The sequence below is a fragment of the Mesorhizobium sp. M0152 genome (assembly GCF_040322415.1).
Classification (GTDB): domain Bacteria; phylum Pseudomonadota; class Alphaproteobacteria; order Rhizobiales; family Rhizobiaceae; genus Mesorhizobium.
On sequence record NZ_JAMYTH010000021.1, the window covers coordinates 57,672 to 113,974 of the forward strand.

Consider the following 56,303-nt stretch of genomic DNA (forward strand, 5'->3'; position numbering starts at 1 on the left):
TTTGCGAACTGGTGCGCTATTACCTGACCGATGTGACGCTGAAGGAAGCCTGGACAGCGCCGGCCGCGCTCGATCTCAGGCCTCATGTCATGGCCGACGTAGCCAAGCTGCCGGTGCTCGACATCGTCTCGGCCGTCCACTTCAAAGCCGATCTGACGCTCGGGTTGGGCGAGGTCGTCCACGACTATCTTGCCGATCACGGCCGGCTCGCAACCAGCGCAACCCAGCCGGAGAAAGTTCGTGCTTGAACGCAACCGAAACAAGGAAGCCGCCGCCACGATCGCGGAGATCTCGGCGCAGTATGACCGCATCGCTTTGGTGTTCCAGGGTGGCGGCGCGCTGGGCGCCTACCAGGCCGGGGTCTATCAGGCGTTGGCCGATGCCGGTTGCGAACCGACTTGGCTGTCTGGCGTGTCGATCGGCGCCATCAACGCCTCGATCATCGCCGGCAATGAATCGAGCCGCCGCCTGCAGCGGCTCGAACAGTTCTGGCAGACGATCTCGGGCCGCAAGATCTGGTCATATACGCCCGAAGGCGACATCTACCGCGACATCCGCAACCGCACCTCCTCGTGGATGACGATGACCATGGGCCAGCCTGGCTTCTTCAAGCCGCGCAACCCCAATCCCTGGTTCGAACAGCCCGGCGCCGCGGGTGCCACTAGCTTCTATGATACCGCCGAGTTGAAGGACACGCTGGAGAGCCTGATCGACTTCGATGTGCTGAACGACGGCAAGAAGCGGCTGAGCGTCGGCGCGGTCAACGTCCGGACCGGCAACTTCGTCTATTTCGACACTGAGAAGGTGCGCATCGGTCCGGAGCACATCATGGCCAGCGGCGCGCTGCCGCCGGCCTTCCCGCCGGTCCGCATCGAGGGCGAATATTACTGGGACGGCGGCATCGTCTCCAACACGCCGCTGCAATATCTGCTCGATCAGGAAGAAGACCGTTCATCGCTGGTGTTCCAGGTCGACCTGTTCAGCGCGCGCGGGGTGTTGCCGCGCAGCATGCCGGACGTGCTGTCCCGCCACAAGGACATCATGTATTCCAGCCGCACGCGCCAGAACACCGACAATTTCAAACGCATCCATGGCCTTAAGATGCGCCTGCTCGATGCGCTGAAGCGTGTGCCGAAGGAACAGCTGACGCCGGCCGAGGAAGCCTTGATCGCGGACTACTCGGATGCCGGCATCGTCAACATCGTGCACCTCATCTACCAGCACAAAGGCTATGAAGGTCACGCCAAGGATTATGAATTCTCCGGTACCTCGATGCGCGAGCATTGGGAGATGGGCTTGGAGGACACGCAGCGCACCTTGCGCCATCGCCAGTGGCTGACGCTGCCGACCAATGCCGAGGGGGTCTCGATCCACGATCTGCACCGCGAGGACCCGACGTAGCTTCCTGATCTCGTCATCCTTGGGCGTAGCGACGCGAAGCGGAGCGAAGACCCAAGGATCCATGCCGCGACCTTAGCCGAAGGACGCAGCGAAGCAGAATTCTGGACCGTGGTGACGCTTCGGAGTCCCGGCATGGATCCTAGGGTCTGCGCCGCGTCGCTGCGCTCCTTGCTTCGCCCCAGGATGACGAAGCTTTGGGTGTTTCGGCCAATCTCGCAGGTGTGTTCCGCGTCAATACAAACGCGAATACCTCCTCGAAATCTGCCGACTTGAACACGGTACTCCTCAAAGAAAAAGGCAGCGCCGATCACCGGCGCTGCCTTTTCTGAACCTGCTTGCTCCACTCAGAAGACCTGGCGGAAGACGATGAACAGCACGAAGGCGAGCGCGATCGAGCACGGCAGGGTCAGCACCCACGCCAATAGCAGGTTGCGCACGGTCGACCATTGCAGGCCTGAACCATTAGCGGCCATCGTTCCGGCGACGCCCGACGACAGCACATGGGTCGTCGACACCGGCAGACCGAGCCGGTCGGCCATGCCGATGGTCACCATCGCCACGAGTTCGGCCGCGGCTCCCTGGCCATAGGTCAGATGGCTTTTGCCGATCTTTTCGCCGACGGTGACGACGATCCGCTTCCAGCCGACCATCGTGCCGAGGCCGAGCGCCAGGGCAACGGCGATCTTCACCCACAGCGGGATGAACTTCGTCGCGTTGTCGACGGCCTTGTGGTACTGGGTGACCGCCTTGAGGTCGGCAGCCTCCATCGGCAGCAGCTTCTTCTTGTCGATCAGCTTGAGCGCCTCACCGATCAGGTAGATGTCGTTGCGGGCATTGCTGACCAGACCGGTCGGCACTGTTTCGACCGAAGCGTAGGGCTGGAGCGAAGCGGTCGTGTTGTGGATGTAGGTCTGCAGGGCGACTGTCGTCTGGTCGCTCCAGGTCCTGGTGCGGACCGCGTCCTGAACGGCCGCTTTGGCGTCGGCGACGATGACACCGGGCTTGGCATATTTGCCCAGCGCCTGCTCGACGCTGACCGAGGCCGATTTGTAGGCTTCGAGATAATTGACGTCGGGCGTGCGGTTCAGTGCATAGGCGGTCGGCACCACGCCGATCAGGATCAGCATGATCAGTCCCATGCCCTTCTGCCCGTCGTTGGAACCGTGCGCGAAGCTGACGCCGGTGCAGGTGAAGATCAGCAGCGCGCGGATCCACCAGGGCGGCGGCGCGTTGCCCTTTGGCGCCTCATAAAGGGCCGGGTTGCGGACCAGGAGCTTCATCCCATAGAGCAGGATCGCGGCGGCGAAGAAGCCGATGATCGGCGACACCAGCAGGGTCGTGCCGACACTGGTCGCCTGCGACCAGTCGACGCCGCTGGTGGCGCTGCCGGACGGCGCCGTGAACTGGTTGGCAAGGCCGACGCCGATGATCGAACCGACCATCGTGTGCGAGCTCGAAGCCGGCAGGCCGAGGAACCAGGTGCCGAGGTTCCACAGGATCGCGGCGACGAGCAGCGCGAACACCATGGCGAAACCTGAGGAGGAACCGACCTGCAGGATGAGCTCGACCGGCAGCAGCGACAGGATGCCGAAGGCGACCGCGCCGCTGGACGTAAGAACCCCTAGAAAATTGAAGGCGCCCGACCACATGACGGCGAATTCGGCCGGCAGCGAGCGCGTGTAGATGACGGTCGCCACCGCATTCGCGGTGTCGTGGAAGCCGTTGACGAATTCGAAGCCGAGCGCGATCAGCAAGGCGATGCCGAGCAGGATCCACGGCACGGTCTTGGCCACCGCCAGGTCCTGGCTGAGCGCGTAGCCGACATAGACGATGCCGGCCAGCACCAGCACGCCGAAGGCGGGCAGGAACCACTTGGCGCCGCCCGGCCGCTCAAGCGGATGATCCGGTCTCGGAATGCCCGCCTCACTAGAAACGATATCCACCATGTCCCACTCCTTTTGCATTGCAGCAAAGAACCGGGAGGGACGCTAGGTCCGCACGATGAACCCTGTGTGACGATGTCGAGCATGGTGCGGGAATGCGCCCGGGTGAAACGCCTGTCAGGATCGCTTCTTGGAGGCTTGTTCAACATCGGGCGAACCGGCGATTTCCAGCAAGGAGGACACCAGCAACTGCCGTTCGTCTTTGGACAGCACATCCGAATCGAAGAGGTTCATGCTGCGCAGCCCCTCGATGGCGAGATAACAGACCAGCATCGACTTGAGATCCGGCGTCTCGCCTTTCAGCCGCTCGAAGAGTTGCCGCTTGAATGTCTTTATCGGCGTCATGAAATCGGGATCCTCGGCGATCGCCGAAAAGATCCAGGATGCCGACGGTTGCGATTCCTCGCAGTCATCGGCCGACAGCCTGATATAGGCGGCAAGCGGGCTTTCATCGCCGGCATCATTTTTGCGCGCCGTCTCCAGCGCCTCTTCGAATTCACGCAGATATTCCTCGACCAGCCCCTGCATCAACTTGGCCTTGGTCGGGAAATTGTAGAGCAGTCCACCCTTCGATACGCCGGCGCGATTGGCGACGGCATCCAGCGACAGGCTGCCGGGCCCGGATTCCCGGGCGACATGCGCCGCCGCGGCGAGAATTTTCTCGCGCGAGTTCGTTCGTTGGGCTCTCATGGCGCCTCCCATCGCAAGCTTAGGCCCAATTGACAAGACCGTCCAGACGGTACAGTAAGTCCGCCATTATTTGAAATCGGGACCCGCAGTCGATATGAGTCCCGATGTCCGCGCTTCGCGCCGGATTTTCGACTGAGGGGACCTTCTTGTTCAAGCGCATACTCCGTATTGCCATCATCGCCCTGGTTCTGCTCGTGCTGGTCGTCGTGGTCGGCGGCATTGTCGGCTTCAACTTCCTGCGCGAAAACGGCATCAAGCAATATTTCGCCACCATGAAGCCGCCGGCGGCGACCGTATCCACGACCGTCGCCAGGCCGTCGAGCTGGACGCCAGGCGTCGAGGCGATCGGCACGGTCAGGGCCGTGCGCGGTGTCGACCTGACGGTCGAGACCACCGGCATCGTCAAGGACATCCTTTTCCATGCCAACCAGAAGGTGGCGGACAATGCGGTCCTGCTGCAACTCGACGCGGGCGTCGAGCGCGCCGATCTCGATGCGCAGAAGGCGCAGGCCGCGCTCGACCAGACATCGCTGGCCCGCGCACTCGAGCTGACGAAACGTGGCGTCGGTTCCGACAGCACGCTCGATACGGCGCGCGCCGCGGCCTCGGCCTCTGCGTCTCAGGTCACCAAGCTGCAGGCCGTGCTCGACCAGAAGCAGCTGACTGCGCCTTTCGGCGGCACGGTGGGCATCCCGAAGATCGATATCGGCCAGTATCTGGCGCCCGGCACAGCCGTGGTGACGTTGCAGGATCTCGAAACGATGCGGGTCGATTTCTCGGTCCCCGAACAGCAGCTTCCGCTGCTCAAGATCGGCCAGACGATACGGCTGGGCCTGGGCACTGGGGATATGCCGTTTGCCGGCGCCATTCGCGGCATCGACCCGAAGATCGACCCGTCCAGCCGGCTGGTGAACATCAGGGCGGAAGTCGCCAATCCCGATGGCAAGCTGACCCCTGGCCAGTTCGTGCAGGTGCGTGTCGAATTGCCCGAGGAGCAGAACGTGCTGGCGTTGCCGCAGACGGCGCTGACCACCAGCCTCTATGGCGATTACATATTCGTGGTGCAGCAGGCGAAGCCAGCCGAGGCGCAGCCGGCCAAGCCGGAAGAAAAGCCCGCCGCGGCGGCAACCGACAAGCCGGCGGACGCCAAGCCCGCGGTTGAGGCCAAACCGGCGACCGATGCGGCGAAACCAGCGGACAAGGCGGCTGCCGATCAAGCCAAGCCGGCCGCGGAAGGCGAGAAGCCCGCCCTGGTCCTGTCGCAGGTATTCGTCAAGCCTGGCCGCCGCAATGACGGCATGGTCGAGATCGTCGAAGGTCTCAAGGCTGGCGATGAGGTTGTCACCGCAGGCCAGAACCGCCTCTTCAACGGCATGTCCGTCAAAGTCGACAACACCATCGACCCGACCAAATCGGCGAACAAGCAGGCCGCCCAGCAATGAGCGTTTCCGATCTCTTCATTCGCCGGCCCGTCCTGTCGACGGTCCTTGCCTGCATGATCCTGCTTCTGGGCTTCCAGGGCATTTTCGGCCTGTCGATCCGGCAGTATCCGAAGGTTGACGAAACCGCGATCACCATCACGACGGCCTATCCGGGCGCCAGCGCCGACCTGATCCAGGGCTTCATTTCCGCCCCGATCGCGCGCGCCGTCGCCTCGACCGAGAACATCGATTACGTCACCTCGTCGAGCCGCCCGTCCTCCAGCACCGTGACGGTGCAGATGAAGCTCGGTTCCAACCCGGACGTCGCGCTGACCGAGGTGCTGTCAAAAGTCCAGGGCGTGCGCGGCACCTTGCCGGACGCTTCCAAGGATCCCGTCATCGTCAAGGGCACCGGCCAGCAGTTCGCGATGATGTACATCTCGATGCAGAATCCGAACATGACGAAGGAGCAGCTGACCGAGTATATCGAGCGCGTCATCAGGCCCCGCATGTCGACGGTCGAGGGCGTCGCCGACGTGCAGATCTTCGGCGCCCAGGAATATTCGATGCGCGTCTGGATCGACCCAATCAGGCTGGCCGCGCGCGGCGTGACGGCCGCCGAGGTGCTGTCCGCGATCGACAATTCCAACTTCCTGTCGGCGCCCGGCAACACCGAGAACGAATATGTCGTCTCCTCGATCACCGTGCGCTCGACGCTGCAGACCCCGGAGGCCTTCGCCGAGCTGCCGCTGCGCTCGACCGACGGCAATGTGGTGCGGTTGCGCGATGTCGCTCGTGTCGAACTCGGCGCCGAAAACACCGACACCAGGGTCTCCTTCAACGGCAAGCCGGGCACCTTCCTCGCCATCTTCCCGACCCCTGCTGCCAATCCGCTGACCACGGCGGCGGCTCTCACCAAGCTCGTGCCGCAAATCCAGGAGACGCTGCCGAAAGGCATGACGATCGAGGTCGTCTACGACGCGACGGAGCAGATCAGCGCCTCGATCGAAGAAGTGTTCAAGACCATCGGCGAGGCTGTTGCCATCGTCGTCGTCGTCATCCTTTTGTTCCTTGGCTCCTTCCGTTCGGTAATGATGCCGATCGTCACCATCCCGCTGTCCCTGATCGGCGTCTGTTTCCTTTTGTTCGCGGTGGGTTATTCGATAAACCTTCTGTCGCTGCTCGCCATGGTGCTGGCGATCGGTCTTGTCGTCGACGACGCCATCGTGGTGGTGGAGAACATCCACCGCCATATGGAGGAAGACCACATGTCGCCGATGCAGGCGGCGTTCAGCGGCATGCGCGAAATCGCCTCGGCCATCGTCGCCATGACGATGACGCTGGCCGCCGTGTTCGCGCCGCTGGCCTTCACCGGTGGCCTCACCGGCGCGTTGTTCCGCGAATTCGCCGTCACGCTGGCCGGCTCGGTGGTGCTGTCGGGCGTTATCGCCATCACCATCACCCCGATGATGTCGGCGCGCCTCCTGAAGTCCGGCACGCCGGGCCGTTTCCAGCGCATCGTCGACGGCACTTTCGCGCGGGTCGAGCACGTCTATGAGCGGGCTGTCACCGGTTCGTTAAACTATCGGCCGCTGACGCTGCTCATCGTGCTGGCGCTTGTCGGCGTAACCGGCTTCATGTTCACCAAGACGTCGAGCGAACTGGCGCCGGAAGAGGATCAGGGCTTTCTGCTCTCGATTGTGACGGCGCCGCGTTATGCGACCTCCGATTACACCGAGACATACGTGAACCAGATTCTCGGTCTGGTGAAGGATATCCCGGAAACACGGGCGCAGTTCTCTGCCGTCGCCTTCAGTGGCACCACGAACAGCGCCTTCGTCGGCTATGCCTTCAAGGATTGGGCGGAACGCAAGCGCAATTCGAAGGAGCTGCAGGCCGACATCACGGCTCGTATCGGCAAGGTGGCGGGTGTCGAAGCCTTCGTCTTTGCGCCTCCGACGCTGCCGGGTTCCGGCGGCGGCCTACCCATCGCCATGGTGGTGCGCTCGACCGGCGAAGCTTCCGAGGTGTACGAGGTGGCCGAGCAGATCAAGAAAAAGGCGCAGGCCTCCGGCCGCTTCATCGTCGTGCAGAATTCGATGGCCTACGACGCGCCGCAGGTGACGGTGACCATCGACCGCGATCGCGCCGCGGCGCTCAACCTGCCGATCGCCGATATCGGCCGCACGCTGACGCTGCTGGTCGGCGGCGCCGAGGTGGCGCAGTTCGACCGCGACTCCAACAGCTACGACATCATCCCGCAGGTGCCGCGCCAGTTCCGTGACAATCCCGAAAAGCTCGGCCAGTATTTCGTGCGCAGCGTGACGGGCGAGATGGTGCCGCTGTCGGCCGTGGTGAAGATTTCGACCAATGCGGCGCCGGCCGCGATCGAGCAGTTCAACCAGCTGAATTCATCGACGATTTCCGCGCTGCCGCTGCCCGGCGTCACCACGGGCGACGGATTGCAAGCCCTCGAAGACATCGCCAGGGAGAGCCTGCCCGACACCTTCTTCATCGACTATTCCGGCCAGTCCAGACAGGAGAAGGAACAGGGCAACACGATCCTGATTGCCTTTGCCGCGGCCGTTGTCGTCATCTATCTGGTGCTGGCAGCGCAGTTCGAGAGCTTCCGCGATCCGCTTATCATCATGATGGCGGTGCCGCTGTCGATCTTCGGCGCCATCGTGCCGCTCAATCTGGGCCTCGGTACGCTCAACATCTACACGCAGGTCGGCCTGATCACGCTGATCGGCCTGATCACCAAACACGGCATCCTGCTGGTCGAGTTCGCCAACCAGCAGCGCGAGGCCCACGGCATGCGGCGGCATGACGCCATCATCGCCTCGGCCAAGGTCCGCCTGCGGCCGATCCTGATGACCACGGCGGCGATGGCACTCGGCGTGGTGCCGCTGATCACGTCCAGCGGCGCCGGTGCCGCGGCCCGCTATTCGATGGGCCTGGTTATCTTCACTGGCATCCTGGTCGGCACCATGTTCACGCTTTTCGTCGTGCCCATGTTCTACACTTTCATCGCCAGCAAGGACCTGCCGCACCATGCCGAGAAGCCGGATCCCAAGCTGATGCCGGCATTGCAGGACTAGGGCAATCCAGGAAAGTATGTGTGACGATTTCCGTCTCCGGCCTTTTTTGGCTGGGCTCGACCGCTGGAGCTTCCCGGCGGGAGCTTTGACGAGGGCGCGGCAGCGTGCGCCGGCACGCCCCGATCACAGCCTGCTACTTGACGATGACGATGCTGGTGTTGGTCGGCCCGAAGGTCTCGACAAGCTGGTAGAAATCGGCGGCATTGTCGGGGTGCAGCCGCACGCAGCCATGTGAGGCCGGTTGGCCGAGACGCTTGATGGCGTAGGTGGCGTGCACCGCATAACCGCCGCTGAAGAAGACCGAATGCGGCATCGGAGCGTTGTCGTACTTTTTCGAATACCACATCTCATGCATGCGCGTCGGTTTGAATGAGCCGGTCGGCGTCACATGCGCCTTGTCGCCGGTTGAGACTTTCCAGGCGAAGGTCGGTCGGCCATCGACCGAGACTTCCATAACCTGCTGCGACAGCGAAACGCGCGCCACGATCTTATTGGCGGCGCGGGCGCCGGTGCCCGCACCGAACAGAAGTGCGGCGCCCGTCAGTGCGGCAGCGGCGATGTTGATGAGCTTGGCGGAAATGGTGGCGTGCATGATGTCCCCTCTGTCTGCCGGTTCGGCCGGCTCCAATCGATGGCGGCTTATCGCTCCGGCATGTTTCGAAGAGATTTCGTGAGATGCTCGTTTGTGTTTCGAATCTGTTTCCCCTGGTTAACATCGTGCCTCCTGCCACCGGATCGAGGTGCCGCCGTCGACCTCGGTTAGATGGAGCCAACGCCAGAACATAATTGCTCGCCTCAAAACGAAAGTTCGAGTTCGACTAACTGAAAGTGACCAAGATCGTTGCGAAACCGATCTGCAACAAAGCGCGGATTTGGGCGGCATGATGTGGATACAGGCCGCCAGCAGAGTTGGTGCAACGAAAGCAGACGGCAACGGCCATGGGAACGAAATCGAATACTTGGTCCTGGCTCCTCAGGATCAGCATCGCGGCAGCGGTCATCGGCGGTGTCGGCACGGTTGCCGGCGGCTCCGTGGCGCGGCTCGCGGCGATGACCTCGAGCGAGATCTCGACCCTGCACGCCATCCTGTTTTCCGCCACGGTCTGGATTGTTTCCAGCCTGCGCATCGCCCGGTTCAAGGCCCTCTGGCGGGTTGGCCTTCGGCTGCTGGCATTGCGCGGCCCCTCCGGCATCTTGCTGCCGAGAGGACCGAAGGCCCGCGCCGCGACGGGGGGCTCCGCTGGCGGCGCGGGCACTTCGGGAGTTTCCTGAAGCGACCCGCAGCAGCACATTCATTTCTGAGGATTGGAACGATGAAAACAAAATTCGCAGCCTCGGTGCTTTCCGTACTGCTTTATGCGCAGGGCCTGCTCGGCTTTGCCGGCCTTGCTTCCGTGCTCTTCAGGGACCGTGCTCATGCAAGCGAACTCAGCATGGGCACCGAGATGCCATGGGGCCCGTCATTGCTGGTGGTGCGCTGAGCGAGGGGAATATCGGCTCGCAAATGAAATCCGATGCTCAGCCGGAAAAACAGCGTGAGCATCCGGCCGTCAGTCGCTGAATTGTACCGGCGGATCGAACCGGTAGCCGGCGCCGCGTATTGTGGTGATGGTCTCGGTGTCGAGTTTGCGGCGCAGCCGCACGATGCGCGAATCGATCGAGCGATCGAAGGCGTCGGCATTTTCGGCCGGTGCGGCGGCGATGATGTCGTCACGCGTCAGCACCTTGCGCGGGCTGGCCAGGAACAGCCTGAGCAGCGCTACCTGACCCGGCGAAAGCTGCTCTTCGGTGCCGGAACGATGCATGACCATGGCCGATCTCAGGTCGACGGTCGCGTTTTCCAGCACGATCAATTCCTGGGTGCCTCTGCCGCGTCGCGACAGAAGGCCGCCGACACGGGCGGCGAGTTCCCTGACATTGAGTGGACTTTCGACGACGTCGGCCGCACCGAGTTCGAGCGCCAGCACCTTGTCGACGAGGTCGGCCGGCCGGCAGATCAGGATGAAATCCGGCCCATTCTCGCCGCCATGGCGCCTCAGCAGATCGCGCCCTTCCGCCTGGCTAAGGCTGTCGCCGACGACGACCACATCGATACCCTTGCCCGACAACAGCGATTCCGCTTCCCAGGGCTGGCACGCCTGATGCACGTCATGGCCGCGCCGCTCGAGATGGTCGGCGAGTTCGGTCGCGATCACCTCGGCGACGGAAACAAGCGCGATGACGGCTCGTGCGGCCATATTTTTCAACCGTTCCCTGACAACCAGATATGAGTGCTGGACATCATGTTTATACCCAATCTACTTTCCACTGAAAGTGGGAGCGAAGGCATCGTGCGGGCAAGAATTGTCATCGTCGAGGACGAGCCTGACCTGAGGGACGCGGTTGCCGAATATCTCGGTGCCGCGGGTTATGATGTGGCGACCGCGGAAACCGCTGCTGCCGCGCGCAGCCTGGTCGAAACGCAGTCCTTCCACCTGGCCATCCTCGACATCGCCATGCCGGGCGAGGATGGCCTGTCGCTCGGCCGCTGGCTGCGCTCGAAACTCCCGATCGGCATCATCTACGCGACCGCCGCCGGCACCGCGCTCGACCGCATCGTCGGGCTGGAGCTCGGCGCCGACGACTACATCGTCAAACCCTATGAATTGCGCGAATTGCTGGCCAGGGTCCGCAGCGTTCTGCGCCGTGTCCCGCAGCCGATGGAACTGGTGGACAAGAAAACCGGCACGGACCGCCGCTCCGTCGTCTTCGGCCCTTTCCAGGCAGATCTCGACGGCCGGCTGGTCACCGGCGCCAACGGGGCGGTGATCGACATGGCCAAGAGCGAATTCGACGTGCTGGAGGTTTTCCTGAGCCGCGCCAACCGGCTGCTGACGCGCGCCGCCATCTCCGAGGCGATCGGCTTCACCGAGGATCCGGAATCGTCGCGCGCGGTCGACATTCGCATCATGCGGCTCCGAAAGAAGATCGAGGCTGATCCGGCCAATCCGAAATTCCTGCGCACGGTCCGCGGTGAAGGCTACATCTTCTCGCTGCCGGTCGGCGACGGCAACTGACTTCCTTTCCAGGTGCCATGCTGATCCCGGAGCGGATTAACATGGCAGCGCAATGACGGCTGAAGATGACCGCTGAATCAGCAGGCAGGGATATGCAGGGCGCCAGGCAGGGTGCGGCAATGGCGGCCGTGCGTGTCGTGCGCCGGCTGCGCGAGGCCGGCGACTGGCAGCGCGAGATGGACGGCATACTGGAAACGCTGTGCCGCGCCATGGAGTGCCAGCGCGGCATCCTGTTCCGCCTTCGAGAGCTGCCAGGCCAGGGTTTCGCCCAGTCGGTCGCCGCTTATTGGATCGACTCCGGTTTCGGCGGCGAACTGGCATCGCCGACCGTCATCATGCAGTCGATCGTCAATTCCGATCCGCTGCTGGAGCGGCTGGCCGAGGACGAAAGGCAAGGCAAGGTCTTCGCCGGGCATACGCGCGATCTCGAAGGCTTCCTGAGAACCGACTTCGAAAAGCAGAGCATCAAGTCTTTCCTGTCGGTGTCCGTCTTCGCGCATGGCAACCTGTGGGGCACGCTGGCCGTCAACGACTGCGTCGACGAGCGCGTGTGGACGGACGAGGAAGAGGCCGCGCTGCACATCATTGCGCTCGCCATCGGCGGCGCCATCGAACGCTCCCCCTCCGAAGCCCATGCCAGCGAGGTCATCCGCCGCACCATGCTGCAGGCCTCGCTCGACGCCATCGTCGTCATCGACGAGACCGGCTCGATCATCGAATTCAATCCGGCCGCAGAGAAGATGTTCGGCTACCAGCGCAGCGACATTCTCGGCAAGGACCTGCTCGACACCATCGTGCCGATCTATTACCGCAAGGGTTACGTTTCGGGGGCCGAATACATGTCGGGCCGCGGCGCGCCGATGGTCGGCCAACGGCTGGAGACAGTGACGCAGAACGCGGCCGGCGAGGTGTTCCCGATCGAGCTGACTGCGACCGAGATGCGCGTCGCCGACCGCCAGTTGATCTTCGGCTCCATCCGTGACCTGCGCGACAAGCTGCGTGCCGAGGAGGAGATCAACCGGCAACGCGAGAAGCTGCACCAGAACGAGAAGATGGCGGCGATGGGATCGCTGCTGGCCGGCGTCTCGCACGAACTCAACAACCCGCTGGCAGTGGTGGTCGCGCAATCCACGCTGCTGCACGAATTCGCTTCCGATCCGCAGACCAAGGTCCGCGCCGAGAAAGTGCGCGCCGCGGCCGAGCGCTGCGGCCGCATCGTCAAGAGCTTCCTGTCGATGGTGCGCCTGCATCCCGCGGCGCAGGCCGAGACCGATCTCAACCAGGTGGTCCGCGCCGCGCTCGAGGTGACCGCTTATGGCGCGCGATCAAGCGGCATCATCATCGACACGGATTTCGCTGCCGGCCCGCTGCTGGCCATGGCCGATGCCGACCACGTGACGCAGGTCGCGGCCAACTTCCTCATCAACAGCCAGCACGCGCTGGCCGGTGTTGCCGGCGACCGGCTGATCAAGGTGCGGACGTTCCGCGGCGACCGGGGCAACCCAGGCTTCTCGGTCGAGGACAATGGGCCGGGCGTGCCGGAAGCGATCCGCGGCCGTATCTTCGAATCCTACTTCACCACCAAGCCGGTCGGCGTCGGCACCGGCATCGGCCTGTCGATCTCGAAATCGATCATCGAACGGCACAATGGCAATGTCTGGTTCGAGGAAGTACTGCCGCGAGGCGCGCGTTTCGTCGTCCAATTGCCAGCCATTTCAGCCGGCATCGCCGCTGCCGGCGAGAGCCAGCCTCGATCGAGCGGCCTGCGCCACGCCTTGATCATCGACGACGAGCCGGATGTTGCCGGCTCGCTGTCCGACATTCTCGAATTGATGGGCATCAAGTCGCGGATCGCGCCTATCTGGGAATCCAGCAGCGCCACTTTAAACGGCCACATGCCGCCGGACATCGTCTTTTCGGACCTGCGCATGCCCGGCACCAGCGGCATATCGGTCTATCGCGAGTTGCTTGCCGAAAGGCCAGAGCTGGCGCGGCGTTTCGTGCTGGTCACCGGGGACCTGATCGGCGCCAAGGCCGAGATCGAGGCGCTGCCGGCGCAGCAGCGGCCGCAGATCCTGGAAAAGCCGTTCAGCACGCTGGATGTGCGAAGCGTCCTGTCCACCATTGCCGAGCAGGCGGCTGTGAAAGGATAAAAGACGGCTCCCGGCCGATATCGCGGCGGGAGCCGAAGCGAGCGCCCTGGAGGAAGCGCTCGGGGTTGCAGCATGATCCCCGCAGTGGGAACGACTTTAGGGATCGTGCTTCGACGAAATCAGAAAATATTCGGCGTGTTGGTCAGCGGCGCGGCACTGGCGATCATGCGGATCGCGCGGGCCTTGTGCGTTCCCGACTGCTGGGCGATGGCGCGCAGGCAATCCACGCCCTCGGCGCCCCAGGCCTGCCCCTTGCAGGCAAAGTCGACCGCCGGCATCGGCAGGCGCGCGGTCCGGGTGGTCGTCATCGCGCCTTCGGCGATATTGGCCGGGGGATTAAGCGAAGCGAAGGCCGGGCCGACCGTCGGCGTGAACGCCATGCCGGCGAAGGTGCAAGCAGCCAGCGCCAAGAACATTGCCATCGGGTGGTCGCTTGTGCGTTGGCGCAGGGCCAGTTTCGGGCGGCGGTCAGCGCGCTCTGGAGCCTGGAGTCGGCAGTCGCTGCGGGTGATCTGAACTTTCGCATGCATCGCTATCCCCTTCGTGGATTTTCTTTTTCTGATGAAATGAACTTAATCGCGCCATGTAACGGCGCAACGATGGCGCGAGCCAAGCGATGTAACCGGATTGAAACACACGCCGGACAGTCAAGGTTCGCCGGCATGTTGGCCCCCGCAATCAAGCAGAAACAGAGCCGTCGGAACCCGGACTAACTCCCGGATTCCCTAGGATTTTCTCTGCTGGCGGCCGCTCGATTTTCGGTGATCGCCGACCGATGGATTGCTTCTAGAAATCGGCCAGATTTCCGCAACTCATTGCATTTCAATGAAAAATATGCTTTTATTGAATAGACATTCAATAACAAGAAGAGACTTTCATGAACCCGCACCTGCGTGACGTGGCGATCCCCAATGATTGGGACCGGCGGGGACTGCCGGGCTGGAGTTACCATTCCGACGCCCTGCTCGAGCTTGAGAAAGAGCATGTCTTTCGCAATCATTGGCAGATCGTCGGACACGTCTCGGACATCCCCAATGTCGGCGATTACCTGACCATGGACGTGGTCGGCGAACGCGCACTGATCGTGCGCGGCAAGGATGGCGTCGTGCGCGGCTTCAACAACATGTGCCGCCATCGCGGCAGCCGCGTCGTTGCCGACAGCCAAGGCAATTGCAAGAACGCCCTGGTCTGCCCGTTCCATGGCTGGGTCTACAATCTCGACGGCACGCTGCGCGGTGCCGCGCGCCCGCGCTCCTTTCCCGACCTCGACAAGACCGAGTTCGGACTGATGCCGCTCGACCTGGAAGTCTGGATGGGCTTCATCTTCATCCGCTTCCGCAGTGGCGGGCCGCAGCCGTCGGTCGCCGAGCTGATGAAGCCGATCGAGCCCGAATTCGCGCATTACAACGCCGCCGACATGGTGCCGTCCTGGGGTATCTGGAGCCAGAAGACGCCGGTCAACTGGAAGTCGGTGCGCGATGTCGACAATGAGGGCTATCACGTCGCCATGGCGCATCCGGCGCTGCAGGATCTCTATGGCGCGACCTATTTCGACGAGCCGTTCATCAATGGCGTGTCGCGCTCCTTCGCCACCTACAATCCGCACGCCGGCCGTCGCTGGAGCGTCAAGAATTATGTCAAGATCGCGCCCGAGCCGGCGCATCTGCCGGACTATTTGAAAAAGGCCTGGGTCTATTACGGCATCTTCCCCAATGCGGTCATTTCGGTGATGCCGGAATCGGTGCAGTTCTATCAGGAATTTCCGCTATCGACCGGGCAGACCCTGCTGCGCGGCGCTATCTACCGCTACCGCGACGAGAGCCGCGAACAGGCAGCCGCCCGCTACCTTTCCTTCCGCATCGACCGTGACACCATGTCGGAAGACGTGCAGCTCTCGGTGTGGTCGAACGAGTCCATGCTGTCCGAGGCCTTTGAAGGCTTTTATCTCTCCGACCTCGAATACGGCGTGCGCACCCACCACGACCACCTGCGCAAGATGCTGCCGGTGCTCGGCCTCGAGACCGCGCCGGAGGAGAAGGACATGTGGAATTTGAACGACGCATTGAGGTCGAGAGGCTAGCTCCCTTCTCCCCGTTCCACGGGGAGAAGGTGCCCGAAGGGCGGATGAGGGGCGGCGCCAGCGCCTCGCGATTGGCTTGCGCTCAACTCAGAAAGCTATCTTCGATTGAAATCATATAAGCCGGCGCTGTGCTGGCCGGTGAGATCATTACCTCAGACGGATGAAGTCCTCATGCACAGCCAATCACCAACGTCAGCCCGCCCCTCATCCGCCTGCCGGCACCTTCTCCCCGTAGAACGGGGAGAAGAGAACTATCCCCGCCACACACCCTCTTTCCTGAGATCGTCCATCGTCCTTGAAATGCCTTCGCGCAAAATGCCGACCATGTCGTCGATCTGCTCGCGCGTGATGACCAGCGGCGGCGACATCACGCACATGTTGATCAGAGGCCGCACCAGCAGGCCGAGCTCGTGGCAATGCGCGTCGATGCGTTTTCCGACATCCTTGTCGAGCTGCAGCGGGTCCTTGCTTTCGCGGTCGGCGACGCACTCGACGCAGCCCATCAGCCCGAGGCCGCGCACCTCGCCCACCAGCGGCAATTCTTCCAGCGTCTTCAGCTGCGCTTGGAAATAGGGGGCGACCGCCTGCGCATGGGCAAGCACGCCCTGTTCCAGAAGGTCGAGATTCCTGAGCGCCACGGCGCAGCCGACGGGATGGCTGGTGTAGGTCAGGCCATGACCGAACATCGCGTCCGGATGGTTCGAACGGCGAAGCTCTTCCAGCAGGCGTTCGGAAATGATGACGCCGCCGAGCGGAAAATAGCCTGAGGTGACGCCCTTGGCGAAGGTAATCATATCCGGATCGATTCCGAACATTTCGCCGGAGGCAAAGACATGGCCAAGCCGGCCGAACGCCGTCACAACCTCGTCGGAAACATAGAGGATGTCGTTGTCGCGACAGATCTCGCGAATGCGCTTGAGATAGCCGTCAGGCGGCACGACGACGCCGCCGGATGCCTGCACCGGCTCGCCGACGAAAGCGCCGATCCTGTCGGCGCCGATACGGGCGACCGTGTCGCGGAATTGATCGACGAGGAAATCGGTGAAGGCGGCAAGGCCCATGCCTTGCGGCCGGCGGAACGGATCGGGCGAAGACAGCTTGACCACCAGTTCGTCGGCGCCGTCCATCCAATCGCGGTCACGCGGGCGGCCGTTAAGCGAGGCCGACAGATAGGTCGAGCCGTGATAGGCGCCGCCCCGCGACAGGATCAGCTTCTTCTCCGGCCGGCCGCGCACATTGTTGTAGAACTGCATGAAGCGCAGCGCCGTCTCGACGGCCGAAGAACCGCCGGTCGTAAAGAAGACGTGGCTGAGATCGCCCGGCGCGTGGCCGGCGATGCGCTTGGCAAGCTCGGCCGAAGGCGCGTTCATCGTGTACCAGGGCGTGTTGTAGGACAGCGCCATCGCCTGGTCGTACATCACCTCGGCGAGTTCCTTGCGCCGGTGGCCGACATTGACGCACCACATGCCGGCAGGCCCATCGATCAGCCGCTTGCCGGTGTTGTCGGTGATGTAGATGCCATCGCCTTCGCCGATCAGCGCGCGCGCTTCGGCGCCGACCAAACCAGCGAATGGCCAAGGCTGGATGAGATGGCGCCTGGCCAGTTCAAAGGCGGCATCGCCAGGTTCCGCGCCGGGCATTCGGGTCGCCTTCATATCTCTGGCAGCAGCCATGATCGCCTCGTCCTTGCTTCACAAAATCTCATCGGGCACGAAGTGGGATGCCAAGCACCGGAATACCGGCTTTCTTCGCTTCATTTTGAATGTCCGTTCAATCAATATTGCAGAAATAGCGCTTGATTTCAATCCGGGGATGCGCGCATGATGAACGAAAGCCGGCAAGCTCGGAGCGCGATCAGCAGAAGCGATCACCGGTTTTGCGGGTCGATCGCGCTCCAAGAATAAAACTGGGAACTGATCGTCGAAATCCCAGGCCTGGAAAAGCCGCTTTCGGTGACCGAAACCAACGATTTCGGTGCCGACGACATCCCGGTCGGCACCTCGATCCGCCTCGCCTATGCCCCCGAGGCGCTGGTGGCGATGGCCGATTAGAGCATGATCTCTGGACAAACGGAAACCGTTTGTCCGGAGATCATGCTCAACCAGGAATTTGACGCTCCGCGATGATCTTGCGCGCGGCGATGCGCCCGGCGACGATAGCGCCTTCGATGTACCCCGGAAAGGACGGCGACAGTTCTGAACTGGCGAAATGCAGCGGTGGTGCACCGGCCAGGATTGTCGGTTCGGCGTCGACAGCCGTCACATCGACAATGAGATCGCCGTAGGCCCCGCCGCTCCAGCGATCGTCCGTCCAGTCGCGGTAGCTGAGATCGAGGATGCCGGCCGCTTCCGGGCCAAGCGCTTGCGTCAGTCTTGCGGTGACTTCGGCGCGCAAGGCTGCGTCGCCAAGTTCGCGCCAGCGCAAGGCGAGCGGCCCGCCGATGAAGACCACCAGTGCCGCGTGACTGTCATCCTTGCTGACGTCGCAGGCGAAGAGCCCATGCAGGTCACGCCACATCACCATGCCGCTCAAGCCACGCTCACGCCAGAAGGCCTTGGGATACCGCACCAGCACTTTGATGATGGCGCCGCTCTGCCAGACGCCCAAGGCCTGCTCCAGCGCAGCCGGCAGCGGCGGCGTGAAAGCCAGTTTCGAAACCATTACCGGCGGCGCGGCAATCAACACCGTCAGCGCTTCGATTGTGCCCGCCGCCGATATCAGGCGAACTCCACCCGGCCCGTGCTCGATCGCAGTCACGGCTGCGTTCAGCCGCAATCGGTCATCGACATCTCCGGCCAGATCGTCTGCCAGCGAATGCATGGTTTCACGCACGAAATACTGCAGCTCGGACACCTCGTTGGTGATGCGCCGGTCATTGTCGATCAGGTGCCAGAGCGGCATCTTTTCCAGCGCTTGGCACCACAGGCCTTCGATCATCGAGCGAAACACAGCCTTGACCTCGTCGGCATCGTCCTGCCGCTCGAGCCAGGCGGCAACGGTCAGGCCGGCAATATCGGGATCGTCAGGCGCGATCGCATTCATGCGATGGCGGATCGCCATCGAACCGGCATAGATTTGTTCCGCCTCTCGGCCGGACGTCGCCGGCTGCGCGGTGAAGGCGCCGTCGACGTAAGCCTCGACCAGGGTCTTGCCCCGCGCCTCAATCAGCGCCATCAGCTCCGGCATGTCCTCGCACAGGAACTGGCCGCCGCTGTCGATGCGCTCGCCAAGCCCGTTCTGCCTCGATTCGACGCGCCCGCCGACGCGGTCGCGCGCTTCGAGCAACAGGAAGTCGATGCCGGCCGCCTTCAGTTCAAGCGCCGCCGACAGGCCGGTGAAGCCGGCGCCGACAATGACGACATCGGTTCTTTCTGTTCCGGTCTTCAATAGCCGGCCTTGATCTTCTCGAACTCGGCGATCATCTTGAGCTTGAGCTGCGACGGCACTGGCGACTGGAACAGCGTCGTGTCGATGAATTTCTGCACGTCGTCATAGCCTTTTTCCTTCAGGACCGCTTGATCGACGCCGGCCATGCCCTTGGCATTGGCCTGGCCATAGCCCCAGTCCTTGACCAGCACCTTGGCGGTTTCGGGATCGTTGACGGCGTTCAGATAATCATACGCCTTGTCGACATTGCCGGGCGCGTCCTTGAACAGCACATAGCCGCAGACCCAGGTCGAAATGCCTTCGCTGGTGTCCTTCTTCGATTTGATCGGCACGCCGGCCACGACCGACTGCACCGTCGCATCGTTCCAGGCCCAGGCGAGATCGACCTCGCCGCCGCTCAAAAGCTGAACGACGTCGGTGGTGTCGGTCCAGTAGGAGCGGACGTTCTTGTGCACCTGGCGCAGGAAGTCGGACGCCTGCTTGAACTGGTCATCGGTCATCTCTGTCCAGTCCTTGAGGCCGATGGCGAGGCTCGCCAGCGCATAGGCGTCGTCGACATTGTCGCCGATCGACACGCGGCCCTTGAACTTCGGATCGGCGAACGCCGTCAGCGACTGCACGTCCTTCTCGTCGATCTTGGAGGAATTGTAGGTGAGCTGGGTATTGCCCCAGTCCCAGGGCATGAACCAGGCCTTGCCGTCCGACGTGGCAGCAAGATCCTTCATCGCCATGATGCCGGGATTGAGGTCCCTCCAGCCTGGTATCTTCGACGTGTCGAGCGGCTGCAGCAGGCCAGCCTCGCGCCATTTCACCACGCTTTGCGAGCAGGGATGGCCAAGGTCGGCCTTGAAGCCGGAGCGCACCTTCTCGAACGCTTCGTCCTCGTCACCGAAGAAGGCGAATGTGGGCGAGTCGCCGTTCTTCTCGACATATTTCGGATGGAAGCTCGGGTCTTCATAGCCGGACCAATCGAACACGATCAGGTCCTGGTCGGCGGCCATGGCCAGCGCGGCAGCCGAAGCCGCTAACGTTCCAGCCAACGCCAGGGTCAATGTCAGCCGTCTGGTCAGTGTCTTCACCGCTGTTCCATCCTCTGTGGTGTCCTGGTTTTCTTATGGTTTCGTCTCACTGGCGGCGTTCGCCGGATAATGTTTCGGGAATGCCGCCGACAGGAATTCGTTGGCCGCCTGCAAGGCGGATTCGCGCGTGGTGTCCTCGGTTCCCATCATCAACCGCAGCCACAATCCTTCCAGCATGGCGCTGAGCGCCAGCGCCATCACCTGCGGCTCATAGGCATAGAAGCCGCTCTGTTTCAGCGCCGTGCAAAGATCGATGAAGATCGTCTGATAGACGGCGTCGCGGGCGCTGCTCAGCGCCTGGTAGGTCGGCCGCGACTTGGCCTCGCCCCAGAAGGCGCACCAGGCGGCGAGCTTGCGCTTGTTGCAGATAGAGCGGTCGAAATCGGCCGCGACCAGTGCCTGGAGCTGACGAGCCGGATCATCTCCTGCCTTCTGCAAGGCATTGCGCCAATGCGCCGAGTACTCGTCATACATGTGCTGCAAGGTCGCGATGAGCAGCTTTTCCTTGCTCTCGAAATGGAAGTTGACGATGCCGCGCGACAGGCCCGCGCCGTCGGCGACATCGGCCATCGTCGTCTCCGAATAGCCGCGCTTGGCCAGCGAATCGATCGTCGCCTCGATGAGCTGAAGCTGCCTGACCTCCTTCGATGCCTTGCGTCCGCGCTTCTCGGCCTCGTTTTTACGCGCCGGTTCGAGGAGGGCTTCCCTGGCCTCTGCTGTCTTCATGGGTCTGATGGTCTCCAGCATCGCCGGCTATCCAACCGGCTTTCGAGCGCGAAGATGAGTGGGACGGTGCTCGCCGCTGTCAAGCACCTTCTGCATGGCTTCCCAGGTTCGTATGTTCTTGTCGACATAGGCCGCGCCGACCATTGCGGCGACCGCCGGGTAGAGCGGCCCTTTCAGCCTTTCCAGCTCGCCCCGCGCGACGTCGCGGTACCAGGGATTGCGGTCCCTGACGGAGACATCGGCAAAGCCGGCCCGGCGCATCGCCTGCGCATAGCGGGCCGGCGACGCCATGGCGAAGGACAAGCCTTCGGCGGCGACATAGGCCTTCATCTCGGGCGACGGTTCGCCGTCATGCGAGATCATCCAATTGGACGCGGCAAAGACGCCGCCCGGCTTCAACACACGGAAGACCTCGGCGAACAATGCGTCCTTGTCGGGCACATGCAGCAGCGCATCCTTGGAGAAGACGACATCGAATGCATGGTCGGTGAAAGGCAGCCGCCCCGGCGGCGCCTGGATGAAACGGACGCGATCCGAGAGCCCCCGCGCCACCGCCCTTTGTGTGGCCGTCTCGATCACTGGTCGTTCGACATCGAAGCCGGTGGCGTGGACAGCACCATGGCGCTCGACCAGATGCAGCGTGATGCCGCCGGAACCGCAACCGATGTCGAGGATCGTCTTGCCCCGAAGCGAAAGCCCCTCGATGACCCGGTCGACTTCTTCCGGCCCGCCCGGCGACAGGTAGCCATCGCCCCACAGCGCCTCGAGGAAGCGGATGGCGGTGTCGTCATACTCCGGCTCGGCATCTGCCGTTTCGATCATCGGACCTTTGTTCCGTTAGCCGATTGCAGGACTTTCGAACGCCGGCAAAGCGTAGCGCATGGGCGAGAAAACGCAACACCGTTTGTTGAACATTCATTCAATATGGCTGGACAAAATGGCGACTGCCGTGCCATCCGCGCCGACCGCTTGCGCATGCCCGACGAGATCGGCCTCGGTTTCATGGGTCGATCTGGAAAAGGTCCATTTCAACGGCCGTCGCGCCATCCTCGAGGCGCGCGCCAAGCGCAAGCTGCGGCATGTGCTGGTCGGGCTCGAGATCGAAAGGCAACATCCCGGCCGAACATGCCATCGTCTATTCCAGAAAGAGCCAGGCGGTCGGGCTGGTCAGCGCCGCCATGTGGTCGCCGATGGCCAAGCGCAACATCGCCATCGCGTCGCTGGCGCGACCATATGGTGATACTGTCGTCGGCGACCTCTGGGTGGAGATCTACGCCATGCGCGAGTTGCAATACCAGAAGCTGATGAAGCGGGCCAAGGTGGTGCCTCGCCCCTTCATCAAACTCGACCGCCGCACCGCCAATCCGCCGGCGGACTTCTGATCATGGTCGACGAAGCCAGCAACCGGGATGACGATGAGGAAGCCGCCGAACAGTGGGAGTTGGTCAACACGCCGCTCGGCGAAAAATGGTCGGGCCGCACACGCTATGCCGCCGCCATGTTTTTCTACAAGCGCGGCGAGATGAGCGCCGAGACGCTGGAAGTCTACCGCATCTGTGCGCGGCTCGATTCGGAAAACCCGCTGCCGATCATCCGCGATCGCGGCGTCGGCAAGGACTGGCTGAAGCGCATGGGGTTCGGCTGAACTGCCTATCCTATGGTTCTTTCCAGCATGGCCAGCCAATTGCGGTAAGCGATCTTCTCGATCAGCGCCCGCCCGAAGCCGCGCGCGGCGAGCGCATCGATGAGCTTCGGCAGGCCGGCGACGTCGCCGATGGTGGCCGGGATCATGGCCCCGTCGAAATCGGAGCCGAGACCGACGCCGTCCTCACCCAAAGCCTGCAGCAGGGAATCGACGTGGCGCACCAGGATGTCGAGGCCGGTGTCGGCATTCATCCTTCCGTCCTCGCGCAGGAAGCCGGTGGCGAAGTTCAGCCCGACCATGCCGCCGGTTTCGCGGATCGCGCCGAGCTGCCAGTCGGTGAGGTTGCGCGAATGGCCGCAGAGCGCATGCACGTTGGAATGGGTGGCGACCAGCGGCGCATCGCTGAGCGCGGCGACATCGCGAAAGCCCTTCTCGTTGAGATGCGAGAGGTCGATCATGATCTTCAGCTCGTTGCAGGCCTTGACCAGCGCCTTGCCGGCATCGGTCAGCCCGGGTCCGGTATCGGGCGAGGACGGGAAGCGGAATGGCACGCCATGGCCAAAAGCGTTCGGCCGGCTCCAGACGATACCGAGCGAGCGCAGGCCCGCGGCGTGCAGCACATCGAGCATGGCGAGTTCGGGATCGATCGCCTCGACGCCTTCGATATGGAACACCGCCGCGATCGACCCTTGCGCCATGGCATTGCGGATATCGGCGGCACAGCGGCAGATGGTGAGCGCGCCGGCCCGTTCCAGCCGAAACAGGATCGATGCCATGGCGATCGTCGAGTTGAGCGCATCGTTGCGCGGAACTTCCGGTGGCAGCGGTTCGCTGTCGCTCGGCGCCGAGGGAACGGCGATCCGCCTGGTTTTCTCGACCGGGGGTGGAAAGATCGCGAACATGCCTCCCGCGAATCCACCTGCCTTGGCGCGCGGCAGATCGATATGGCCGCCCGCCTTGCCGTCGGTGAACAGCTTTTCGACATCCGTGTCCTTGGACTGATAGAGCCTGAGCAGCGTGTCGTTATGGCCGTCGAAGACGGGAACCAGGTCGGGTGCGGTCATTGGGGGATCATTCGATTGGTTTGTCGGCGCGGCGGGCTGCGATGTATCATACCTACTTAGGCAAGATGCGCCACAAGGGCAAACTGCAAAGCCGTCCCGTTGAATGGCAGTGGTCTGTCGTCATTTTTCGGATCGAATAGACGCCGACCGTTCCTGGAGCGGTTCACCGGTTCACGGAAACGCCGAACCGCTCTATCTCGTCGTCTTAACGCAAATTCCCAGGGAAAGCGCTACGCGCTTTTCCCGGGAAAACCGTTTCACACGTTTCGTGGAATTGCTCTACCGCTTCAACACGTCGGCCCATTCCGGGTGGCGGCGGAACTGAGAGTTGGCGAACGGGCAGAGCGGGATGATTTTCTTGCCCGCCGCACGCGCATCCTCGACGGCGCGGGTGACGAGCCGAAGCCCGGCACCCTGGCCGCGAAACGCGTCCGGCACTTCGGTGTGGTCGATGATGATCTGGTGCTCGCCGATTTTGGTGAAGGTCATCTCGGCCTCGGCGCCACCGGGCCCGCGCAGGACATAGCGACCCTTGGACCCGCGATCCTCCAGTTCGACCCCGGGCAGTTGATCGGACATCGCTACACTCCTTGGCTGACACCGGCCAAGAGCCGCCGTGCCGCTTCGATTTCGTTCGGCCGCACCTCGTGCCCGCCATCGTGCCATTCCACTGTGACATCGGCGCCGTCGGCACGCAAATAGGCTTCGAGCCGACTGGTCAGGTTCGGCGGACATATCGGATCGCGCTTTCCGGCGGTCACCAGGATGTGACGGCCGGCAAGGCTGCCCTCGACCTTTGGTTCGAACGGGATCAGCGGATGCATCAGCACCGCGGCGTCGAGCAGCGATGGTGCCGCGAACACCACCGAAGCCAGGATGTTGGCGCCATTGGAGTAGCCGAGGCCGAACACGGCCGATGGCCTTGCCGCATCGACATGAGCTTTGACGAAGCCTGCCATCTTGTCCGTCGCCCGCGCCAGATCGTCCATATCGTAGACGCCTTCGCCCGTGCGCCGGAAGAAGCGCGCAGCACCTTGTTCGGAAACATCGCCGCGCGGCGAGATGATGGTGGCCTGGGGCGCGAGATCGCGCCCCAGCGACAGGAGCTGGCTCTCATCGGCTCCCGTACCATGGAAGACGAACAGCAGCGGCCCGCCAGGCGAACCGGGCAGCACCTTATGGATATAGGCGTCCTTGCTCATGGCCTCAGCCTTCCAGCTTCTGCAGATGCTGTTCGAGATAGGGTCTGAGATGCTGATGCTGCGTCGGCAGCTTCAGCGCCTCGCCGAGATGTGCGGTATCCTCGTCGCGGTCGAAACCCGGCTCGTTGGTGGCGACTTCGAACAGCACGCCACCCGGCGTGCGGAAATAGATCGCCCAGAAATAGTCTCGGTCTATCACCGGTGTGACACCGTAGCCGGTGTCGATCAACGCCTTGCGCACTTCGAGCTGTTTGGCGCGGTTCTCGACGGCGAAGGCGACATGGTGGACGGAACCGGCGCCGAGATCGGCGAAGGCAGCACCGGGCTGCGATTCGATATCGACGACATCGGCGCCGTTGCCGTTCTTCACCGCCAGCCGCCTGACATTGCCGGATCTATCGACTTCCTCGTAACCCATGAATTTCAGCAGCTCCTCGGTGGCGCCGCCATCCTTCAGTCTGAGCGAAACCGAGTGAAAACCGCGGATCGCCTCGTCGGTCGGAATGCCGCCTTTCGCCCATGGCGCTCTGCCGTCGGCCTTGTCCTCGACCAGGGCGAAGCCATCCCCATCCGGTCCGGCAAAAGCCAGGCGCTTTTCGCCGAATACCTCTTCACGCGACAGGCCGGAGACGCCCTCATCGGCAAAACGCTTTTCCCAATAGGCGAGCGTGCCCTCCGGCACGGAATAGACCGTGGTGCCGACTTCGCCGACGCCGTGGCGGCCTTTGCCGATATCGGGAAACGGAAAATAGGTCATCACCGAACCCGGCGTGCCGGCCTCGTCGCCATAATAGAGGTGATAGACGTCGGGCGCGTCGAAATTGACTGTCTTCTTGACCCGGCGCAGGCCGAGCTTGTGCGTGAAGAAATCATTGTTCTGGCGGGCATCCCTGGCCATCGAGGTAACGTGATGCAGGCCCTTGATCTGGTCGAGCATTTCCTTGCTCCTTCCTTTGATGCTTGTGCGGCCTTCGCCGCTGTCCACGCCAATATGAGGCCCCGGCCGTTTGCGGCAAAGGCGGCAAACACAGGATGGACTGTGCTGCAAAAGTGAACAACGACAAGATTGTCGTTCACCAATTGGCTAAAATGGAAGCCTTGCGTCATTACCGGAAATCGGTTCCATGAGCGGCGCTCGAACATGTCGGAATAAAGGTACAGCAAGTGACTGGAAAAGGCAGGCGTCCGAACGTTCTCCTGATCACATGCGACCAGTGGCGCGGTGATTGCCTGTCGGCCGCCGGCCATCCGGTTGTGAAGACGCCGAATGCCGATGCGCTGGCCGCCGAGGGTGTGCTGTTCAAGCGGCACTATGGGGGCGCGACACCTTGTTCGCCGGCGCGCGCCTGCCTCTACACCGGCCTCTATCAGATGAACAACCGCGTCTGCCGCAATGGCACGCCGCTGGACGCCCGTCACGGCAATATCGCGCTGCATGCGCGCGCCATGGGATATGATCCGACGCTGTTCGGCTACACCGACGTGTCGCTCGATCCACGCTTGCTGGCGCCGGGCGACCCGCGGTTGCGAAGCTATGAGGGCGTTCTGCCCGGGTTCACCGTGCGCCAGTTGCTGCCCGAGCATCAAAAGCAATGGCTGTCCTGGCTGAAGCAGCGCGGCGTCGACACCAGCGCAGGGTCTCCCGAGATCCACCGCCCGGTGAAAGAAGGCGAGGCTGGCGCTGTCAGCAACGCCCCGCCCGTTTATTCGAAGGACGAAACTCCGGCTGCCTTCCTGGCCGGCGAATTCACGCGCTGGCTCGACGAGCAGGAGCAGGCCACGCCCTGGTTTGCGCATCTTTCCTTCATCAGCCCGCATCCTCCCTTCGTCGTGCCGGAGCCATACAACACGCTCTATGATCCGGCCGACGGCCCAGCCTTCCGGCGTGCGGCAAGCTGGCAGGCCGAAGCAGAGAGCCATCCCTACCTCGCTTATGATATCGGTACGCAGAAAAGGGCCAAGTTCCGTCCCGGCACCAGCGGCATGGTGCACGACTGGAGCGACGACGATTTCCGCCGCATCCGCGCGATCTACTACGGCATGATCTCGGAGATGGACGCGCAACTCGGCCGCATCTGGCAAGCCGTCAAGGCCGCGGGCGCATGGGACGACACTATCGTCGTGCTGACCTCAGACCACGCCGAAATGATGGGCGATCATTTCATGCTGGGCAAGGGCGGCTACTTCGACGGCAGCTACCATATTCCGCTGGTCATTCGCGATCCCCGTCAGCGCAAGGCGGCAGGCGGCAGTGTCGATCGCTTCACCGAGGCAGTGGACATCTTGCCGACGCTTCTCGACCTGCTCCACGAAGACCCGGCCCAGCACCTCGACGGTCAATCGCTGAAGCCGTTCCTGAGCGGCCGGAATCCTGCTGTCTGGCGTGATGCCGCGCATTGGGAATTCGATTTCCGCTCGGTCGCCGAAGGCGAGGCCGAACGGCATTTCGGCATCGCCTCGCGCCAGTGCAATCTCGCCGTCCTCCGCACCGAAAAATTCAAATATGTGCATTTCGGCGGCGGGCTGCCGCCGCTGCTGTTCGACCTGGAAGACGATCCGGACGAGTTGAACAACCGCGCCGCTGACCCTGCCTACCTGTCCGTTCGGCTGGAGTTCGCCGAAAGGCTGCTCGCCTGGCGGGCCGAACATCTCGACCAGTCGCTGGCACTGGCAGAACTGACGGACCATGGCGTCGCCGGCTATGTCAGCAAGAGAATAGGGCAGTAGGAAGTATCCTACTGCCCTACTGCCCTACTGCCTCAGCTATCTCACAACCATCCGCTGCTGGTCGCGCCGCTGGGCATAGCTGGCTTTGTCGTAGGCGGTTTGAGCCTCAAGCTGCTCCTTGGTGAAGGTCGTGTACAGGTACTTCTTGCCGTTTTTGTCGGTCATGAATTTAAGGTTGTCCAGACCGACCGCGACCTCCTTCTCGCCGATGCCGAGGAAGCCGCCAACATCGACGATCACCGCGTCGGGCTTGTTGTCGGGCGTCAGCACGACGTCGCCGATCTCCCCGACCACTGCGTCATTGGCGCCGTAGACGGTCGTGCCCTTCAGGTCGTCGCCGCGGATCTCGCCAATCGGCATTTCGGTCAGCGTCGACTTGTCGATCGCCGCCGTCTTAGTCGGGTCTGGCGCCGTGGCATTGGGCGCGGTAGCCGCAGGTGCCTCTGCCGTCTTGTTCGCCGGAGCGGCGGCAGGCGCCGTGGTGACGGTCGGTTCAGTTGCTGCCGGCCCATTGGATGCGGTCGTTGCCGGAGCCGGATCATAGGCCTTGCGGTTGAAGTCCGGTTGCGCCAGCAGCTCTTCCTTGGTCGTCTGGGCTACCAGCCAGCGGGCGCCGTTCTTTTCCGCCCACTGGGCCTTGCTGAAGTCGTAGGTGACATTCTTGGCGCCAATGCCAAGGAAACCGCCAACCCCGATAACCAGCGACTGTGCTTTGCCTTCCTTCGACAGCACGATGTCGTTGACGTCGCCGATGTTCTGCGCATCGTCGCCGGTCCCGTTGTAGACGGTCTCACCGACGATGTTGGTGGCCAGATTGCCGTCCGCACGGTTCATCGGTTGCGCCGGCTGAGCATTCATGTCGGCAGGCGCCTGCGCAGTGTTGGTCGGCGCGGTAGCCGACGGAGCCTGTGCGGTCGTCGAGGCGGCCGGTGCCGGGGCCGGTCCGTAAGGTTTGCTGTCGAACGCCGGCTGCGCCGTCAGCTGGTCCTTGGTTGTCTGGGCAACCAGCCAGCGATCACCGTTCTTCTCGGCCCATTGCAGCTTGGCGTAGTCGAAGGCGACACTCTTGGCTCCGACGCCAAGAAAGCCCCCGACATCGATGACGACTGATTTCGCCTGGCCGTCCTTGTCGAAGACGACGTCGCTGACCTTGCCGATGTTCTCGGCATTGTCACCGGTGCCGTTGTAAACCGTTTCACCAATGATATTGGTGACAATGCTGCCTTCGGCGCGCAGCACCTGTTCCTGGGCGGCGGGCGGTCTGGCAGGTGTCGGGGTTGTCGTGTTCTGCGCATACGCGCCGGTCGCAAGCAGCAACGCCAGCGCGGTCGTGGTTGCAAGATTGCGGATCATGATAGCGTCTCCTCGTCCGTAATTTCATCACGCCGCGTCCGTTTGAACCATGAGCGCCATGAGAGGGCCGGACGCGGCATTCGCTTGATCACAACGTCGTGACAACGCTGTTGTTCCGACGAAAGCCGCCACAGCGTTTGTGCGGGACGGCATTGGCAGACACCGCCGCGAGCAAGTTATGCGGTGACCTCCGGAACTTTTTGCCGCTTGTGCCGTTTCGGCCGATGGTTGGATTGCGTCCAGCCGAGGGTTTCGCAGGAACACGGAGCAGGCATGCGGTTTGCGGCGGTGCTGAACCGGGATGGTGGCACCTTGCGCACCACCGATCTCCAGGCTCTTCGCGATCGCATGCGCCGGGCGCTGGAGACGGCCGGTCATTCTATCGACATCGAGGTTGTTGCCGGCATGGACATCGTACCGGCGCTGGACGGCGTGGTCTCACGGCGCGGCGTCGACGTGGTGCTGGCCGGCGGCGGCGACGGGACGATTTCAGCCGCGGCGGCGCGACTGATGGGCAAGAAAAAGGCGCTGGCCATCTTGCCCGCGGGTACCATGAACCTTTTCGCAAGAGGGCTCGGCATTCCGCAGACGCTCGATGCCGCCCTGCAATCCTTTGCCGACGGCGAGGTGATCGCGGTCGACATCGCTACCGCCAATGGCCGGCCTTTCGTGCATCAATTCTCTATCGGCATGCACGCGAAGATGGTGCAGCTGCGCCAAAAGATGGAATTCGGCTCGCGTCTCGGAAAAATCAACGCCTCGGTCAAGGCGGCATGGGCAACGATCAACAACCCCCCGGCGATAGATGTCACGCTCGGCATCGGCGAAGCCGAGCTGGCGGTGCGCATAACCGGCATCGGCATCACCAACAATCTGTTCGGCGAAGGCCACTTGCCTTATGCGGACAACCCGGCAGGCGGCGTATTGGGCGTCTATGTGACGGTGGCGCGGCAGCGTGCCGAACTGATCAAGTTCTTCTTCAACATGGCGCGCGGCAAATGGCGCGACAACGAGCATGTCGAGATCCATCAGGCTCACCGAACGGTTCTGAAAATCCATTCCGGCGCCAGAAAATTCCGCTCCGTCATGGCCGTGATGGACGGCGAACTGGTCAAGCTTGACCGTGAGACGACGATCGAAATTCAGCCTGGCGCATTGAATGTCCTGGTGCCTGCGCGTGCTGCCCAACCGAAGGCCGCGTGATGCGGTGTGCGGCGACAGCGACCCAGGCTTTAGCCGCTTGGGGCCTGCCCGCTGATGGGCGGCTCGGGAACATGTTGCTCGTCGCTGGCCGGCGTCTTGATCAACACGCCGTAGATCTCGGCGACGCCCCAGGCGGCGAAGACCAGGAGCAATGCGGCAATCAAGATACGCAACCCGCGCCAGCCCCGCCGCCCTTGACGCGCTTTGTTTTCGGGAATGGTCTTGGGCATGGTCGGACCTTGTCTCGTTTCGCGCCAACCGGCGCGCTCGGCAGAACATGGTCGGGTAACGGTTCCTCGCTAGGATGGTTCCGGAAAGCCGGCCGGTCGAATGGTGAGGCGGCGAGGACCGGGGCGAGGCATTGGGGACCTGGGTGAAAAGCAAGGCTCAAACAGGGGTGGGTCTGCCGACCGAGATTATGCGCGCGGTCTGCGCCGAGGACCGGCTGGCGGTGCTGCACGGGCTGGATGTGCTGGACACCGCGGCCGACCCGGATTTCGACCGCCTGAGCGACCTCGCCGCCGCAGTGATGCGGGCGCCGATAGCCCTGGTCACGCTTGTCGACGCCGGGCGGCAGTGGTTCAAATCCAGTGTTGGCCTGGACGAGACCGATACCGTGATCGATATCTCCTTCTGCGCCCACGCCATTGCCGCGGGCGACGAGCCGATGGTGGTGACCGATGCCATGGCGGATGCGCGTTTCAAAGCCAATCCGCTGGTGACCGGCAAGCATCACATCCGCTTCTATGCCGGCGCGCCAGTGGTTGTGGCGGGCGCCCGGATCGGCACGCTGTGCGTACTCGACCGCAGGCCGCATCCCTTTCCGTCCCGTGCCAAGCTCGATCAATTGAAGGCACTGGCTGGCCTCGTCGGCAGCCTGTTTACCTTGAAGGACGCAACCCGCAGCGGCGCCATCGCCGAGGCAGCGCTGGCGCGCGAGGAGAAACGGCGTGCCATTGCCCTCGATGCGGCTTCCCTCGCCAGCTGGGCATGGGATACCCGCACCGACATCATCCAATGCGATACCCGGCTGTCGGAACTGTTCAACCTGTCGCGGTCGAACCGCCTGCGAGCACGCGATATTCTCACCGCCATCGATCCGCGTGACGTCTATCAGACCGAAACGCGTTTTCGCGAGGCCTTGACCGGCAGCGACGACTATTTCGGTGAATTCCGGGTGAAAGGCTTCCATCCGCCACGTTGGGTGGCCACGCGCGGCCGCGTCATCGAGCGCGACGGCGACGGCAAGCCGATGCTGATTTTCGGCGTCAGTTATGACATGACCGAGCGCAAACTCGGCGACGAGCGGCAACGTTTGTTGCTGCGCGAGCTCAACCACCGCGTCAAGAACACGCTGGCGACCGTCCAGGCGCTGGCGACGCAGACGGTGCGTCACGCCCGCCAGCCTAGCGAGTTCCTCAGAGCTTTCGGCGCCCGGCTTCAGGCCCTGGGCATCGCACACAACCTCCTGTCGGACCGCGAGTGGCGCGGCATCAGCATTCGTGAGTTGGTGCAGATCGAGGTAAAGCCCTTCGACACGGCCGACCAGCCGCGCATGACGATCTCCGGTGACGACCTGCTGCTCTCGCCCGATCAGACCGTCGGGCTTGCCCTGATCCTGCACGAACTGGCCAGCAACGCGCTGCAATATGGATCGATGTCGGTTGCGTCCGGCAAGGTTGACCTTGGCTGGAGGACGCAAGGCAGGAAAGGCGACCGGCGCCTGGTGCTGACCTGGCGGGAAAGCGGCGGCCCGGAGGTTGCCCCGCCGGAGCGCCACGGTTTTGGTTCGATCCTCATCCGGCGCAGCCTGGCCAAGGTCATTTCAAGCGAAGTGACGCATGACTTCCGCAGGGAAGGCGTGTTTGCCGAAATATCGATGCCGCTGGAATATCAGTCGAAGTGAGGGCCGGTGGTGCTATTTCCCCTCCCCGGCATCCGGATCGTCGGCTCCGGGCTTCACGTTTTCACGATAGATCGCATAGGCCGCGAGTGCCACGGCCGGGCCCAGAACGACACCGAGGCCACTCTTTCCCTTGAGCAGGGCCGGCAGCAGGGCGAGTGCGGCTGTGATGCCGATCGTCTTCATGTCGGCGCTGCGCCGCCTTGCCTCGCGGCGGGCACGGGCGCCCGACATCAATCGATGGATCAGAAGAATGAGACCGGCGAGCACCAGAAAGCCGAAGCCGAAGCCGAGTGCCGTCGCCAATGATCCATAGTTTGCCGCCGTCCAGATATAGGCCGCCCCGACCAGGAAGCCGAGACCGCAGAACGCCGCCAGTCCGGCAAGCGCATAGACAATAGCCGCCATGCGCGCGCGGCGCATAGCGGCCAGCGTTTCACCCGTGGCGAAACCCGAGATCAGGGATGCCAGCAGTCCCATCTGGATGGGAACTAGCGGCGCGCGAGCAGCGCGAAGAGGAAACCGACGCCGGCCGCTATCGCCAGCGACGTCACCGGCTTTTCGCGCACGCTTGCCATCACCTGCTCCTCGATGTCCCTGGCGTTGCCGCGCAAGGTGTCAAAGGCAGCTTCGCCCTGCGCGCGCAACTGCTCGACACCCTCGGCCGCCGCGCCGCGCGCAGTGCCGTAACCGTGCTCGCCGGTCTTGGCCAACTGCTTGGTGAGCTTGTCGATATCGGCTTTCAACTGCCTGATGTCGGCTTCGAGTTCCGAATTCGTCCGGCCATCGCTTGCGGTCTTCCCAGCGGCAGTCGCCATTGCTTAACTCCTTGTGATTGCTCGATTTCAAACGCGCCGTATGGCTCAAGGTTCCGACATCGGGACAAACTATCCCAAAACGTCTCCGCGCGCACGCGATCCGCCGACTCATGGTAACAGGCGTCTCAAGCGCCTTGCTAGGGATCGAGGCGTCGGCCCATGTCTTTTTTAAATGACAAGACGCCAAATTGCGATCATGACTCCATTGTTCAAGGAGCGATTGCTTGTGGCCCATTTGCTTGACGGATTGCGCATTCTTGTCTTGGAGGACGAATTCCTCATTGCCATGGATGTGGAGCAGCTCTGCCGCGACCACGGTGCCGGCGAAGTGGTGATTGCTCGCGACCTGGCCGAGATCGATGACCGAAAGGTCGTGACGCAGTTCGATGCGGCGGTTGTCGATCTCATGCTGGGCGGCGTGTCGACGCTCGGATTCGCCGCGGGCCTGCGAGAGGCCGGCATGCCTTTCGTATTTGCCTCGGGCTATTCGGATGCCGAGGAAATAAAGGTGTCGTTTCCGGGAGTGAGGCTGGTCGCCAAGCCCTATTCGGGCGAAGACCTGGTGGAAGCGGTCGCGCTGGCCTGCGGGCGGGCATGATCGGATCGAGATGCACCGGCGCAGCGCTGGCTCACGGTTTGCGGATTGCGCGTCAGTGCGCCGCTGTTCCCGTGACCTGAGCCGAGATCGCGTCGGGACCATATTCGTCTTCGCCGGAGATTTTCAGGATCTCCTGCAGGCGCGTACGGGCCCGGCTGACGCGGCTCTTGATCGTTCCAACCGCGCAGCCGCAGATCTCGGCGGCCTCCTCATAGGAGAAACCCGATGCACCGATGAGGATGATGGCCTCGCGCTGGTCCTCCGGCAGTTGTTCGAGAGCGCCCCGAAAATCCTTGAGATCGAGCTGGCCGTGCTGGGCCGGATGCACGGCAAGCCTGGCCGTCATGATACCGTCGCTGTCTTGCACCTCGCGACCGCGCTTGCGCATCTGGGAATAGAATTCATTGCGCAGGATGGTGAAAAGCCATGCCTTGAGATTGGTGCCGGGCTGGAAGCTCTCGTGCTTGTCCCAGGCCTTGACCAGCGTTTCCTGAACGAGGTCGTCGGCCTTGTCGGCATTCTGCGTCAGCGACACCGCAAAGGCGCGCAGGCTCGGGATTGCCCCAAGCAGATCGGTCTTGAAGCCTTGGGAGACGGCTGCCATGCCTCAGTCCTTCTTCTGTGCAGGTTCGGCCTTTTCCAGCTGGCTGAGCAACTGGGAAAAGCGATCCGGCACATCGTCGGAGACCAGCTCGTCGTAATATTGTTTGAGTTTGCGTCCGATTTCGGAGTTTGGCCCCAGCGGGTCGCCAGCGCCGTTCCGGCGCCTGCCCGTGGCGCCAGTCAAGATGTCTTTCGTCATATTCTTCATTTCGCCCTTGTATTCCCAGCACCCAAGCCGCTCATAGTAACTCAAGACAAGACAAGCGGCACCCTCGTCTGGTTGCCCATCCGGGCGAGAAACGTCGTTCCCGCCCATTCGTTCCATTTGGGTGGAACTTTTTCGGACAACCTGCGTTGTTGAAAGCGGGCTTGCAATCAGCTTGATCTATGCAATCACGTCATCTGAGGGAGACGTCCATCATGAGCTTATCCGCCACCATCGCCCCGCACCTGCCGTTCCTGCGCCGCTTCTCGCGCGCGGTGTCGGGGTCGCAGGAGAGTGGCGACGCGCTGGTCGCCGCGATGCTCGAGGCCATTATCGCCGATGTCGAGATCTTCCCCGAGGCATCGAGCGATCGCATCGCCTTGTACAAGGTTTTCGCCAAGCTCTTCACCTCGGTCGCCATCCGCGTTCCGCAGGAGCAGCCGCAATCGGCATGGGAACAGCGCACAGCCGCCAATCTCAATGCGATCGCGCCCCGGCCCCGCCAGGCCTTCCTGCTGGTTGCCGTCGAAGGTTTCAGCGAGGACGAGGCGGCCGAGATCCTCGATGTCGGCGACCAGGAATTCTCCGAACTGCTTGCCCAGGCGAGCAATGAGATTTCCCGCCAGGTGGCGACCGACGTATTGATCATCGAGGACGAACCGCTGATCGCCATGGACATAGAGGAGATGGTCGAGAGCCTCGGCCATCGTGTCGTCGGAACGGCGCGCACCCATGCCGAAGCAGTGACGATATTCGGCAGGACGCGGCCCAAGATGGTGCTGGCCGACATCCAGCTCGCCGATGGCAGTTCGGGTATCGAGGCGGTGAACGAGATTCTCTCGTCGACGTCGGTACCGGTGATCTTCATCACCGCATTTCCCGAGCGCCTGCTGACCGGAGAGCGTCCCGAACCGGCTTTCCTTGTGACCAAGCCGTTCAATCCCGACATGGTCAAGGCGCTGATCAGCCAGGCGCTGTTCTTCGATCGGCAGGCGAAAGCCGCCGCATAGCCGCTGGCCTTGCCCTGACGCGGCGCCGCGCGCGCCTCTTCTCGAGAACGAATGAGAGCGCACCGAAACGCAAGCGCCGGCTCGGTGGACGGGTATAATCTTTTCTCGACATGGACGGCCTTCAGGGATCGTCTTTTTCGGCGAATAGTGGAACAAACCGCATCTGTCGACGTTTTTATCGCACCATTCGAAGGAGATGCATCATGCTTTACTGGGCGCTCGTATTTCTCGTCGTGGCAATCATCGCCGGCGCGCTTGGTTTCGGCGGCATCGCCGGCACATCGGCTGGCATAGCACAGATATTGTTCTTCATCTTTCTCGCGTTCCTGATCATTTCGCTTCTTGCTGGCCTGTTCAGACGGGCGTGAGAGGCGGTCGATTTCGAGCGAACACTGGAAACCGCACCCCTCAAACGGTTTCCAGCCACCGCCGGACCGTTTCCCGAAAAGGACATCGTCCGGCGGACCGCTTTTAGGGCCAGCCAACATCGGGCGATCGCCCGCGCTCCGCGCCGATGATATTGGGTCCCAAGGCAAGGGGGCCGGGCGGCAGTCGTGTCTTGGAACCCATTTGGTCGTAGGTCGTTCAGCCTGTGTTGGGCGGACAGATCGAATGATGCGTTCCAGGGCCGGTGACATCCAGAACAACCGACAGGGCGATGAAGTCATCGCCTTGCATCCGGCCGAAAGCGGCATGCAGCTGGGCCGGGCTCTTCTTCATGCTTTGCACAATGCCGGCATCTCCGTCCTCTATCAGGATCGCGAGTTGAAGACCGTATGGGCGCGCAACATGCGTGCGCCCTGGACCTCCGACGAGGCCGACAGCAACGGCATTCTGCCGACGGCACAGGCCGATCGCATCAGCGCCGCCAAACGCGAGGTGATCGCGACCGGCAGTCCGGAGCACCTGGAGATCAACATCCCGGTCGAGGACGGCGTCCGCTGGTTTCAGGTATGGGTCGATGCCGACCGTGGCGACAGCGGCGACGTGCAAGGCGTCGTCACCACCATGGTCGAGACGACCGAGCAGAAACGCCGCGAACAGACGCTGACGACATTGTTGCGCGAGGTCAGCCACCGCTCCAAGAATCTCCTGGCGATCATCCAAAGCATCGCCTCTCAGACCGGGCGCTATTCCGATGGGATCAGCGACTTCCTGATGCGTTTTCGTGGCCGCCTGCAGTCGCTGGCGTCATCACAGGATCTGGTCACATCCTCCAATTGGCGTGGCGCGGCGCTTCGAGAGCTTGTGACCAGCCAACTCGGCCGCTACGGCGCGAACACCTCGCACAACCTCCGTTTTCGGGGGGCAAATCCCTATCTTAATCCCAACGCCGCGCTGCATATCGGCCTGGCCATGCACGAGCTGGCTGTCAACTCCGTCAGCTACGGCGCCCTATCGCAACCGGACGGCTTCGTCGAAGTAACCGCCGATCTGAATACCGCCGCCGGTGCGCTGTCGCTGACATGGGCCGAGACCATAGGAGACTACGGCGGTCACGCCAGCCAGAAGCGCTTCGGCAGCGTCGCGCTGGAGCGGGTGGTGCCCGTGTCGCTGAACGGAACGGCGAAGCTTGACATCGCTGACGGCCACCTCGAATACCACCTCGTCGTTCCGCACGGAAATTTCGAGACGGAATGAACGATCGGCCACGATCCCCGGCTCTTAACCGGCCGTTCACCATGAAGGCGGATGTGCCTTCCCAGATACCGCCGAAACCCGAATGGGCATCGACCATACCGCGAGCCGTTTCGCGGCATGATGTGGGGAGGAGCGCCCCCAAAAAGGCCACCTTAGCCAACAATAAATTGGAGCAGCAAAGGCCGCCATTTCATGCTAAATGGCTGTTGTAGCTTACCAAAGCGAGGACACAAAGTGAGGAGTTACGCTATGCGGAAGATGATTATTGCCATGGTCGCGGTGATCGCGGTCAGCGGCTGCACCAGCACCGAGCAGGATGTGGTTGGCGGCGGCTTGATTGGCGCTGGCATCGGCGGCCTGGTCGGCGGCGGCAAGGGCGCGCTGATTGGCGCGGCTGTCGGCGCCGGGTCTGGCCTGTTGGTTCGCAGGCTGCAGAACGGTTATTGCCAGTATCGCGACCATCGCGGCCGGATCTACACGGCCCGCTGCAACTGATGCGACAACCGACATAGTGTCGATCCGGAGACCGATCTTACGGTCTCCGGATTTGCGCGGTGAGCGTCTCGTCTGTGTTGCGCCGGCTAACTTTCAGCCCGTCAATGGAATTCTGATTTCCACCTTCAGGCCTTCGGCCTGAAAATCGCGCTTGATCGTGCCGCGCAGCTCGCGCGTGACGTTGAGGTCGATCAGTTTCGTGCCAAATCCGGTCTGCGCGGGCGCCTCGATCGTCGTGTTTCCGCTCTCCCGCCAGTTCAGCACCAGGATGCGGTCGCGGCCTCGCCCTTCGAGCGACCAATCGACCTTCAGCGCGCCATCACCTCCAAGCGAATTGGCATTCTTGAGCGAATTGGCGGAATTTCCGGCTTCCCCGTATTTGAGCGCATTGGTCGCCAATTCGTGGAAGGTAAGGCCCAGCGCCTGCGTCGTGGTCTCGTCGAGCAGCACTTCGGGGCCCGACAAGAGCCCGTCCGGCAATTCCTTGCCGAACACCTGGCCAAGCTCGATGCGCAACAGATCGGCGAGGTCGGCCTTCTGCCAGCGCGAGCGCGTCAGCATGTCCTGGGAGGCCGCCATTGCCTGCAGCCTGGCCGAGAAAGACGAAGAAAACTCCTCGAAATCAGTGGCTCGCGAAGCGGTCTGTCGCGCGATCGCCAGCACCCGCGTGATCGAATTCTTGATGCGATGTTTCATTTCCTGCAGCATCAGATCCTTTTCGAGCAAGCTCTTTTCCGTCGTCTCGTGCAAAGCCGACACTGCTTCGTAGGCCCGCTCCTGATAGCGCGCCACCAGTGCGATGGCGCCCGCCAGAAGCAGGCCGAACAGCCCGAGCATCACCGGAATGGCGCGCGACGACGGCTGCGAAAAGGCACTGGTCGGCCTGAACAGCACGTTCCACGGGCGGCCGGCCACCGTGATCTTGCGGGTGACCAGCAGCTGGTTTCCGAAGGACGAAGCCGGCGGCGTCTCCGACCGGAACAGCAGGTTATCGCCATTGATCGCGCCGTCATAGATTTCGGTGTTGACCGGCAGCAGCGGCGCGCGGCTGAGAGCGATCTGGAACAGATCCCGAGCCCGAAAGGCTGCATAAAGAAAGCCCGCGGTCGAGGATCGCGATGCATTGATGACCTCCGGCGCGGTTTCGACATTGAGCCGCACGAACACGAAGAAGCCGGTGAAGGTCTGCGCCGCGCCGGTGCCCTGGCCGAGCTGCACCAGCCCGCTCGCGTGCTGCTGGTCATCGGACATCGCCTTTTCGATCGCCTCGCGCCGCACCGGTTCACTGAACATATCGTAGCCGATGCCGGCCTGGTTGGACGGATCCAGCGGTTCGAAAAGCACGATCGGCGTGCGCCAGGGCTGCGTCGTATCCGGATAGACCGGACGGCTGGCGCCCTGGTCGCGGAGGATGTCGCGTTCGACCGCCGCCTCGTCGCCCGTCTTGACGAGCCGCAGGAACCCGATGCCGCGCAGGCCGGCGAAATTATTGTCGACATTCAGCGCGCTGAAGAATGCGTTGAACTCGTTCTGGGAGATGTCGCCGTTGCGGGCGTCGAACAGCGCCTGTGTCGACCGCAGCAGCGACAGATGCAGGTCGATACGGCTCTCGATCCGGTTGAGCGCGTCGTCGGCCGTCGCCTCGAACTTGATGCGGGCGGCTTCCTGCGTCGCGAAATAGGCGAACCCCGCCATGGTCATGCTGATCAGCGCAACGGCGATGAACGCGACGATTGGAAAAAATTTCTTCAACGGATCGTGTAGCCCTTGAGCATCGGACCTTTATGGGCAACTCGCGGGGCCAAGACAATGGCACGGCCAAGCCATGGTGCCAGCTGGTACATCACATGCCCGGCAACCGGGCATGTCTGATCGCCTTCGCCGGCCGCCAACAGGCTCAGGCGGCGATCTTCAACGCGCCCGGACCGGGAATGGCACCGGGAGGACATTTGCCCAGGATGATCATGCCGAGTACCTCGTCCTGGGTCACATCGGTGGTGCGCGCCGTGCCGACGACCTGGCCGTTTTTCATCACGCAGACGCGGTCGGCCAGTTCGAACACATCGTGGATATCGTGGCTGATCAGGAAGATGCCGATGCCGTCGGACTTGAGCTGTCTGACCAGTTCGCCGACCTGCGCCGTTTCCTGCGGACCGAGAGCCGCCGTCGGCTCGTCCATGATCAGGATGCGGGCGTTGAACAGGATCGCGCGTGCGATCGCCACCGACTGCCGCTGCCCACCCGACAGTTTGATCACCGGCTCCTTGAAGCGCTGGAAGCGGGGATTGAGCCGGCCCATCACCTTGCGCGCCTCGGCCTCCATCGCAACGTCGTCGAGCGTGCCCCAGGCGGTCATCAGCTCGCGGCCGAGAAACAGGTTGGCTGCGGCATCGACATTGTCCGCCAACGCCAGCGTTTGGTAGATCGTCTCGATGCCTTGTTTCTTGGCATCGCGCGGGTTGGAGATCGTTGCTTCTTCGCCATTGACGAAGATCTGCCCTGCGTCGCGCTTGTAGGCGCCGGACAGGATCTTGATCAGGGTCGACTTGCCGGCGCCGTTGTGGCCGAGCAGCGCCACGACCTCGCCGGGAAACAGATCGATCGAGGCGTCGTCGACCGCGCGAATGCCGCCGAACGCGATCGAGATGTTGCGCATGTCGATCAGCGCGGAGGCAGCAGGAGCAGTGTTGTCAGTCATGGCGGTGTTCACTTTTTGGATCTTGCTCAGACGCGCTTTCGATAGACGGTATCGAGCCAGACGGCGATGACCAGCACGGCGCCGACGACGATGCTCTGCAGCGGCGAGTCGACGCCGAGCAGCACCATGCCCGATTGCAGCGATTGCATCAGCAGCGCGCCGAGCATGGCCCCGATGATCGTTCCCGAGCCGCCGGCAAGCGACGTGCCGCCGATGACGGCGGCCGCGATGACCAGCAGTTCGTCGAGCGTCCCGAGCGCATTTGTGGCCGAATTCTGCCGGGCCGACGAGATCGCGGCGGCGATCGTGGCCAACACCCCCATGATCATGAACACCTTCATGGTGATCCAGCGCGTGTTGATGCCGGCGAGATTGGCGGCTTCCGGGTTGCCGCCGATGGCAAAGACATAGCGGCCGAAACGGGTGCGTTTGGTGATGAAGGTCATGACCAGCCCGACGGCGATCGCCATCAGCACCGGTATGGCGATGCCATGGGCAATGAACAGGCCGCCCTCGGGCACGGTGATGTTGTTGGCGGCCGCGTATCGGTTCACGATGCCGACAGGCCAGGGATAGGAGTTGGCCAGCCACACGGCTCCCATGATGACGGCGCAGGTGACCGCGCCGAGCAGCGTCTCGGCCCAGATCGGACGCAGCGGAAAACGAAACCGCTTGCGCTGCACCCGTCCATTGAACAGCGCAAACACCACGCCAAGGCAAGCGACGATCCCGACGACCCAGCTCCATGTCGCGCCGATCGATCCCGCCGGTCCACCGCCCATCAACTGGAAGGTGGCATTGAGCGGCGCCACGGTCTGGCCGCTGGTGATCCACCAGGCGGCACCGCGCCAGACCAGCAAGCCGCCAAGCGTCACGATGAAGGCCGGCACTTCGAGATAGGCGATGATGAAACCTTGAAAAGCGCCGATCAGCAAGCCGAGCGCCAGGCCGATGACCAGCGCCAGAACCCAGATCCACGGATTGCCGAGTTCGAGCCCGACAAACCGCACCAGGAAATGCACTTGCGCAAAGCCCATCACCATGCCGATCAAGCCCTCGGCGGAGCCGACGGACAGGTCGATATTGCGCATGACGATCACCAGCACCATGCCGCAGGCCATGATGGCGACCGCGGATGTCTGCACCGACAGGTTCCACAGATTGCGCGGCGTGAGAAAGGTACGACTGTCGAAATCGAACGGATTGACGCCGAGGCGCAGGCTGGAAATGACGTGCAGCCCGATCCAGATGACCAGCAGCGCGCCGATCATGCCGAGCATGCGGGTATCGATCTCGGTCGCCTTCAGGAACCGGGCGACCGCGCCGAGTTCCGACGCGCGCGCGGTGTCGCCCTGCGGGGTAGTGGACGTGATGTCGGTCATGATTTCCTCGCACCGGCTGGCCGTCTGACGCGGATACCGAAACCCAGCCTAGAAGCTATCCGCCTGATGCGGAAAAACAAATCTTTTTGAGAAAACGCCGCGGCTTGGGGCCGCGGCGTTGAGAATGCAGGAAGAGGCCAGCCCTTTAGTTGCAGGCCGCGACGCTGCCGGCGGCGACACCCGCGCAGACCTCGTCCTTCTTGATCCAGCCTGCGTCGATGACGAGGTTGAGATTATCCTTGGTGATGGCAACCGGGGTCAGGAACAGCGACTTGACGGTGTTGCCGCCCGGGGTCGTGAAGTCCTTGGCGCCGGCGATCTCGGCCGTCTTCTTGCCGTCGGCCAGCTGCGAGGCGATCTCGGCGGCGGTCTTGCCGAGCTCGCGAGCATCTTTCCACACCGACACGGTCTGCGTGCCGAGCGCGATGCGGTTCAGCGCGGCGTGGTCGCCGTCCTGGCCCGAGACCGGCACGGTGCCGGCAAGACCTTGCGCCGTCAGCGCCGCGACGACGCCGCCGGCGGTGCCGTCATTGGCCGCGACCACGGCGTCGACCTTGTTGTCGTTGGCGGTCAGGAACTGTTCCATGTTCTTCTGGGCGTTGGCAGGCAGCCAGCCGTCCGTGTAAGCCTCGCCGACATTCTTGATCTTGCCGCTGTCGATAGCCTCCTTGAGCACTTCCATCGAGCCCGAGAACAGGAAATCGGCATTCGGATCGGAACCCGAGCCCTTGATGAAGACATAGTTGCCTTCCGGCTTGGCCTTGAACACTTCGCGGGCCTGCATGCGGCCGACTTCCTTGTTGTCGAAGGTCAGGTAGAAGACGTCCTTGTTCTCGATCAACCGGTCATAGCCGACGACCGGAATGCCTTCGTCCAGCGCCTTCTGCACCGCCGGGCCAATGGCCGAAGCATCCTGCGCCAGGATGATCAGCGAGTTGGAGCCCTGCGAGATCAAGCTCTCGACATCGGTGAGCTGCTTGCCGGGATTGGACTGCGCGTCGGCGGAGATGTACTTGTCGCCGGCTGCCTCGATCGCCGTTTTCATGGCGGCTTCGTCGGTCTTCCAGCGCTCTTCCTGGAAGTTGGACCACGAAACGCCGATGACCTTGTCCTTCGCCTGGGCGACCGACGCAAGCGTCAGCGACATGGCGACACCCGCCAGGATGGCAGCTGTGAATCTTCTCATGTTATCCTCCCTGCGCCGCGTAAGGCGCGACCAAACTGGCCCGAAGGCCGGCACAGAGGCTCTATTTTTTCGAGCCTCGAAAAAACACTGGTCCATCCCCGGAACGCTGTCAACATCGATTCTGATGGATTTTGATGTCCTCTCGAATTTTTTTCGAGCCCCGAATAAATAATGACAGCACCGCATGCTTCTGCCAGTATTTGCCCACGTTGCCGGCAGCGTTCGAGGGACAGGAAGAACCACGGCGACAGGGAGGATATGAGAGAAGCATGTCGGTCGGAATCCGTCACGACGATTTGCGTCGGCGCAACCGGGCGATGGTGATCGCGGCCGTACGCCGTGCCAGCCAACCCTCGCGCACCGAGATCGCCGCGACCACCGGCCTCAGCCACTCGACCATATCGGCGATTTCCTCCGACCTCATCGGCGAAGGCATCCTGACCGAGGGCAAGCCGAGCGAGACGGGCTCGCTGAAACGCGGGCGCCCACAGGTCGGCCTCGGCCTCAACCCGGAGGCGGCGGCGGTGATGACCGTGGTGCTGTCGCTGAACTTCCTGTCCGTCGCCGTCATCGACTATGCCGGCCAGGTGATCGCCGAGGAGCAGCGCCGGCTGGACACGCTGACCATGGCGCGCGAGGCGCTGATCGGCGAATGCGTCGCCATCGTGCGGCGCCGGATCGAGGACCCCGACCTCGACGTCCGGCGCGTCGCCCGCATCGCGCTGGCGATCCAGGGCATCACCGACACCGATGCGCGGTCCATGCTGTGGTCGCCGATCACGCCGCAGACCGATATCGCCTTCGCCGACATACTCGAGGCCGAGTTCGGCATTCCCGCCACCACGGAGAATGACTGCAACATGATGGCGGTGGCGCTGCGCTGGCGCGATCCCCAGCGCTATCGCGACGACTTCATCGCCATCCTGCTTTCCCACGGCATCGGCATGGGCCTGGTGCTGAAAGGCGAACTGTTCACCGGCACCCATTCCTCGGGCGGCGAGTTCGGCCACATGATCCATCGGCCAGGCGGCGCGCTCTGCCGCTGCGGACGGCGCGGCTGCGTCGAGGCCTATGCCGGCAATTATGCGATCTGGCGCAATGCGAGGCAGCTTGGCGAGGACACCGAGCCGGTCGACGTCAGCGACGCCGACATGCGTACGCTGGCGGCCTCGGCGCGCGAAAAAGACGGACCGGAGCGCGAGGCCTATCGCAAGGCCGGCGAGGCGCTCGGCTATGGCCTCGGCAGCCTGTTCGCGCTGATCGACCCGGCGCCTGTCGCCATGGTCGGCGTCAGCGCCGCCGCTTTCGACCTGATCGAGCCGGCCTTGCGCGAGGCCATCGCCCAGACCGCCGGCGGCCAGCACTCGGAATCGATTTCCTTCGACACCGAGCCCAACGAACTGCCGCTGATCAGGGAAGGTTGCGCCATGCGCGCGCTGACCTTCGTCGACCAGGAGATTTTCGCGCCTGGCGTGCAGGCGAGAGCTGGCACTGGAAAGAACGTAGCCTGAGTGGCGTCCGCCGTCGATGCCGCAGACCATCGTCGATTTTGGATATTGCCGAAGTCGTCCCAATGTCGTCATCCCAGGGCGCAGCAGGAGCGAAGCTCCGTCGCGGAGACCCTGGGATCCTGCCGCGACCGTAGTCGTGGAGTGCAGGGGAGCAGAATTCTGCATCGTGGCAGCACTCCGAAGTCGCGGCACAGGATCCTCGGGTCTGCGCTGCGTCGCTACGCTCCTTGCTACGCCCGTGGATGACGAAGTGACTGCCGTTTTCGGCTAGTCGCAAAACCTCCGAGACCCGCCTTCGGAAGCCCAATCTGACGGAACTTCCGCGCCAAAGACCTAATCTTCCCTGATCGCGTAGCCGGCGCCGCGAATGGTGCGGATGACATCGGGCATGCGGCCATTGTTGACCGCCTTGCGCAGCCGGCCGACATGCACGTCCACCGTGCGCTCGTCGATGTAGATCGTCTCGCCCCAGACATTGTCGAGCAGCTGGCTGCGCGAGAACACGCGGCCGGGATGGCGCATCATGAATTCGAGCAGGCGGAATTCGGTCGGCCCGAGCCGGATCTCGCTTTTCTTGCGATAGACCCGGTGCGATTCGCGGTCGAGCACGATGTCGCCGACCTTGAGCACGCTGGACAGCACTTCCGGCTTGGCGCGGCGCAGCAGCGCCTTGACCCGGGCCATGAATTCCGGCGTCGAGAACGGCTTGACCAGATAGTCGTCGGCCCCGGTGGAAAGGCCGCGCACGCGGTCGCTTTCCTCGCCGCGCGCCGTCAGCATGATGATCGGCAATCGCTCGGTCTCGGCGCGCATTCGCAGGCGCCGGCAGAGTTCGATGCCGGAAACCGCCGGCACCATCCAGTCGAGCACCAGAAGGTCCGGCACGTTTTCCTGCAGCCGGATCTCGGCTTCGTCGCCGCGCGTCACCACCTCGACCTGGTAACCCTCGGATTCCAGATTGTAGCGGAGCAGCACGCCTAACGGCTCCTCGTCCTCCACCACCATGATGCGTGGCGCGATCATCGCCCGGTCACCCCGCCGTCAGGCCGCCGGCGCCGACATCGCCGTTTCGTCCTGCTTCGGACGATTGGCGGGCAGTTGCGTACCGGTCAGGACATAATAGGCATTTTCGGCGATGTTGGTCACGTGGTCGCCGATGCGTTCCAGATTCTTGGCGCAGAACAACAGATGCGTGCAAGCGGTGATGTTGCGCGGATCTTCCATCATGTAGGTCAGCAGTTCGCGGAACACCGAGGTGTATTTGACGTCGATGCGCTCGTCGTTGGCCCGCAGCGTCGTCAGCGCGGCGGCATCGCGCGCCGCATATTCCTCGATCACGCCCTGCACCTGGATCAGCACCAGCTGCGCCATCGCATCGATGGAATGCGACAGGTCACGCGGCGTGGCGGTGAGGCCGACCGTGCCGACGCGCTTGGCGATGTTCTTGGCAAGATCGCCGATGCGTTCGAGGTCGCCGGCCATGCGGATCGAGCCGACGACGTGACGCAGATCGTCGGCCATCGGTTGACGCTTGGCGATCAGCGTGATGGCGCGGTCGTCGAGCTCGCGCTGGCGCGCATCCATGATCGCGTCATCGGAGACGACGCGTTGCGCGAGAGCGTTGTCGGTGTTCAGCAGCGCTTTGGTGGCGCCGCCGACCATCGAACTGGCGAGGTCGCCCATGTCGCTGATCAGCCTGCTGATCTGCCCTAGATCCTCGTCGAAGGCTGCGACTGTGTGTTCGGCCATGACCTTGTCCTCGTGTCTGTAAATTCGCCCGGACTGCTCAACCGAACCGGCCGGTGATATAGTCCTGGGTGCGCTTGTCGTCGGGAGTGGTGAACATCTTGTCGGTAGCGCCCTCCTCGACCAGATAGCCGAGATGGAACATCGCCGTGCGCTGCGACACACGCGCTGCCTGCTGCATCGAGTGGGTGACGATGACGATCGTGTAGTTCTGGCGCAATTCGTCGATAAGTTCCTCGACGCGCGCGGTGGCGATCGGGTCAAGCGCCGAGCAGGGCTCGTCCATAAGGATCACCTCTGGCGAAACCGCGATGGCGCGCGCAATGCACAGGCGCTGTTGCTGGCCGCCGGAAAGACCGGTGCCCGGCTCTTGCAGGCGATCCTTCACCTCGTTCCAGATCGCCGCCTTTTTCAGGCTCGATTCGACAATCTGGTCCATGTCGGCCTTGCCCTTGGCCAAGCCGTGGATGCGTGGACCGTAAGCGACGTTCTCGTATATCGACTTCGGGAACGGATTGGGCTTCTGGAACACCATGCCGACGCGAGCTCTGAGTTCGACGACGTCGATGTTTTTGTCGTAGATGTCCTCGTCGTCCAACGTGATCCTGCCGGTTACCCGCGCCGAGTCTATGGTGTCGTTCATGCGGTTGAGGCAACGCAGGAAGGTGGATTTGCCGCAGCCGGAGGGGCCGATCAGCGCCGTCACCTGGTTCTGGCGGACGTCGAGATTGACGTCGAACAGCGCCTGCTTCTCGCCGTAGAACACGCCGACCTTGTCGCCGCGCATCTTGATCACTTCGTTCGACTTGGCGCTCATCTTGTCGCCCACTGCGTTTTCGAGGGACTGTTCGGTCATGATGTTCATACCAGATGCCTTCTTTTACCAGCGCCGTTCGAAGCGGCGCCGCAGCACGATCGCTGTGATGTTCATGGCCATGAGGAAGACGAGCAGGATGATGATGGCACCCGACATGCGCTCGACGAAGGCGCGCTCTGCCTCGTTGGCCCACATGTAGATCTGCACCGGCAGCGCCGTGGCCGGATCGAAAGGCGTCTTCGGATAGTCGGCGACGAAGGCGACCATGCCGATCAGCAGCAGCGGCGCGGTTTCGCCGAGCGCCCGCGCCAGGCCGATGATGGTGCCGGTGAGGATGCCGGGGGCGGCAAGCGGCAGGATGTGCTGAAACACCATCTGCATCTTGGACGCGCCAAGGCCGAGCGCCGCCGAGCGGATCGATGGCGGCACGGCGGCCAAAGCGGCCCGCGTGGCTATGATGATCGTCGGCAGCGTCATCAGCGTCAACACCAGGCCGCCGACGAAAGCGGCCGAGCGCGGCATGCCGAGGAAATTGATGAACACAGCGAGTCCAAGCAGGCCGAAGACGATCGACGGCACCGCCGCCAGATTGTTGATGTTGACTTCGATCAGGTCGGTGAGACGGTTCTTTTTGGCGAATTCCTCAAGATAGATCGAAGCCGCGACGCCGATCGGCAGCGCCAAGAGCAGCACGATCACCATCATGTAGAACGAGCCTATGATCGCCACGCCCATGCCCGAGGTTTCCGGGCGGCTGGAGGCGCCATAGGAGAACAAACCGGTGTTGAAATGCTCGGCCATCAAGCCCTCGGCCTTGAGCTTGTTCATCCACGCAATCTGCTGGTCCGACACCTTGCGGCGCGCTTCGTCGACACCGAGATCGATCTGGCCTTTGAAGGCGGAGTCGAGATTGGCGGCGGCGAGGATATCGACGTTCCGCGTCGTGCCGATGACCGACGGGTCGGCGGCGACGATGTCGCGCAGCTGGACGCGGGCACCCTCCGACAGGAACCCCTTGAGCTTCATGACCATCGGCTTGTTGGCGGGATCGATGCCGAGCTTGGCGATCAGCGCGTTGTCCGCAAGCTTGGGATAGTTTGCCTTGATCAGCACGCTCGAATCGGTGGCGCGCTTATTGGAGGGATCGATCACCTTCTCGTCGAAGCTGATCGGCAGCGTCACCGTCGTCTGCCAGAAGGCGGTGTAGCCCTTGGAGACGATGGTGACGAGCATGATGGCGAGGAACGCCAGGCCGACCGAGATCGCCAGCACGCCATAGATGCGGAAGCGGCGTTCCGCTGCGTAGCGGGCCTTCAGACCGATGTCGCGGCGCGGATGAGCTGCCGCCGGGACCACAGAACCCATGGGGATGTCGGTCATTCGTACTGCTCCCGGTATTTGCGCACGATGTAGAGCGCGACGATGTTCATCACCAGCGTCAGCGCGAACAGCGTAAGGCCGAGCGCAAAGGCGACCAGCGTCTGCGGCGAGTTGAACTCGAGGTCGCCGGTCAGCTGGTTGACGATCTTGACGGTGATGGTGGTCATCGCCTCGAATGGGTTGATGGTGAGATTGGCGGCAACGCCGGCGGCCAGCACGACGATCATCGTCTCGCCGATAGCACGCGAAGCGGTCAGCAAGATGGCGCCGACGATGCCCGGAAGTGCGGCCGGAAGGATCACCCGCTTGATCGTCTCGGAGCGCGTCGCCCCGAGGCCGAGCGAGCCGTCGCGCATGGCGCGCGGCACCGCGGTGATGATGTCGTCGGACAGCGAGGACACGACCGGGATCAACATGACGCCCATGACCAGGCCGGCGGTGAAGATACTCTGGCCCTGGATGAAGGGGGAGCCGCCGGTCAGCGCTGCCGAGAGATCGCGCAGGAATGGTCCAAGCGTGACCACGGCGAAGATGCCGTAGACGATGGTCGGGATGCCGGCGAGCAGTTCAAGCGCCGGCTTTACCACTGAGCGGACCTTGGGCGTTGCGTATTCGGCCATATAGACCGCGGACATCAGCCCGACCGGCACTGCCACCAGCAGCGCGACGGCAGCGATGTAGAGCGTGCCGGCCAGAAGCGGGATCAGGCCGAATTGGCCCTGGTTTCCGCCCGAACCCGCTGCGGCAAAGCGCGGGTCCCATACGGTGCCGAAGAAGAAGCTCATCGGCGACACGCTTTCGAAGAACTGGATCGTCTGGAACAGCATCGAAAGCACGATGCCGACCGTGGTCAGAATGGCGATGGTCGAGGCGGCGAGCAGCCCCCACAGCATCAGTCTCTCCACATTGTTCCTGGCGCGCGCCCGCGGCGCGATCTGCCTCAGCGCATAGAAGGCGCCGGCAATCGACAAAGCCAGGATTACGGCCGCACCGAACAGTCCAAGCCTGTCCTGGACCTTGTTCGCCTCGATGGCGATCGGGATCATGTAGTCCTGGGTGTCTGTCGCGAGCGCCACGCCCTTGGCGGCAAGCAGCGGCTGCAGTTCGGCAAAGCTTGCGGGCAAAACGGTGTTGCCATCGAGCTTGCGCAAGCCCTTGGACAGGCTCTTCACCAGGCTGACATCAAGTGCCTCGCTGGCAACCTTGCTGTCGGCAGTGCGCTCGGGCAGGACGGCGTGAATGTGCCGGTCGAGATAGAAGGAGGAGCCGACGTTCCAGACGGCAAGCAGCAGAAGGGCGGGAAGGACGGCGAGCAAGAAGGCCCACCAGCCGTGGTAATGGGCGCGCGAGTGCGGCTTCACGGTGCCATTTTCATGCGCCGCGGCGCGCTGGCGGCCGATCAGGAACGCGACCACGCCGATGGCGATCACAATGGCGAGTACGAGCAAGGACGACATGGACCGACCCCCGGGGAAATATAGTCGCCAGGCCTATCGCGGCAGGCGACAAGACCAGGGCGCGGACGTGGCCCGCGCCCTGGTCTGGAAGATTGATTACATCGACTTTCCGGTGGTGAACGCGTCGCGCTGGGCCTGACGTTCGGCGTCCGGAGCAGCCACCAGGCCGTATTCGGCAAGCGGGCCTTCCGGGCCGACCATCTGGTCGTCGAGGAAGAATTCGACATATTCCTTCAGGCCCGGGACGACGCCGAGATGCGCCTTCTTCACGTAGAAGAACAGCGGGCGCGAAACCGGGTACTTGCCGCTGGCGATCGTCTCGGTCGAAGGCACGATGCCTTCCACGGTGGCGACCTTCAGCTTGTCGGCATTGTTCTCGTAGAAGGAGAGGCCGAACACGCCAACGCCGGTCTTGTTGGAAGCGATGCGAGCGAGGGTCTCGGTGTAGTCACCGTCGATGTCGACGGCCTTGCCGTCCTTGCGGATGGCGACGCAGGTCTTGCCGATTTCCTTCTCGTCGCTGACGCCGGTGGCCTTGATGGCGGCCTTGTCGCAGCCGGCGTCGAGAAGCTTGGCCTCGAACACTTCGCGGGTGCCGTGCTTCTCACCGGGAATGTAGGCGGCGATATCCCAATCGGGCAGCTTCGGATTGACCTGGCTCCACTTGGTGTTCGGATTGTTGACCAGCTTGCCGTCGACGACCAGCTTGGCGGCGAGCGCCTTGTAGATGTCGGCGGGAACCAGGGCCCAGTCCGGACCCTTGATGTCGGTGGCGAAGACGATGCCGTCATAGCCGATGCGGACTTCCTGGACTTCCTTGACACCAGCGTCGGCGCAAGACTTCAGTTCGTCCTTCTTGATCGGGCGCGAGGAGTTGGCGATGTCGATGGTGTCTTCGCCCACGCCCTTGCAGAATTCCTTGATGCCGGCGCCACTACCGCCGGACTCGACCACCGGGGTCTTGAAGTTGGTAAACGTTTCGCCGAACTGCTCGGCGACGATCTTGGCATAAGGTAGCACGGTCGACGACCCGGCGATCTGAATCTGGTCGCGCGCGGCGGCGAAGCCGGACGACGCGGCGAGCGCAAGCGCCCCGGCCGACGCCGTAAGGAGGAATTTCTTCATGTGGCCTGCTCCTGTTCGGAAGATGGTCTCTCGGCGCCATTTCTTGCCGGCGCCCGCTGAGGCCAATAGCCTTCGATTATAACAGTCGCATGACAGTTTGATGTCAGCCCGGTAACGCGTCGCCGGCACGGGTAAATCCGGGAGCCTCTGGCGTCGACGGCAAGATCCTGGATTGTCCCCGGAATCAGCGGCTTGCACGGCCTGTGCGCTGCGACCGCAACGGATTCGACAGGATTGGATTCAGGCAAAAAAATCCGGACGGGAGCGCGTCGCTCGCAGCCAGAGGGTGTCTGGCCGGGCCATCGCCGAAAACAGGTCCGTTGGGGTAGATTGACGCTGTTTCATGCCGGCGGTCGCTGCTCCCGCCCGTAACTGGAAGGGCGGAATCGATGTCGTCATTGTCCCGGCTGGACGGTGCCTTTGATATGGTGCGATCGCACCATATCCTTGCACGTGGCCGCGGCAGCGAATCCTGGCTGATTCTCTCTGCTCGCTCGCGGATGCCGTGATCAGGCCGACGCGGTGCTATCCGGCGTTGCGCTGGACGTGGCGGCCAGCACCCACCCAGCGCTCGACCTTCTCGAGCAGGGCCCTGGGACTGATCGGCTTGGGCAGATAATCGTCCATGCCCGCCTCCAGGCACCGTTCGCGATCGCCCTTGAGGGCATGCGCGGTGACGCCGACGATCGGCACATGCGTGCCGGTCTCCTGCTCCAGCCGGCGGATCGCGGCGGTCGCCTCGAGCCCGTTCATCTCCGGCATGGAGACATCCATCAGGATCATGCACGGGTTGAGCCTGCCAAAGGCGTCGAGCGCCTTGCGGCCGTTGCCGACGATCTCGAAACCATAGCCGGTCTCGCCAAGGATCTGGGTGAAGACCATCTGGTTCACCTCATTGTCCTCGGCCACCAGGATATCCAGCCTGTGCTCGCCGCCGCCCGTGGCGGGCAGCCGGGGGCGAACCGCGGGGGGCTGCAGCATCGCGCGTTGTTCGGATGGCGCCGGTGCTGCTGGTTCAGGAGTACCGACGCCTCGCCCGTCGGCTGCCGGCGGCTGTGCATGGTTGGCCGTGGTGTGGCGATGCCGCTGGACGGTGGCGACCAGCGTTTCCAGCAGCACCGAGGACCGCGCCGGCTTGATCAGCTGGGCATCGATGCCGAGATCACGGTAGCTGGTGTTGGCGAGCGACTGGTCGACCGAGGTCAGCATGATGATCGGCGTGTCGGCGAGCCCGGCGGTGTTGCGCACGACGCGAGCCATCTCGGCGCCGCTCATGCCAGGCATCTGGTAATCGAGCACGACGCAGTCGACCGGCACTCCATAGGCGGCGGCGGCGATCAGCACCTTGAGCCCCTCGGCGCCGCTTTCGGCCGCGCAGGAATCAAAGGTCCATGAGGTCATCTGCTCGGTCAGGATGGCCCGGTTGACGGCATTGTCGTCGACGATCAGCACGCGCGCGCCGGTCACGTCCACCGGCGTGATGCGCTGGCCGTTCAGCTGTCCTGCCCTTGGCAGCGTCACCGTGAACCAGAAGGTCGAGCCCTTGCCCTCGGCGCTCTCGACGCCGATGTCCCCGCCCATCAGTTCGACCAGTCGCGAGGTGATGGCGAGGCCAAGACCGGTGCCCTCGTGCCGCCTTGTCGAAGAGGTGTCGACCTGGCTGAACTTCTCGAACACCTGTTTCAGTTTTCCCTCGGGAATTCCTATGCCGGTGTCGGTGACCGAGATCGTCAGGCTGGTCCCTGCCGGAACCCGTTCGCCGGTCACGTCGACCAGCACATGGCCTTCCTCGGTGAACTTGACCGCATTGCCGAGCAGGTTGGTGACGATCTGCCTGATGCGGCCGACATCGCCTATGAACAGGCTTTCAAGCCCCGGTTCGATGCGCACGATGAGTTCGAGATCCTTCTCCTTGGCCCGTGTCGACACCAGCGTCGCCACGTCCTCGATCGCCTCGGCGAGGTTGAACGGCGCGGGATCGAGCACCAGCTGCCCGGCATCGATCTTGGAGAAATCCAGGATATCGTTGATGATGGTCAAAAGCGCGTTGCCCGATTTGACGATGATGTCGGTGAACGTCTTCTGTTTCGGATCGAGATTGGATTTGGCCAGGAGTTCGGCCATGCCGAGCACGCCGTTCATCGGCGTGCGGATCTCATGGCTCATATTGGCCAGGAATTCCGATTTGGCGCGGTCGGCGAGCACGGCGCGCTGGCGGGCCTCGCCGAGTTCCGCCTCGCGTTGCTTAAGCTCCGTGATGTCGGTGGTCGAACCGATCAGGTAGAGCGAACCGTCGGACGCGATCATCGCGCCCTTGCGCGCGAACTGATGCCTGACAGTTCCGTCCGGAAGGGTTACCGTCTCCTCGATCTCCTGGGTGTCGCCGGTGCGCAGCACGGCGAGATCACTGGCCACGAAGGCCTCGCCATCCGGCCCGAAGATCTCGACGTCGGTCCTGCCGATTGCGTCTTGCTTGCTGAAGCCGGTGAGATCGCACCACCCCTTGTTGACGTAGAATTGCCTGAGATCGGACCGCTTGGCGTAGATCGACACCGGAACGTTGTCGATCAGGCTGCGGAACACCTCGTTCTCGCGCATGCTTTCTTCCAGCGCCCGCTCGCGCGCCTTGACGTCGGTGATGTCGGTGCTGGAGCCGACCAGATGCACCGATCCGTCTGTCGCCACCAAGCGGCTCTTGCGCGTCATCAACTGCCGCACCGATCCGTCGCGATGGGTGACGGGCTCCTCGATCTCGCGGCCCTTGCCGGTGGTCACGACCTCGGCGTCGTCCTGGCTGTAGTTTTCCGCATCGTCCGTGCCGAACAGCTGGCGGTCGGTCCGGCCGATGACGTCTTCCTTGGCGATGCCGGTCAGTGCGCACCAGGCCTTGTTGACGAATTCGATGCTCAGATCCTGCGCCTTGATGAAGGCCGCCACAGGCAACTCGTCCATGACGTGGCGGAACAAGTCGATCTGGCGCATGCTGTCGCGCAGCGCCGCCTCACGGCTCTTGATCTCGGAGATATCGACCCGAACGCCGATGAACGTGCCGTCGTCGGTACGCATGTCGTAGACCTGGTACCAGCGGCCGTCTGAATTGTGGCGCTCGAAGGACGAATAGGGCAGATGATAGCGGGCAAGGATGCCGTCCAGCCAGCGCTCGCGATCACCGTCGTAAAGTCGATCGACCTGCGGATCGCCGCTTGAGCGGAAATAGCCGACCGAATGGCCGAGCGTGAGCGCGTCGCGCAAGGAACGGCCGGCCTGCCATGCCGGTTTCAACGCCGGCAGCGTGTCCTGCATCCTATGGTTGGCGAAGACGAAATTGTCGTCGCGATCGTAGATGATCACGGCCGCCGGCAGCGATTCCAGCACGCTGGCGAGGTGTTTGCGCGCTTCCTGCGCCTCGGTCTCGCGCCGCTTCATGTCGGAAATGTCGAACAGGAAGCCGGCGACGTAGTTGCGGCCGCTTGCCATCCCGACACGGTTCTTCCGGACGATGCGAGAACGGCTGGCGCCGTCGGCCTCGAAACTTTCTTCCACTTCGTAGAGCCGTCCGCTCGCAAGCACCTCCCGTTCGCTGCTTTCGAAGAGGGCGACCTCGGCCGGCGCGAGAAAATCGCCGCCTGGCTTGCCGAGCATGGCTTGCCGCGTCTGGCCAAACAGGGCCGCGAACGCCTCGTTGACGAAGACGAAGCGCAGATTGTCGTCCTTGACGAAGATCGGATCCTTGACGCCGTTGATCACGGCTTCCGCCAGCCGCGCCTTTTCCAACGCTTCGGCAAGCTCTGCCTCGCGGTCCTTCATGTCGGTGACATCGACATAGGAGATCAGCCGCTTGCCGCCTGCCAGCGGCGCCAGCGACGCTATGAGCGTGCGCCCGTCATTGCGCGGCAATTGCCTGGAGCCCGCCACGCCGGCCCTGATTTCGGCTTCGCGCGCGGCCATATGGCTCTGCCATGCGATGTCGTCGGCTCCATGGGGATCGATGTCGCGACTGGCCTGCATCAGCTCGCGAAAATCGCAGCCGATCCCGGCGTGGCGGGGATCGATCTTCCAAAACTCGTGGAAGGCGCGGTTGATCACCTCCGCACGCATGTCCGCATCGAGGACAAGGACGCCGATCGGCATTGAATCGACCATCGTGCGAAGATTGGCGAAGGTCTCGGTGATCTTGGCGTTGGCGCTCTCGATCTCGGCATCGCGGCGCTTGAGCTCGCTGACGTCGTAATAGGTCAACAGCCGCCTGCCCCCGGACAGCGCCGTCACCGAGAACATCATCGTCCTGCCATTGGCATGGACAAACTCGCGTGGCGCCACGGAGCCGGCGCGTATCTCCTCGATGCGGCTGGCGAGGTAACGCTGCCATTGCTGTTCGTCGAGGTCGCCGTAGATGCCATTGCGGCGGTTGAGTTCCATCAACAGGCTGAACGGCGCGCCGGCGGTGACAGAGCCGTCCGCGATCCTGGAGAGGTCGCGATAGGCCTTGTTGACGATCAGCGTGTCGAGCCGGGCATCCAGTAGCACGACCCCCATGTGCATGGCATCCATCGTCCGCTCGAGATCGGCGAGATGCTGTTCGCCGGTGTCGTCATCGGGCAAATCGTTCTGCCCGAGATCCTCGAACGCGCCGGCAAGCGCCGTGACGTTGCGGCCTATGCCGCGATAGCCCGTGAATTTCCCTTCATCGTCGAACCGAGGAAAGCCTGAAGTCAGAACCCAGCGACAGTCGGCGCGCCCGCCGTTCAGTTCGTAAACGAAGTCGCGAAACGGCCGGTGCGCCTGCAGATCCTCCAGATGCGCTGCGGCGCTGCGGCTGCCTTTCAGGACCTGATTGAGGAAATCGAAGCGAAACCGGCCAAGCACATCAGCCGGATCAATGCCCGTGGCCGCCTGGTAGGTCTGCGAAAGCCAGGAAAAGCGCAGCTCGGCGTCGGTCTCCCAGATCCAGTCCGAGCCGGCCTCGACAAGCTGTCGAAGCACATCAGGCGAATGCATGTCCCGAGCGAACGGTGCCGCGTCGCCGTCATGCGCCGCCACCTTGCGGGGACCACTTGTGCTCCGCGCACCGATTGCTTCGTCCGCTTCCGCCATGCCATCCCCACCCCGAAAACCAGGCCGAACCCTCCCTCCGCGGTTCGTCGGCGGAATGTGCCCGAGAAGCATTAACGATCCGCTAACCTTAACGGCCATATCGGCCTGTTGCGCCTGCGTTATTCAGGGCTCCGAACTCAGGTTGGCAAAGAGGCCTACCAACATCGGCGGTGCCGGCACCTTTTTGTGCCGGGCAACTTTTCATGATAGGAATTTTTTCTTGACAGGGTGAGTGCAGCTATGGTAGATATCTACCTATGGTGCAGATTTGCGCCAATGACCCGCCGCACCGGCGGGTTTTTCGTTTGATGCTTCTCAACCAACACGCAGGCGAACGCTCCGGAGGAACCCGTTAATCGGATTCGTTGCCCTGTTGCGTTATTGCGCCCGGTTGTCGGCTGCA

The 56,303-nt window shown here is 63.0% G+C and carries 51 protein-coding genes and 2 pseudogenes (1 of these 53 only partly in view); 22 read left to right on the top strand and 31 right to left on the bottom strand.

Annotated features, from left to right (window positions below; genetic code table 11):
* Window positions 1-248: the end of an acetoacetate decarboxylase gene (locus tag NKJ26_RS20730; protein ID WP_352696781.1), read on the top strand. 541 nt of this gene lie to the left of the window's left edge; only the last 248 of its 789 coding nucleotides appear in the window; its start codon lies beyond the left edge, outside the window; the stop codon is at window positions 246-248.
* Window positions 241-1,401 (top strand): patatin-like phospholipase family protein, encoded by a 1,161-nt coding sequence (locus NKJ26_RS20735; protein WP_352696783.1) that lies wholly within the window; start codon window positions 241-243, stop codon window positions 1,399-1,401. Before NKJ26_RS20730 ends, NKJ26_RS20735 begins: the two co-directional genes overlap by 8 nt.
* Window positions 1,402-1,745: 344 nt before the next feature.
* Here the strand turns inward: NKJ26_RS20735 and NKJ26_RS20740 are convergent, their stop codons facing one another.
* Complete coding sequence (locus NKJ26_RS20740; RefSeq protein ID WP_352696785.1) at window positions 1,746-3,347, bottom strand: inorganic phosphate transporter; 1,602 nt, start codon at window positions 3,345-3,347, stop codon at window positions 1,746-1,748.
* A 114-nt stretch (window positions 3,348-3,461) separates the two neighbouring features.
* On the bottom strand, window positions 3,462-4,034 hold the full coding sequence (locus NKJ26_RS20745) for a TetR/AcrR family transcriptional regulator (RefSeq protein WP_352696787.1): 573 nt from the start codon (window positions 4,032-4,034) through the stop codon (window positions 3,462-3,464).
* Between the two features lie 146 nt (window positions 4,035-4,180).
* Between NKJ26_RS20745 and NKJ26_RS20750 the strand changes: the two genes are divergently transcribed.
* Together NKJ26_RS20750 and NKJ26_RS20755 are read left to right on the top strand one after the other, a co-directional pair.
* Window positions 4,181-5,476: an efflux RND transporter periplasmic adaptor subunit gene (locus NKJ26_RS20750; protein ID WP_352696789.1), complete on the top strand. Its 1,296-nt coding sequence runs from the start codon at window positions 4,181-4,183 to the stop codon at window positions 5,474-5,476.
* Window positions 5,473-8,556, top strand: a complete 3,084-nt coding sequence (locus tag NKJ26_RS20755) for an efflux RND transporter permease subunit (protein WP_352696791.1) — start codon at window positions 5,473-5,475, stop codon at window positions 8,554-8,556. Before NKJ26_RS20750 ends, NKJ26_RS20755 begins: the two co-directional genes overlap by 4 nt.
* 133 nt (window positions 8,557-8,689) lie before the next feature.
* Here NKJ26_RS20755 and NKJ26_RS20760 read toward each other — a convergent pair whose 3' ends face one another.
* Window positions 8,690-9,148 carry a L,D-transpeptidase gene (locus NKJ26_RS20760; RefSeq protein WP_352696792.1) on the bottom strand — a complete coding sequence of 153 codons (459 nt, stop codon included), beginning with the start codon at window positions 9,146-9,148 and terminating at the stop codon, window positions 8,690-8,692.
* A 347-nt stretch (window positions 9,149-9,495) separates the two neighbouring features.
* Here NKJ26_RS20760 and NKJ26_RS20765 point away from each other — a divergent pair, with 347 nt between their 5' ends.
* Window positions 9,496-9,828, top strand: coding sequence for a hypothetical protein (locus tag NKJ26_RS20765; RefSeq protein WP_352696793.1), 333 nt, complete (start codon window positions 9,496-9,498; stop codon window positions 9,826-9,828).
* Window positions 9,829-9,869: 41 nt separating this feature from the next.
* A complete protein-coding gene (locus tag NKJ26_RS20770; protein ID WP_352607122.1) occupies window positions 9,870-10,037 on the top strand; it encodes a hypothetical protein in 168 nt (55 codons plus the stop codon).
* Between the two features lie 69 nt (window positions 10,038-10,106).
* Here the strand turns inward: NKJ26_RS20770 and NKJ26_RS20775 are convergent, their stop codons facing one another.
* On the bottom strand, window positions 10,107-10,793 hold the full coding sequence (locus tag NKJ26_RS20775; protein ID WP_352607124.1) for a winged helix-turn-helix domain-containing protein: 687 nt from the start codon (window positions 10,791-10,793) through the stop codon (window positions 10,107-10,109).
* Between the two features lie 45 nt (window positions 10,794-10,838).
* Here NKJ26_RS20775 and NKJ26_RS20780 point away from each other — a divergent pair, with 45 nt between their 5' ends.
* A complete protein-coding gene (locus NKJ26_RS20780; protein WP_352696795.1) occupies window positions 10,839-11,612 on the top strand; it encodes a response regulator in 774 nt (257 codons plus the stop codon).
* Window positions 11,613-11,677: 65 nt separating this feature from the next.
* Entirely contained in the window at window positions 11,678-13,765 is a 2,088-nt protein-coding gene (locus NKJ26_RS20785) for a PAS domain S-box protein (protein ID WP_352696797.1), read from the top strand.
* A 119-nt stretch (window positions 13,766-13,884) separates the two neighbouring features.
* On the opposite strand, the gene NKJ26_RS20790 is transcribed toward NKJ26_RS20785, so the two are convergent.
* Entirely contained in the window at window positions 13,885-14,295 is a 411-nt protein-coding gene (locus tag NKJ26_RS20790) for a hypothetical protein (protein ID WP_352607130.1), read from the bottom strand.
* Window positions 14,296-14,642: 347 nt separating this feature from the next.
* On the opposite strand from NKJ26_RS20790, the gene NKJ26_RS20795 reads away from it, so the two are divergent.
* Window positions 14,643-15,845: an aromatic ring-hydroxylating oxygenase subunit alpha gene (locus tag NKJ26_RS20795; RefSeq protein ID WP_352696799.1), complete on the top strand. Its 1,203-nt coding sequence runs from the start codon at window positions 14,643-14,645 to the stop codon at window positions 15,843-15,845.
* 251 nt (window positions 15,846-16,096) lie between these two features.
* Here the strand turns inward: NKJ26_RS20795 and NKJ26_RS20800 are convergent, their stop codons facing one another.
* Entirely contained in the window at window positions 16,097-17,518 is a 1,422-nt protein-coding gene (locus NKJ26_RS20800) for an aminotransferase (protein WP_352696801.1), read from the bottom strand.
* Between NKJ26_RS20800 and NKJ26_RS20805 the strand changes: the two genes are divergently transcribed.
* Both NKJ26_RS20805 and NKJ26_RS20810 read left to right on the top strand, forming a co-directional pair.
* Window positions 17,517-17,669, top strand: coding sequence for a hypothetical protein (locus NKJ26_RS20805; protein ID WP_352696803.1), 153 nt, complete (start codon window positions 17,517-17,519; stop codon window positions 17,667-17,669). The two genes, NKJ26_RS20800 and NKJ26_RS20805, sit on opposite strands and share 2 nt — an antisense overlap.
* Before the next feature lie 89 nt (window positions 17,670-17,758).
* A pseudogene (locus NKJ26_RS20810) lies at window positions 17,759-17,896 on the top strand (Fe3+/spermidine/putrescine ABC transporter ATP-binding protein); the annotation flags it as partial.
* A gap of 46 nt (window positions 17,897-17,942) precedes the next feature.
* Here NKJ26_RS20810 and NKJ26_RS20815 read toward each other — a convergent pair.
* From NKJ26_RS20815 to NKJ26_RS20830, 4 genes are read right to left on the bottom strand one after another with little or no spacing between them, the layout of a single operon-like run.
* On the bottom strand, window positions 17,943-19,232 hold the full coding sequence (locus NKJ26_RS20815; RefSeq protein ID WP_352696805.1) for a flavin monoamine oxidase family protein: 1,290 nt from the start codon (window positions 19,230-19,232) through the stop codon (window positions 17,943-17,945).
* Complete coding sequence (locus NKJ26_RS20820) at window positions 19,229-20,311, bottom strand: ABC transporter substrate-binding protein (RefSeq protein ID WP_352696807.1); 1,083 nt, start codon at window positions 20,309-20,311, stop codon at window positions 19,229-19,231. The genes NKJ26_RS20815 and NKJ26_RS20820 overlap by 4 nt, the downstream gene beginning before the upstream one ends.
* Before the next feature lie 33 nt (window positions 20,312-20,344).
* The gene (gene betI / locus NKJ26_RS20825; protein WP_502903159.1) at window positions 20,345-21,058 is read right to left on the bottom strand and encodes a transcriptional regulator BetI; all 714 of its coding nucleotides are present in this window, start codon (window positions 21,056-21,058) and stop codon (window positions 20,345-20,347) included.
* Between the two features lie 6 nt (window positions 21,059-21,064).
* Entirely contained in the window at window positions 21,065-21,859 is a 795-nt protein-coding gene (locus NKJ26_RS20830) for a methyltransferase domain-containing protein (RefSeq protein WP_352696811.1), read from the bottom strand.
* 129 nt (window positions 21,860-21,988) lie between these two features.
* Here NKJ26_RS20830 and NKJ26_RS20835 point away from each other — a divergent pair.
* Window positions 21,989-22,419 (top strand): annotated as a pseudogene (locus NKJ26_RS20835) (glycine cleavage T C-terminal barrel domain-containing protein); the annotation flags it as partial.
* A gap of 2 nt (window positions 22,420-22,421) precedes the next feature.
* Window positions 22,422-22,682 carry a hypothetical protein gene (locus NKJ26_RS20840; protein ID WP_352607144.1) on the top strand — a complete coding sequence of 87 codons (261 nt, stop codon included), beginning with the start codon at window positions 22,422-22,424 and terminating at the stop codon, window positions 22,680-22,682.
* A gap of 5 nt (window positions 22,683-22,687) precedes the next feature.
* Here NKJ26_RS20840 and NKJ26_RS20845 read toward each other — a convergent pair whose 3' ends face one another.
* The 4 genes from NKJ26_RS20845 to NKJ26_RS20860 all read right to left on the bottom strand — a co-directional run bounded on the left by NKJ26_RS20845 (window position 22,688) and on the right by NKJ26_RS20860 (window position 25,885).
* Complete coding sequence (locus tag NKJ26_RS20845; protein WP_352696813.1) at window positions 22,688-23,746, bottom strand: dipeptidase; 1,059 nt, start codon at window positions 23,744-23,746, stop codon at window positions 22,688-22,690.
* A gap of 279 nt (window positions 23,747-24,025) precedes the next feature.
* The gene (locus NKJ26_RS20850; RefSeq protein WP_027023432.1) at window positions 24,026-24,325 is read right to left on the bottom strand and encodes a GNAT family N-acetyltransferase; all 300 of its coding nucleotides are present in this window, start codon (window positions 24,323-24,325) and stop codon (window positions 24,026-24,028) included.
* 2 nt (window positions 24,326-24,327) lie between these two features.
* The gene (locus tag NKJ26_RS20855) at window positions 24,328-24,948 is read right to left on the bottom strand and encodes an alpha/beta hydrolase (protein ID WP_352696814.1); all 621 of its coding nucleotides are present in this window, start codon (window positions 24,946-24,948) and stop codon (window positions 24,328-24,330) included.
* A gap of 4 nt (window positions 24,949-24,952) precedes the next feature.
* The gene (locus NKJ26_RS20860) at window positions 24,953-25,885 is read right to left on the bottom strand and encodes a VOC family protein (RefSeq protein WP_352607150.1); all 933 of its coding nucleotides are present in this window, start codon (window positions 25,883-25,885) and stop codon (window positions 24,953-24,955) included.
* A 227-nt stretch (window positions 25,886-26,112) separates the two neighbouring features.
* Between NKJ26_RS20860 and NKJ26_RS20865 the strand changes: the two genes are divergently transcribed.
* The gene (locus NKJ26_RS20865) at window positions 26,113-27,675 is read left to right on the top strand and encodes an alkaline phosphatase family protein (protein ID WP_352607152.1); all 1,563 of its coding nucleotides are present in this window, start codon (window positions 26,113-26,115) and stop codon (window positions 27,673-27,675) included.
* Window positions 27,676-27,711: 36 nt separating this feature from the next.
* Here the strand turns inward: NKJ26_RS20865 and NKJ26_RS20870 are convergent, their stop codons facing one another.
* Window positions 27,712-29,028, bottom strand: coding sequence for a PRC-barrel domain-containing protein (locus tag NKJ26_RS20870; RefSeq protein ID WP_352696816.1), 1,317 nt, complete (start codon window positions 29,026-29,028; stop codon window positions 27,712-27,714).
* A 273-nt stretch (window positions 29,029-29,301) separates the two neighbouring features.
* On the opposite strand from NKJ26_RS20870, the gene NKJ26_RS20875 reads away from it, so the two are divergent.
* Complete coding sequence (locus tag NKJ26_RS20875; protein ID WP_352607156.1) at window positions 29,302-30,231, top strand: diacylglycerol/lipid kinase family protein; 930 nt, start codon at window positions 29,302-29,304, stop codon at window positions 30,229-30,231.
* A 29-nt stretch (window positions 30,232-30,260) separates the two neighbouring features.
* Here NKJ26_RS20875 and NKJ26_RS20880 read toward each other — a convergent pair whose 3' ends face one another.
* Entirely contained in the window at window positions 30,261-30,461 is a 201-nt protein-coding gene (locus NKJ26_RS20880; protein ID WP_352607158.1) for a hypothetical protein, read from the bottom strand.
* A 188-nt stretch (window positions 30,462-30,649) separates the two neighbouring features.
* Between NKJ26_RS20880 and NKJ26_RS20885 the strand changes: the two genes are divergently transcribed.
* A complete protein-coding gene (locus tag NKJ26_RS20885) occupies window positions 30,650-32,137 on the top strand; it encodes a sensor histidine kinase (protein ID WP_352696841.1) in 1,488 nt (495 codons plus the stop codon).
* A gap of 12 nt (window positions 32,138-32,149) precedes the next feature.
* On the opposite strand, the gene NKJ26_RS20890 is transcribed toward NKJ26_RS20885, so the two are convergent.
* Together NKJ26_RS20890 and NKJ26_RS20895 are read right to left on the bottom strand one after the other, a co-directional pair.
* Window positions 32,150-32,614: a hypothetical protein gene (locus NKJ26_RS20890; protein ID WP_352696818.1), complete on the bottom strand. Its 465-nt coding sequence runs from the start codon at window positions 32,612-32,614 to the stop codon at window positions 32,150-32,152.
* 11 nt (window positions 32,615-32,625) lie between these two features.
* Window positions 32,626-32,952, bottom strand: coding sequence for an ElaB/YgaM/YqjD family protein (locus NKJ26_RS20895; protein ID WP_352696819.1), 327 nt, complete (start codon window positions 32,950-32,952; stop codon window positions 32,626-32,628).
* 226 nt (window positions 32,953-33,178) lie between these two features.
* On the opposite strand from NKJ26_RS20895, the gene NKJ26_RS20900 reads away from it, so the two are divergent.
* Complete coding sequence (locus tag NKJ26_RS20900) at window positions 33,179-33,550, top strand: response regulator (protein WP_027023441.1); 372 nt, start codon at window positions 33,179-33,181, stop codon at window positions 33,548-33,550.
* A 52-nt stretch (window positions 33,551-33,602) separates the two neighbouring features.
* Here NKJ26_RS20900 and NKJ26_RS20905 read toward each other — a convergent pair whose 3' ends face one another.
* Together NKJ26_RS20905 and NKJ26_RS20910 are read right to left on the bottom strand one after the other, a co-directional pair.
* Window positions 33,603-34,154 carry an RNA polymerase sigma factor gene (locus tag NKJ26_RS20905; RefSeq protein WP_010911883.1) on the bottom strand — a complete coding sequence of 184 codons (552 nt, stop codon included), beginning with the start codon at window positions 34,152-34,154 and terminating at the stop codon, window positions 33,603-33,605.
* Window positions 34,155-34,157: 3 nt separating this feature from the next.
* Window positions 34,158-34,361: a NepR family anti-sigma factor gene (locus NKJ26_RS20910; RefSeq protein WP_352696843.1), complete on the bottom strand. Its 204-nt coding sequence runs from the start codon at window positions 34,359-34,361 to the stop codon at window positions 34,158-34,160.
* 212 nt (window positions 34,362-34,573) lie between these two features.
* On the opposite strand from NKJ26_RS20910, the gene NKJ26_RS20915 reads away from it, so the two are divergent.
* From NKJ26_RS20915 to NKJ26_RS20930, 4 genes are all read left to right on the top strand, one after another.
* Entirely contained in the window at window positions 34,574-35,368 is a 795-nt protein-coding gene (locus NKJ26_RS20915) for a response regulator (RefSeq protein ID WP_352607163.1), read from the top strand.
* A gap of 203 nt (window positions 35,369-35,571) precedes the next feature.
* Window positions 35,572-35,736, top strand: coding sequence for a DUF1328 domain-containing protein (locus NKJ26_RS20920; protein WP_006203859.1), 165 nt, complete (start codon window positions 35,572-35,574; stop codon window positions 35,734-35,736).
* 247 nt (window positions 35,737-35,983) lie between these two features.
* Window positions 35,984-37,009, top strand: coding sequence for a sensor histidine kinase (locus tag NKJ26_RS20925; RefSeq protein WP_352607169.1), 1,026 nt, complete (start codon window positions 35,984-35,986; stop codon window positions 37,007-37,009).
* A 249-nt stretch (window positions 37,010-37,258) separates the two neighbouring features.
* Window positions 37,259-37,504, top strand: coding sequence for a YMGG-like glycine zipper-containing protein (locus NKJ26_RS20930; RefSeq protein WP_027023447.1), 246 nt, complete (start codon window positions 37,259-37,261; stop codon window positions 37,502-37,504).
* Window positions 37,505-37,597: 93 nt separating this feature from the next.
* Here the strand turns inward: NKJ26_RS20930 and NKJ26_RS20935 are convergent, their stop codons facing one another.
* The 4 genes from NKJ26_RS20935 to xylF form a co-directional block, all read right to left on the bottom strand.
* Entirely contained in the window at window positions 37,598-39,256 is a 1,659-nt protein-coding gene (locus NKJ26_RS20935; RefSeq protein WP_352696822.1) for a CHASE domain-containing protein, read from the bottom strand.
* Window positions 39,257-39,401: 145 nt separating this feature from the next.
* Window positions 39,402-40,202 (bottom strand): ATP-binding cassette domain-containing protein, encoded by an 801-nt coding sequence (locus NKJ26_RS20940; RefSeq protein WP_352696824.1) that lies wholly within the window; start codon window positions 40,200-40,202, stop codon window positions 39,402-39,404.
* A 26-nt stretch (window positions 40,203-40,228) separates the two neighbouring features.
* On the bottom strand, window positions 40,229-41,584 hold the full coding sequence (locus NKJ26_RS20945) for a sugar ABC transporter permease (protein WP_352696826.1): 1,356 nt from the start codon (window positions 41,582-41,584) through the stop codon (window positions 40,229-40,231).
* A 145-nt stretch (window positions 41,585-41,729) separates the two neighbouring features.
* Complete coding sequence (xylF, locus tag NKJ26_RS20950) at window positions 41,730-42,770, bottom strand: D-xylose ABC transporter substrate-binding protein (protein WP_352696828.1); 1,041 nt, start codon at window positions 42,768-42,770, stop codon at window positions 41,730-41,732.
* Window positions 42,771-43,039: 269 nt separating this feature from the next.
* Between xylF and NKJ26_RS20955 the strand changes: the two genes are divergently transcribed.
* A complete protein-coding gene (locus NKJ26_RS20955) occupies window positions 43,040-44,281 on the top strand; it encodes an ROK family protein (RefSeq protein ID WP_352696830.1) in 1,242 nt (413 codons plus the stop codon).
* A gap of 333 nt (window positions 44,282-44,614) precedes the next feature.
* Here the strand turns inward: NKJ26_RS20955 and phoB are convergent, their stop codons facing one another.
* The 7 genes from phoB to NKJ26_RS20990 form a co-directional block, all read right to left on the bottom strand.
* Window positions 44,615-45,304, bottom strand: coding sequence for a phosphate regulon transcriptional regulator PhoB (gene phoB, locus NKJ26_RS20960; protein WP_032918995.1), 690 nt, complete (start codon window positions 45,302-45,304; stop codon window positions 44,615-44,617).
* An 18-nt stretch (window positions 45,305-45,322) separates the two neighbouring features.
* Window positions 45,323-46,030: a phosphate signaling complex protein PhoU gene (phoU, locus tag NKJ26_RS20965; protein WP_352696832.1), complete on the bottom strand. Its 708-nt coding sequence runs from the start codon at window positions 46,028-46,030 to the stop codon at window positions 45,323-45,325.
* Window positions 46,031-46,067: 37 nt separating this feature from the next.
* On the bottom strand, window positions 46,068-46,892 hold the full coding sequence (pstB, locus tag NKJ26_RS20970) for a phosphate ABC transporter ATP-binding protein PstB (protein ID WP_352600181.1): 825 nt from the start codon (window positions 46,890-46,892) through the stop codon (window positions 46,068-46,070).
* A gap of 15 nt (window positions 46,893-46,907) precedes the next feature.
* The gene (pstA, locus tag NKJ26_RS20975) at window positions 46,908-48,224 is read right to left on the bottom strand and encodes a phosphate ABC transporter permease PstA (RefSeq protein WP_352600183.1); all 1,317 of its coding nucleotides are present in this window, start codon (window positions 48,222-48,224) and stop codon (window positions 46,908-46,910) included.
* Window positions 48,221-49,681: a phosphate ABC transporter permease subunit PstC gene (gene pstC / locus NKJ26_RS20980; RefSeq protein WP_352696833.1), complete on the bottom strand. Its 1,461-nt coding sequence runs from the start codon at window positions 49,679-49,681 to the stop codon at window positions 48,221-48,223. Before pstC ends, pstA begins: the two co-directional genes overlap by 4 nt.
* A gap of 96 nt (window positions 49,682-49,777) precedes the next feature.
* Window positions 49,778-50,806 (bottom strand): PstS family phosphate ABC transporter substrate-binding protein, encoded by a 1,029-nt coding sequence (locus NKJ26_RS20985; protein WP_352696834.1) that lies wholly within the window; start codon window positions 50,804-50,806, stop codon window positions 49,778-49,780.
* 525 nt (window positions 50,807-51,331) lie between these two features.
* On the bottom strand, window positions 51,332-55,900 hold the full coding sequence (locus tag NKJ26_RS20990; protein ID WP_352696835.1) for a PAS domain-containing protein: 4,569 nt from the start codon (window positions 55,898-55,900) through the stop codon (window positions 51,332-51,334).
* Between the last annotated feature and the right edge of the window lie 403 nt (window positions 55,901-56,303).

What these genes read in the sequence shown, in the direction of transcription:
- NKJ26_RS20740 (WP_352696785.1), bottom strand. Translation starts at nt 3,347, where the DNA reads ATGGTGGATATCGTTTCTAGTGAGGCGGGCATTCCGAGACCGGATCAT.
- NKJ26_RS20745 (WP_352696787.1), bottom strand. Translation starts at nt 4,034, where the DNA reads ATGAGAGCCCAACGAACGAACTCGCGCGAGAAAATTCTCGCCGCGGCG.
- NKJ26_RS20755 (WP_352696791.1), top strand. Translation starts at nt 5,473, where the DNA reads ATGAGCGTTTCCGATCTCTTCATTCGCCGGCCCGTCCTGTCGACGGTC.
- NKJ26_RS20760 (WP_352696792.1), bottom strand. Translation starts at nt 9,148, where the DNA reads ATGCACGCCACCATTTCCGCCAAGCTCATCAACATCGCCGCTGCCGCA.
- NKJ26_RS20765 (WP_352696793.1), top strand. Translation starts at nt 9,496, where the DNA reads ATGGGAACGAAATCGAATACTTGGTCCTGGCTCCTCAGGATCAGCATC.
- NKJ26_RS20770 (WP_352607122.1), top strand. Translation starts at nt 9,870, where the DNA reads ATGAAAACAAAATTCGCAGCCTCGGTGCTTTCCGTACTGCTTTATGCG.
- NKJ26_RS20775 (WP_352607124.1), bottom strand. Translation starts at nt 10,793, where the DNA reads ATGGCCGCACGAGCCGTCATCGCGCTTGTTTCCGTCGCCGAGGTGATC.
- NKJ26_RS20780 (WP_352696795.1), top strand. Translation starts at nt 10,839, where the DNA reads ATGTTTATACCCAATCTACTTTCCACTGAAAGTGGGAGCGAAGGCATC.
- NKJ26_RS20785 (WP_352696797.1), top strand. Translation starts at nt 11,678, where the DNA reads ATGACCGCTGAATCAGCAGGCAGGGATATGCAGGGCGCCAGGCAGGGT.
- NKJ26_RS20790 (WP_352607130.1), bottom strand. Translation starts at nt 14,295, where the DNA reads ATGCATGCGAAAGTTCAGATCACCCGCAGCGACTGCCGACTCCAGGCT.
- NKJ26_RS20795 (WP_352696799.1), top strand. Translation starts at nt 14,643, where the DNA reads ATGAACCCGCACCTGCGTGACGTGGCGATCCCCAATGATTGGGACCGG.
- NKJ26_RS20805 (WP_352696803.1), top strand. Translation starts at nt 17,517, where the DNA reads ATGATCGCCTCGTCCTTGCTTCACAAAATCTCATCGGGCACGAAGTGG.
- NKJ26_RS20800 (WP_352696801.1), bottom strand. Translation starts at nt 17,518, where the DNA reads ATGGCTGCTGCCAGAGATATGAAGGCGACCCGAATGCCCGGCGCGGAA.
- betI (WP_502903159.1), bottom strand. Translation starts at nt 21,058, where the DNA reads ATGCTGGAGACCATCAGACCCATGAAGACAGCAGAGGCCAGGGAAGCC.
- NKJ26_RS20830 (WP_352696811.1), bottom strand. Translation starts at nt 21,859, where the DNA reads ATGATCGAAACGGCAGATGCCGAGCCGGAGTATGACGACACCGCCATC.
- NKJ26_RS20840 (WP_352607144.1), top strand. Translation starts at nt 22,422, where the DNA reads ATGGTCGACGAAGCCAGCAACCGGGATGACGATGAGGAAGCCGCCGAA.
- NKJ26_RS20845 (WP_352696813.1), bottom strand. Translation starts at nt 23,746, where the DNA reads ATGACCGCACCCGACCTGGTTCCCGTCTTCGACGGCCATAACGACACG.
- NKJ26_RS20850 (WP_027023432.1), bottom strand. Translation starts at nt 24,325, where the DNA reads ATGTCCGATCAACTGCCCGGGGTCGAACTGGAGGATCGCGGGTCCAAG.
- NKJ26_RS20855 (WP_352696814.1), bottom strand. Translation starts at nt 24,948, where the DNA reads ATGAGCAAGGACGCCTATATCCATAAGGTGCTGCCCGGTTCGCCTGGC.
- NKJ26_RS20860 (WP_352607150.1), bottom strand. Translation starts at nt 25,885, where the DNA reads ATGCTCGACCAGATCAAGGGCCTGCATCACGTTACCTCGATGGCCAGG.
- NKJ26_RS20870 (WP_352696816.1), bottom strand. Translation starts at nt 29,028, where the DNA reads ATGATCCGCAATCTTGCAACCACGACCGCGCTGGCGTTGCTGCTTGCG.
- NKJ26_RS20875 (WP_352607156.1), top strand. Translation starts at nt 29,302, where the DNA reads ATGCGGTTTGCGGCGGTGCTGAACCGGGATGGTGGCACCTTGCGCACC.
- NKJ26_RS20880 (WP_352607158.1), bottom strand. Translation starts at nt 30,461, where the DNA reads ATGCCCAAGACCATTCCCGAAAACAAAGCGCGTCAAGGGCGGCGGGGC.
- NKJ26_RS20885 (WP_352696841.1), top strand. Translation starts at nt 30,650, where the DNA reads ATGCGCGCGGTCTGCGCCGAGGACCGGCTGGCGGTGCTGCACGGGCTG.
- NKJ26_RS20890 (WP_352696818.1), bottom strand. Translation starts at nt 32,614, where the DNA reads ATGGGACTGCTGGCATCCCTGATCTCGGGTTTCGCCACGGGTGAAACG.
- NKJ26_RS20895 (WP_352696819.1), bottom strand. Translation starts at nt 32,952, where the DNA reads ATGGCGACTGCCGCTGGGAAGACCGCAAGCGATGGCCGGACGAATTCG.
- NKJ26_RS20905 (WP_010911883.1), bottom strand. Translation starts at nt 34,154, where the DNA reads ATGGCAGCCGTCTCCCAAGGCTTCAAGACCGATCTGCTTGGGGCAATC.
- NKJ26_RS20910 (WP_352696843.1), bottom strand. Translation starts at nt 34,361, where the DNA reads ATGAAGAATATGACGAAAGACATCTTGACTGGCGCCACGGGCAGGCGC.
- NKJ26_RS20915 (WP_352607163.1), top strand. Translation starts at nt 34,574, where the DNA reads ATGAGCTTATCCGCCACCATCGCCCCGCACCTGCCGTTCCTGCGCCGC.
- NKJ26_RS20920 (WP_006203859.1), top strand. Translation starts at nt 35,572, where the DNA reads ATGCTTTACTGGGCGCTCGTATTTCTCGTCGTGGCAATCATCGCCGGC.
- NKJ26_RS20925 (WP_352607169.1), top strand. Translation starts at nt 35,984, where the DNA reads ATGCGTTCCAGGGCCGGTGACATCCAGAACAACCGACAGGGCGATGAA.
- NKJ26_RS20930 (WP_027023447.1), top strand. Translation starts at nt 37,259, where the DNA reads ATGCGGAAGATGATTATTGCCATGGTCGCGGTGATCGCGGTCAGCGGC.
- NKJ26_RS20940 (WP_352696824.1), bottom strand. Translation starts at nt 40,202, where the DNA reads ATGACTGACAACACTGCTCCTGCTGCCTCCGCGCTGATCGACATGCGC.
- NKJ26_RS20945 (WP_352696826.1), bottom strand. Translation starts at nt 41,584, where the DNA reads ATGACCGACATCACGTCCACTACCCCGCAGGGCGACACCGCGCGCGCG.
- xylF (WP_352696828.1), bottom strand. Translation starts at nt 42,770, where the DNA reads ATGAGAAGATTCACAGCTGCCATCCTGGCGGGTGTCGCCATGTCGCTG.
- NKJ26_RS20955 (WP_352696830.1), top strand. Translation starts at nt 43,040, where the DNA reads ATGTCGGTCGGAATCCGTCACGACGATTTGCGTCGGCGCAACCGGGCG.
- phoB (WP_032918995.1), bottom strand. Translation starts at nt 45,304, where the DNA reads ATGATCGCGCCACGCATCATGGTGGTGGAGGACGAGGAGCCGTTAGGC.
- phoU (WP_352696832.1), bottom strand. Translation starts at nt 46,030, where the DNA reads ATGGCCGAACACACAGTCGCAGCCTTCGACGAGGATCTAGGGCAGATC.
- pstB (WP_352600181.1), bottom strand. Translation starts at nt 46,892, where the DNA reads ATGAACATCATGACCGAACAGTCCCTCGAAAACGCAGTGGGCGACAAG.
- pstA (WP_352600183.1), bottom strand. Translation starts at nt 48,224, where the DNA reads ATGACCGACATCCCCATGGGTTCTGTGGTCCCGGCGGCAGCTCATCCG.
- pstC (WP_352696833.1), bottom strand. Translation starts at nt 49,681, where the DNA reads ATGTCGTCCTTGCTCGTACTCGCCATTGTGATCGCCATCGGCGTGGTC.
- NKJ26_RS20985 (WP_352696834.1), bottom strand. Translation starts at nt 50,806, where the DNA reads ATGAAGAAATTCCTCCTTACGGCGTCGGCCGGGGCGCTTGCGCTCGCC.
- NKJ26_RS20990 (WP_352696835.1), bottom strand. Translation starts at nt 55,900, where the DNA reads ATGGCGGAAGCGGACGAAGCAATCGGTGCGCGGAGCACAAGTGGTCCC.